The sequence below is a fragment of the Microbacterium sp. genome (assembly GCF_048259935.1).
Taxonomy (GTDB): Bacteria; Actinomycetota; Actinomycetes; order Actinomycetales; family Microbacteriaceae; genus Microbacterium.
Genome location: NZ_JBLXHF010000002.1, coordinates 394,890 through 450,637, shown reverse-complemented (window position 1 = coordinate 450,637; position 55,748 = coordinate 394,890). Strand labels below are relative to the sequence as shown.

Here is a 55,748-nt window from a genome sequence, read left to right as displayed (position 1 = left end):
CTGACGGCCGTCGATCGGCAGACGCCAGCGGAGATCCTCACGCGCGCGCCGCTTCCTCCTGAGTTCACGATCGATATGTGGTTCAGCGGGTGGGACCTCGACATCCTCTGGGCGCTGGGTGCAGTGCTCGGCGCCTTCTTCTACATCGCGGGCGTCTGGCGCCTGCACCGACGCGGGGACCGTTGGCCGATCCAGCGCACCGTGTTCTGGATGCTGGGGTTGCTGCTGCTCGTCTGGGTCACGTGCGGACCGATCAACCTGTACCAGGAGTACCTGTTCAGCGTGCACATGCTGGGCCACATGGTCCTGTCGATGGCGATCCCGCTGCTGCTGGTCTCCGGTGCGCCGGTGACCCTGGCGCTGCGCAGCATCCACAAGCGCGATGACGGCACTCGCGGCGCGCGCGAGTGGATCCTCTGGGCTGTGCAGTCCCCGTTCTCGCGGATCATCACGCACCCCTTCGTCGCGGCCGGCATCTTCATCGTGTCGCTCTGGGCGTTCTACTTCACCGACCTCGTGCGGTGGTCGATGTACGAGCACCTCGGACACGAGTGGATGATCATCCACTTCCTGATCTCTGGCTACCTCTTCGTGCTGAGCCTGGTCGGTATCGATCCGGTGCCGTACCGCCTGCCGTACGCGGGACGCCTCATCACGCTCATCGCGGTCATGGCCATGCACGCGTTCTTCGGAATGGCGATCATGATGCAGGAGGGACTCATGGTCGCGGAGTGGTTCGGATCCATGGGCCGCACCTGGGGACCGACGCCGATGGAGGATCAGTACATCGGCGGAGGAGTGGCGTGGTCTGTGGGTGAGATCCCGACGCTGATCCTCGCGGTCACGGTCGCTATTCAGTGGAGCCGCGACGACACCAAGGTGCAGCGGCGTACCGACCGCAACGCCGATCGCACCGGAGAAGCCGAGCTCGCCGAGTACAACGCGAAGCTCGCCGCCCTCGCCGAACGCGACCAGCGCCAGGCCGCCCGCGAAGGCCGCTGATTCACCCGACGGGCGAACCGACCCTGATCGACGCCGAGCCGTCGGGAAGGATGGCGATCGAGCCATCGACCTGGAACGGCACATCCTCAGAGACGTGCTCCACGGAGCCGTCGAACAGCGAACGGATGTCGACCTCGATGTGAGCGACGGCGTCGGTCGGTGGGATCCTCCAGTGCGCGCCATCGGGCTCGACGGTGACGGCGGGCTGAGCGGCGATAGACCAGACCGGCGGGTCGACGATGCGGTTGCGCACCTCGAGGCCGAAGGGGCAGGCGGTCGGCTGCAGAACCTGTTGCGTCGTGCACTGCGTGAGGTACTCCTCGACGCGCTCCTGGACGACGGCGGTGAACTTCTCGGTGGGTGCGGTCTGCACTTCGACCGGGGTCTGCGTGAGGGGAGAGTCCGCGAGGATGCTCACCCCCGGTGATGTCGCGATGGCGGTGTCGACGGTGATCGAGTAGAGCCCGGGGGTGAACACCAGCAGCGACAGCGGGTCTCCAGCGACAGCATCCGCACCGGATGCCATGACCTGGCGCCGATCGACGGGGAAGCCGTTCACGGCGAACTGGTCGGCGCCCAGGAGCGTCAGTGAAACGGCCGCAAGGGGCGAGCGGGTGAAGCGCCAGTCGGGGATGATGCCTTCCCAGCCGTCCTGCTCGACCTGGAAAGTCGTGGAACCCGCGTGGGCCCCGGCGACATAGGAGACGGTGACCGAGAAGACGCCGTCTTCGGACTCTTCTGCGAGCACTTCGAAGTTGCTCAGCGGCGCGAGAGCGCTCTTGCGCAGCATCGCCTCGGACGCGTCGCCATCGATGCCGGCCTCCTCGAGAGTGCTGCGATCGACCGCGACGCCGGGAACAAGCAGAGCATCGGCGGCACGCCCGCTGGAGAGAAGATCGAGATAGCGGGTGACGAAGGCCGCTGGACCGTAGAACTCCTTGTAGAGGACTGTTCCCCCGGCGCCGATGGCCCCGAGCAGCAGAACCCCGACGACCGCGAGAGCAGTCAGATCGAACCACAATCGGCGGCGCACGCGCGTCGTCGAGGGCTGATCCATGGCGCCAGTCTAGAAGTGCGGGCTGTGACAGTGCCGAGTTCGCGCCCATCTGATGGCGGAGGTCGACGTACGATGAGAGTCGTGTCTTTCCCCGCCCTTTCCGATGAGCAGCAGGAGCTGTTCCAACTCATCGAGGACACCAGGGAGCACGTCTTCATCACGGGGCGCGCCGGAACCGGCAAATCCACGCTCCTGCAGTACTTCGCGTGGCACACCCAGAAGCAGATCGCGATCTGCGCGCCGACCGGTGTTGCGGCCCTGAACGTCGAGGGGCAGACGATTCATTCGCTGTTCCGCCTGCCGATCGGGCTCATCGCCGAGAGCGAGATCGAGCAGAACGATGCCACCCGCCGCATCCTGAACGCGATCGACACACTCGTCATCGACGAGGTCTCGATGGTCAACGCCGACCTGATGGACGGCATGGACCGCGCACTGCGCCAGGCCCGCGGCAGGCGTGCCGAGCCGTTCGGCGGCGTGCAGGTCGTCATGTTCGGCGACCCCTATCAGCTGGCGCCCGTACCGCCGCGGGGCGACGAGCTGCGCTACGTGCAGGACCATTACCGCTCGTTCTGGTTCTTCGATGCGAAGGTGTGGGCTGGGGCAACGATGGGAGAGGCCGACGGGCTGATCGATCTCGGGCGTCACGGTGCTCCGCTGCACGTGCGCGAGCTGGTGCAGATCCACCGCCAGTCCGACGACGGTTTCAAGTCGATGCTGAACGCGGTCCGCTACGGGCGGGTGACGGCTGAGATCGCCGAGGTGCTCAACACGCAGGGCACGCGCACGCCTCCTGATCCTGAACCCGGCGAGGTCCCGATCATCACGCTCGCGACGCGCAATGACATCGTCAACAACATCAACAAGCGCCATCTCGCAGCACTCGCGGGCAAGGAGCAGACCGCGCGCGCCGAGATCAACGGCGACTTCGGGCGCGGCGACGGCAACTACCCCGCAGACGCGGAGCTCAAACTCAAGATCGGCGCGCAGGTGATGTTCCTGCGCAACGACGTGTCGATGACCGGTGAGCCCCCGCGCTGGGTCAACGGCACGATCGGCACGGTCAAGCGCATTCTCGGCGGATCAGTGCGCGTCGAGATCGACGGCGAGGACGTCGACGTCGAGCCCGCGGTGTGGGAGAGGTTCCGCTACTCCTACGACGCGAACACGAAGACGCTCAGTCGCGACGTGATCGCCGAGTTCATGCAGTTCCCGCTGCGGCTGGCGTGGGCGGTCACGATCCACAAGTCGCAGGGCAAGACCTACGATCGTGCGATCATCGATCTCGGTGGGGGAGCATTCGCGCCGGGGCAGACCTACGTTGCCCTGTCGCGGCTCACCTCACTCGACGGGCTGTACCTGTCGCGTCCGCTGCGTCCGAGCGACATCCGGGTGGATCAGGACGTGCGCCGTTTCATGCGCGATGCGTGGGAGGCCCGGCAGGGTTCGACACCCCGGCTCGCGGGGGCCTGATCAGGCGGCGATCCGGGCGTGGTCGAGATCTTCGAACAGCTCGGTGTTGAAGCGATAGGCCAGCAGCACCTCGTCGATGACGCGCTCGCGCTCTGCGGCATCCCACGGCGCGGCATCCAACTGCTCGCGGTAGACGTCCTTGAAAGCGTTCGGATCGGCGATGTCGTCGAACAGGTAGAAGCCCACGCCATTGGTCTCGAATCCGAACCGGCGTTGCATGACGCGTCCGATGAACACACCGCCAGACAGGTCACCCAGGTAGCGCGTGTAGTGGTGCGCGATGAAACCGCCCGCCCACGTCGCGCCGACCTCGTTGATGCGCGCGACGTAGCGCTGCGTCGTCGGAAGAGGTGCAATCTCGTCGCGCCAGTCCGGCCCGACGAGGAACTCGAGATCGGCCTCAAGGGCGGGAAGGCGGGTGAGCTTGTCGCTGATGAAGACGGACGCGACGGGGTCGCGCCGCATCCGCTCGCCGGCTGACTCGAGCGCTTCATAGATGAAGTAGTGCTGGGCGACGAGCGAGATGTAGTCCTCGCGGGATGCCTCGCCCTTGAGTAGATCGGCCATGAAACCAGCGTGCTCGCTGCGCGAGTGCGAACCGGACGAGCGCTCACGAAGCGCCGCGGAGAATGAGAGGATTTCCACCATGCCCTCAGTGTAAGGCAAACCTTACCTAACCGGAAGCGTCAGGAATGTGGCCGCGGTTCGACCCCGAGCTTCGCGCAGGCGGCGTCGTAGAGGGCGACGACCTCGCGCCGCACGGCGGGGCGCTCGTCGATGGCGCCGCCCGGCCAGGGCACGCGCAGCTCCTCCTCGACTCCGCCGCGGGTGATCTGCCAGATGCCGCCGTCTCCGTCGAGGTCTGTCATCACGGCATCCGTGATGGGCAGATCGGATGCCGTGGCGAAAGCGCGGGCGATCAGGAGGTTGTCATCGGAGTGGTCGCCGTTCATATGGCGGAGGATGGCGGCGACCACGTTGCTGTCGAAGATATGCGGCATGGTCATCACTGTACGTCTGAAGCGGCGCATCTGAGTGAAGTCTGTGTGTCTGCCGCGATCGCCAGCAACCGTGCAGTGTTTCCGGCGGCGCGCCCTAGACTCGGTGGGATAGATCTTCCAGGAGTCCCACCCATGCCCCATCTCTCGTCGCGCCCCTGGCGTGCTGCCGTCGCTGGCGCGGCCGCTCTTGCTCTTGTGCTGACCGGATGTGCGCCGGAGGACTCCTTCACGTACACGGCGCCCGGGCAGGTGGAGCAGGCGCTCCCCGATGACACGGTCGCGCCGATGCAGGCCGCTGTCGAGAACGCCATGGCGAAGGTCGGCGCGACAGGTGCGATCGTCGGCGTGTGGGTTCCCTGGAGCGGCACCTGGGTCACGGCACTGGGCACGCAGTCGGTCGAAGATCAGACCGCGGTCACCACGGACATGTCCTTCCGCATCGGCGATGTCACGCGGATCATGACCTGCGAGGTGCTCTACGCGCTCGTCGATGAGGGCACGGTCGAACTCGACGCCCCCGTTCCCGACTACGTCTCGGGTGTGGCGAAGATGAAGGACATCACGCTGCTCGACCTCTGCAACGGCACCAGCGGCGCTGGATCGTCCGAGATGGCAGTGGCGGGCATGTGGCTGAACACCCCCGAGCGCGTCTGGGCACCGCTCGAGCTCGCATCTTTCGGCCTCGGCCAGGCACCGACCGCGCCGCACACGACCTACCGCGACTCCGACGCCGGATACCTTCTTCTCGGACTCGCCCTGGAGCGCGCTTCGGGGATGACCGCGTCCGAGCTGATCGCGAAGTACGTCGCCAATCCGCTCGAGCTGACAAGCACTTCGCTTCCGAGCCCTGCCGCTGCAGTACCCGGTGAGAACCCGCTCAGCGGAAACCGGCTGAACGCCATCGAGGGCGGCTACGACTGCACGGCTCCTGTCGACATCACGACGCTCTCCTCCAGTGTGGGCTACACCGACTCCGGTGTGGTCTCGACGATCGACGAGCTCGGCCGGTTCGCTCAGGCCGCAGCGCGCCAGGGGCTTCGTGAAGACCCGAAGCCCGACCAGTTCGCGGCTCCTCTGCCGGTATCGGCGGACGCAGAATCCTGGTACCAGGCGACCGGCGGCGCATATCTGGTCGGACCCCTGATCGGACAGCACGGCGCGACTCCCGGTTACACCACAGCGGCGTACGCCGACCCGACGACAGGGTTCACCGTCGCGGTCGTGCTGAACAACTCCACGTCGGGGTCCAGCGTTGCCGCCTACCTCGCTTGGGAACTCGCCGCGATCGCCTCCAAGGCACCTGCGGCACAGGGCCAGACGGCCCCGGAGTTCGGTCTGCCGTTCACCGCTGAGCAGTACCACGAGGCAATCTCGGCGATGGCAGTGTGCGCCACGCCGCCGCCCGCGGAGTGAGCTGAGCGCGGCCACCTCTACCCTGGGGGCATGTCTCAGACCGAGGAGTCCGACCGCGTGCGTCGGAGCATTGTTGCGCTGACGGTGGTCGGTTCCCTTGTGGCAGCGCTGTTCGGATCCGGGCTGTTCGGCGGCTCGGGGATCTCGGATGCTGCCGGTGGAGCGTTCGCCGCTGACGCCACCGTCCTCGCTCCCGCCGGGTTCGCGTTCGCGATCTGGTCAGTGATCTACCTCGGCCTGCTTGCCTATGCGATCTGGCAGTTCACGCCTGGACAGTCGGCGAAGCCGCGCCATCGGGCGATCGGGTACGGCGTCGCGGCATCCGCTGTGCTGAATGCCGCGTGGATCATGTGCGTTCTGGCCTGGCAGATTGCGGAGTCTTTCGTGATCATCGTGCTGTTGCTCGGTGTGCTGCTGGTGACCTTCGTGCGCGTGTGCCGCCGCCCGCGCCGCGGAACGGTCGCGGAGATCGTGCTCATCGACGGCGTCATCGGGCTCTACCTCGGCTGGGTCACAGTTGCGGCGGCAGCGAATCTCGCAGCCTGGCTCGCCGACATCGGCATCACCTCGTGGGCAGAGGCACCGGGGATCCCTGGGACCATCACGCTCATCGCGGCTGGCCTCATCGCTGTCTTCACCGCCTGGCGCGGAGGTCGATGGGCGCCTGCGGTCGCAACCGTCTGGGGGCTCGTCTGGATCGCGGTCGGTCGCTGGGCCGAGGATCCCGCGGCTCCTGTGGTGGCGACGACGGCCATCGTTCTCGCGGTAGTGGTGCTCGGGGTCACCGGGTGGCGGTTCCGACAGCGCCTGCCGCGGCAATAACAGGTTGTCAAGCCCCTCGTTGTGCGCCATCTGGCTGGATAGCGTTGCGGACAGGAGGTCATAATGGCAACGACTAAGGCAAGTGCGAAGTCAGACTCGAAGAACAAGGGCGCAGCTCGCGGCGGCTCGGGAGAGAAGAGTACGCGACGCCAGAACGCCGAGAAGGGCTTCGTCGCATCGAAGCAGCTCGGAAAGAACCTGCAGGCGGTGCTGGTCGATCTTCTCGAGTTGTCGATGCAGGGCAAGCAGGCGCACTGGAACGTGGTGGGAACCAACTTCCGGGATACGCATTTGCAGCTCGATGAGATCGTCGCCGCCGTCCGAACGTTCAGCGACACCATTGCCGAGCGCATGCGGGCGCTGCACGCCGTTCCGGACGGGCGCAGTGACACCGTCGCATCCACGACCACCCTGCCGGAGTATCCGCAGGGTGAGATCACCACGACCGAGACCGTCGATCTGATCACGGTGCGGCTCGAGGCCACCGTCGGGACGATGCGCGAGGTGCACGATCCGATCGACGAGGAGGATCCGACCACCGCAGACATCCTCCACGAGATCATCGACACGCTCGAGCAGTTCGCGTGGATGTTCAGCGCAGAGAACCGCACGCCCTCGAAGGGCTGATTCTCGCTGCAAACCCGCAAAACCACGCCGAGACAACATCGAACTGACGGTGCCTCGGCGTGGTTTTGCGGGTTCCCGAGGTTCGGAATCAGTCGTGGGGCCACCCGGTGTAAGCCTCGGCGAGATAGGTGCGTCCGGCCTCTGAGTCGACGACCGAGCGCAGCTCTCCGAGCTGACGTCTGCGGTCGAACTCATTGTGCGAGGGCTCCAGGTGCAGCATGCTCGTCATCCACCACGAGAAGTTCTGCGCCTTCCAGATACGGCGCGATGCGGCATCCGCGTAGCCATCGATCAGGCGGGAGTCGTTCTCGACGAGCAGCGCGTTCAGCGCTTTCGCGAGGATGACGACGTCGGCCACCGCGAGGTTCATGCCCTTCGCGCCAGTGGGCGGCACGGTGTGCGCGGCGTCTCCCACGAGAGCTGCCCGCCCGTGGCGCAGCTCGCTGGCGACGAAACTGCGGAAGCGCAGCACATCGCGCTGGAAGATCCGGCCCTCCTTCAGAGTGATGCCCGGCACGCGAGACTGCAGCGTCTCCCAGATCTCCGCCTCGCTGCACGCGTCCGGATCGGCGTCGGGGGCGCACTGGAAGTACATCCGCTGCACCTCGGGGCTGCGCTGGCTGATCAGCGCGAAGCCATTCTCGGAGTTGCTGTAGATGAGTTCATCCGAGGAAGCCGGTGCTTCGCAGAGGATGCCGAACCACGCGAAGGGGTACTCGCGGAAGTAGCCGCTGCGAGAGTCGCCGGTGACAGCGGGTCGCACGACCGAGCGTGACCCATCGGCGCCCACGACGAAGTCGGCGTCGATGACGAGCTCGGCGCCCTCGGCATCCGTCGCGATCACCCGCGGAGCATCGGTCTCGACGCCTTCGACGCGGGTCGCGGTGATGCCGAAGCGCAGGTCCTGACCGCGGCTCAAGCGCAGGGCGAGCATGTCTTTGAGCACTTCGTGCTGAGGATAGAGCCAGACGCTGCGGCCGACGAGGCTCGCGAAGTCGATGCGGTGTCCTTCTCCTTCGAACCGCAGCTCGATGCCGTCGTGGCGGTCACCGACCGTGTGCACGCGGGTGTTCGGGTCGATCTGGGTGAGCAGGTCGACCGTGCCCTGCTCGAGGATACCGGCACGAATCGTCTGCTCGATCTCTTCGCGCGAGCGCTGATCGATGACGACCGACTCGATCCCGGCATCGGCGAGCAGCTGAGAGAGGATGAGGCCGGCAGGGCCTGCGCCGACGATTGCGACCCGGGTGCGGATCGAGGACGTGCGGACGGTGCCGGATGCGGTGCTCATGCTGTCTCCTTCGACGGACGGATGCTGCGCACCAGTGTGCCTCGCCCGCCAACTCCTATGCCGACTGATCCCATTGAATGGGCAGCAGCGGCGCGTCCAGGTCGCGAATTCGGTCGCTCTCGCGGCTCGATAGCGGCACAAATCGCGACCTGAACGTCGTGGGTCAGCGGAGCGTGGGTCAGCGGAGCGCGCGCAGGTCACGCTCTGTGTCGTGCGCGGCGGCGCGCAAAGCGTCGAGTGCGGCGGTGGGATCAGCCTCGCGCGGCAGCACGACCGACAGTGCGGCAACGACTTCACCCCTGTCGCGGACGGGAACGGCGACCCCGGTGGAGACCGCTTCGATCGATCCGGGGGATGTGACGAAGCCGCGCCGGCGGATCGATGTGAGCAGCGCGCGGAGAGCCGCGGCATCCGTCATCGTCTCGGTCGAGAGTGCGCGAAGCGGGCCGGCGAGCACCCGCTCGCGAACGGCGGGGTCGGCGAACGCGAGCAGAACAAGACCGGAAGAGGAAGCGTGCACGGGGAGGCGTCCGGCGACGCGGGTGATGTTGGCGCCGGCATCCGGATGGGAGAGGCGCTCGAGGAAGAGCGCTTCATCGTGTTCGAGCACGGCGAGCTGGGTGTGTTCGCGGACGAGGGTCTGCACGCGCTCCATGTGCGGCATTGCGGCTTGGCGCAGGCGCAGCGCGTTGGATCCGCGCAGCGCGAGCTCCCACAGGCGCATTCCCAGACGGATGCGGCCCCCTTCGTCGCGCTCGAGGATCCCCTCGGCGCTGAGCTCACCGACGATGCGGTGTGCAGTGGACCGGGGGAGGCCAGCGCGCTCGGCGATCTCGGTCGCGGTCTGCACGGTGCGCTCGGCGCTGAAAGTCTCGAGAACACGCACGATGCGCACGGTCATCGAGTCACCGGAGCGCGAGTTCGCCATGGGGCTAGCTTCGCACGACGCATCCATGTACAATCGTTGGCACCCCAACTAATCCGACGAGGTTGGACGAATTCCGGGCGCACCGGAGATCGAAGGAGATCAGATGCAGTTCTACCGCGACGGATACCGACCCGGCGATCCTGACGTCCGCCCCGCGGCCCCTGAGGCCCTCGAACGCGGCGACGCCTTCCCCGAGAAGCTCGATGTGCTCATCGTCGGCACGGGCCCCGCGGGAACGGTTCTGGCCGCGCAGCTGTCTGAGTTCCCCGACATCACCACCCGCATCATCGAGCGTCGTGAAGAGCCGCTGCAGGTCGGTCACGCCGATGGTGTCGCCTGCCGCACGGTCGAGATGTTCCAGGCTTTCGGTCTGGCAGATGCGCTGGTGCGCGAGGCCTATTGGGTAAACGAAGTGCGCTTCTGGGGTCCGTCCGAGGACGACCGCTCCCAGATCACCCGCACCGGGTGGGTCGAAGACACCCCCGCAGGGCTCAGCGAGTTCCCGCACGTCATCGTCAACCAGGCGCGGATGCAGCAGTATCTGCTCGAGCACGCGGCCAGCTCCCCATCGCGACTCGAGGCCGATTACGGCATCGAGTTCGCCGGCTTCGAGATGGATGCTGAGTCAGACCACCCGGTCATCGCCACGCTCCGTCGCGCTGACGGCACCGAGTTCACCGTGCGCGCAAAGTACGTCGTCGGCTGCGACGGTGCGCGCAGCAACGTGCGCCGCGCACTCGGCATCCAGCTCAAGGGTGACGCCGCCAACCACGCCTGGGGCGTCATGGACGTGCTCGCCACTACCGACTTCCCCGACTGGCGCACGAAGAACGTCGTGCAGTCCGCCGGCAAGGGGAGCCTCTTGATGATCCCGCGCGAGGGCGGCAATATGGTGCGCTGCTACGTCGACCTCGGCGAGGTCGAGGCAGGCGATAGCGAGATCCGCAAGAAGACCGCCGAGGAGCTGCGCGAGGTCGCCAACGGCATCCTCTACCCGTACTCGATCGACGTGCAACAGGTCGCCTGGTCGAGCGTGTACGAGGTCGGCCAGCGCGTCGCTGACCGCTTCGATGACCTGACCTCTGACTCGCCCGCGGATGCCGTGCCGCACCTGTTCGTCGCCGGCGACGCCTGCCACACGCACAGCGCCAAGGCGGGCCAGGGAATGAACGTGTCGATGCAGGACGCCTTCAACCTGGGTTGGAAACTCGCCGCCGTTCTGCAGGGACGATCGGATGCCACGCTGCTGCGCACCTACTCGGAAGAGCGCCAGCGGATCGCCGCCGACCTCATCGCCTTCGACAAGCATTGGTCGGCCTTCATCGCGCAGCCGGCGCTCGACCCTGCGCACCCCGAACTCGGCGGCGTCTCGGCTGCAGACATGCAGGATGAGTTCGCGCGCCAGGGTCGCTACACCGCAGGCCTTGCGACGCAGTACACCCCGTCGACGCTCACGGGGACGGCGGAGCATCAGGAGTTGGCGAGCGGATTCGAGATCGGCACCCGCTTTCACTCGTCGCCCGTGCGCCGTGTCGCAGACGCGCGCCCGCTGCAGCTCGGCCACTCGCACGTCGCCGACGGTCGCTGGCGCATCTACGCCTTCGGAGACACTTCTGGGGCGGCACTGCGTGAGTTCGCCACGTGGCTGAGTGACGGAGAGGACTCGCCGGTCCGCGAGTTCACCGGGGCGGATGCCGTTATCGACAGCGTCATCGACGTCCACGCCATTTTCCGCGGCTCGCACCACGACGTCGATGTCACGGCCCTGCCGGAATTGCTGCTTCCGACCTCTGGCCCGCTCGGCTTGCAGGACTGGGAGAAGGTCTGGGCAGCGGATGCTGCGGACGACATCTTCGCCGCTCGCGGGATCGCCGCAGACGGTGCGGTCGTCGTCGTGCGTCCGGATCAGTATGTGGCGCACGTGCTGCAGCTGTCGGCACGCGCCGAGCTGCGTGACTTCTTCGGCGGGTTCCTGCTGCCCACCGGCCCCTGAGCCTGTCGAAGGGCCTGGCCCGCGACGCTTCGACAGGCTCAGCGATCGAGGAGTTGAAGCTCTGTTGTGAGCGCACCTGAGAGGATGGAGCCGTGATGACGATGCCTGACCTCCCCGAACCGCAGCGTCACGTCGGGAACCTCATCCGCCGCGCGCAGCAGCTGCATCTGGCGACCTGGGCGCGAGTGGCTTCGAGCGAGATCACAAGCGCGCAGTACAGCATCCTCGCGGTTCTTGATCGTCTCGGTGAGGCGAGCCAGCGCGAGCTGTGCGACGAGGTGGACCTCGATCGCTCGACGATCGCCGACCTCGTGCGGCGCATGGAGAAGTCCGGTCTCATCGCCCGGCAGCGGGCCGCGGGTGATGCGCGGCGCAACGTCGTGACGCTCACCTCGCATGGAGCGGCCGAGCGCGCGCGTCTCGCCCCACTGGTGATCGACGTGCAGCGCGAACTGACAGCGCACCTGGGTCCTGATGATTCTGCGGCACTGTTCCACGGGCTCTGGGCGATGCTCGAGGGCTCGGTCGCCGGCACCGCACGTTCGTAACTCCTCAAAGAACCGCGAAGCAGCCGTGGTTTCGGGCCGTCCGGCGCTCGGCCCACCGTTCTTGAGGAGTTGTGAACGGCGAGAGGTGGTGACCGGCCCGGGTAGCCTCAACTCATGGCCATTTCTGCATCTGCTGCCGCGACTCCGTGGGAGGCCGTTTCGGCCGACGAGGTCGCGGAGCTGCTCGGCGCAGCATCCGTTCGGTGGTGGCTCTCGGGAGGTGCGGCACTGGACCGCTGGCTCGGACGGTCGATCCGCGAGCGTTCGAACATCGACGTGAGCGTCGTCGCCGGCGACCTGGCCACGCTGGTCGCGAATCTGCCGGAGGGGTTCAGCGCCTGGGCGCCCTCGGGTGAAGAGGACGAGATCGTGCCCTTCGCGGATGCTCCATCAGACGCCGACCTGCAGCCGGTGCTCATCCGAGACGACGCGAAGAATGCCTGGGTGCTGCAGGTCAACGGGGAAGATGGCGCTCCGCGCGCGTGGGTCTACAAGCGCGATCCGCGGCTCACGCTGCCCTGGGATCGCGCGGTCATCGATATCGACGGCATCCCGACCGGCGCCCCCGAAGTTCAGCTGGTCTGGAAGGCCCTGCGTCCGCGACCGGAGGACACGACCGACAAGGATGCCGTGCTCCCACAGCTCGACGCGCAGGCGGTGACGTTCTACGAGACCGCGCTGCTGCGCATCCACCCGCACTCGACGTGGGCGATCCACGTGCGGAGCCCGTTCGCTCCCGCGAAGTCCAGCTGGAACCGCCCGAACCGCCCCTGAGCGTGTCACTGTGCGTGAATTGATGCGCCCCAGCCCCAGCCGCGAGAATTGCTCTGCGCGATGAGACGGCTGCTGGCAACGCGATTCTCGTGCCGCAAAGCAATTCTCGCGGGGGACGGAGCTCAGAACGCGGCGGCGCCGGCCTCGGCGACGGAGTGGTCCTGCTCCCCGGATCCGCCGCTGACACCGACGGCTCCGACGACGACGCCGTCGCGCGAGAGCGGGATGCCGCCGGCGAAGATCGCGACCTTGCCGCCGTTGGTGTTCTGGATGCCGAAGAACTGCTGCGTCGGCTGCGAGTTGTCGCCGAGGTCCTTCGTGGAGATGTCGAACGCCTTCGACGTCCACGCCTTGTTGATCGAGATGTTGACGCTGCCGATCCAGGCTCCGTCCTGGCGCACGTGGGCGACGAGGTTTCCGCCGGCATCGACGACGGCGATGTTCATGGGCTGGCCGATCTCGGTGGCCTTCTTCTCGGCGGCGGCGATGACTCGACGAGCATCCTCAAGATTTGCAGACATTTCCGTTCCTTTCGTGGTGGTCGAACTGCGGGGGTGGGTCAGGCTTTGATGTAGCCGTTGGGGTTGAGTACGTACTTCTTGGCGGCGCCCTGATCGAACTCCGCGTAGCCGCGCGGTGCGTCGTCGAGGCTGATCGGCGTCGCCTTCACGGCCTGCGCGATCTGCACCTTGTCATGGAGGATCGCCATCATCAGCTGCCGGTTGTACTTCATGACGGGACACTGCCCGGTCGTGAACGACAGAGATTTCGCCCAGCCGGTGCCGAGGCTGATCGAGAGAGATCCGACCTTGGCGGCGTCATCGACGGCACCGGGATCGCCAGTGACGTACAGACCAGGGATGCCGAGAGCACCGCCCGCGGCGGTGATGTCCATGAGGGAGTTCAACACGGTCGCGGGCGCTTCGTGCGAAGCATCCGATCCGTGTCCGCGCGCCTCGAAGCCGACGGCATCCACGCCGCAATCGACTTCGGGAACACCGAGGATCTGCTCGATCTGATCCTTCGGGTCTCCCTTCGAGACGTCCACCGTCTCGCATCCGAACGACCGGGCCTGCGCGAGACGATCCTCATTCAGATCGCCGACGATCACGGCCGCAGCTCCCAGAAGCTGCGCGCCGACCGCCGCGGCGAGACCCACCGGACCCGCGCCAGCGATGTACACGGTCGAGCCGGGGCCGACCCCGGCGGTGACCGCACCGTGGAAGCCGGTGGGGAAGATGTCGGAGAGCATCGTCAGATCAAGGATCTTCTCGAGTGCCTGGTCGCGGTCGGGGAATTTCAGCAGGTTCCAGTCCGCGTAGGGGACGAGCACGAACTCGGCCTGTCCGCCGACCCATCCGCCCATATCGACGTACCCGTATGCGCTACCCGGCCGGTCGGGGTTGACGTTCAGGCAGATGCCGGTCTTTCCTTCTTTGCAGTTCCGGCAGCGGCCGCATGCGATGTTGAACGGTACGGAGACAATGTCGCCCACCTTGATGAACTCCACATCCGGACCCACTTCGACGACTTCGCCGGTGATCTCGTGTCCGAGCACGAGGCCCGCAGGTGCTGTCGTCCGCCCGCGCACCATGTGCTGGTCGGAGCCGCAGATGTTCGTCGCGACCGTTCTGAGGATCGCGCCGTGCGGCACTTTCCTGCCCACATTCTCCGGGTTCACCCCCGGTCCGTCTTTCAACTCGAACTCCGGATAGGCGGTGTCGATCACTTCGACGACTCCCGGCCCTTTGTAGGCGACCGCTCGATTGTCCGCCATGTCAGGTCTCCGTTCCCGGGCAACGCCGCCCGTTGTTCGCTGTGGGTTCGTGCCTTGAGCTTCCTCTATCCGTCCGAGTAGCGGTATCGCCCCGTTGGGCCGTCTTCCCCACCCGAAAGGATGGGCACTACGGTGGGGGCATGCTCGACGACGACGTGCGCGCACAGGATCTCGCGGATCCCGCCTCACTCCGGCACGCCCGGACATCGGCGGGTGAGCGCATGGAGGTGCTCACCGAGCTGATCGATGAGTACTCCACAACACTCGAATCAATCCTCGCCGTCCTCAGATCAGGAAAGGTCGATGATGGCGCCGCACGCTCGGCGGCCACAGCGGTGGCAGCATCCGGCCTGGTGCATCTCCGCACCGCCAGCGACCGCGTGCGCACATCGACGGAAGAACCCGTGACGACGGCTTTCGAGCGGCTCCGCGAAGACCTTCGCCCGCTCGTGCACTACCGAGACATCGATGTGCAGTTCGTCGAGCCACCCGAAGACGGGCGCCCGTTGCCGAGTGAAGTCGCGCACGGAGCACGTGCCGTGGTGCGGGGATCGGTGCTGGCGCTGCTCGAGAGTCCGGAAGTGGGACGGGTGCGAGTGCAGTGGGATTGTGACGGGACTAACCTGCTCATCGACATGCGCGACGACGGGCATGGCGACATCAGGGCCGAATCGGCGTCGGTGCAATCGGTCAGTCAGCGCATCCACGCACTCGGAGGCCGTATCTCCCTCACCGCGACACCGGGGTGGGGAACGGAGATCGCGATCGTCATTCCGCTCGATCCACCGCATGCGGCGCCAGGAAGTGCGGATGCGTGGGACCTGCGCCCGCGAGAGCACGATGTGCTCCGGCGGCTCGCCGCAGGACGACGCAATCGCGAGATCGCCGCCGACCTCGGGATCAGCGAGAACACCGTCAAGTTTCATGTCGCGAACGTCTACCGCAAGCTCGACGTGACGAGCCGGTCCGAGGCGACGGCACTCTTCCTGCGGGCGTGAGTGGGCGTGACGGGCGTGACGCCGCGAGAATTGCTTTGCCGCACGAGACGGGTGCTGGCAACACATGTCTCACGCCGCAAAGCAATTCTCACCAGCTCCCCGCCGCGGTTCTGCCCACGGCGTCCGCGCGGGTCACGCGGGCCTGCGCCGGTACTCACCGGCCGCGACGGCATCGAGCACCACGCTGCGGAACCACTTCTGCGCCGGGGACAGGCTCGCCTCGCGCCGGGTGTACAGCGAGACGGGCGTCGACTGCGCGGGCCACGGAAGATCGGTGATCCGCAGTCCCTGGAACCATCCGCTGAACACCTCGGCGACGTGCCGCGGCAGCAGCACGACGAGGTCGGTGGCCTGCAGCACAGCGGGCACGGTCGCATACTCCTCGACGGTGAGCGAGACCTGCGGCATGAGTCCGTGCTCGGTCAGCGCCTGCAGCGGGAACACGTGGCCACCGCGGGTCGAGACGCGCACGAAGTGGCGGCCGACGAACATGTCGGGCCCGGGGTCGGGCAGCGGATGCGCGACTGACGTCAGCGCCACGTACTCCACGGCGCGCACGTGTGTGCGCCACAGCCTGGGGCTGCCGATCATCGACACCGTCATCGCGAGATCGATCGCCCCGCGGATCAGTCCGTCTTCGACCTGGTCGGCATCCAGACGCTCGACCTGCAGATGCGGGCCCGATGCTTCGCGGGCGAGTGCCTCCATGATCGGAGGCAGGAAAGTCTGCTCGCCGATCGAGGTGAGACCGAGTGCCAGTTCACCGCTGAAGCCGGCCGGTTCGAAAGCATCCGGATCGCTCACTGCCTGATCGATCTGCGCCAGTGCCTCGTGCAACGGCGCGAAGAGCGCCGTCGCTTTCGCGGTCGGAACCATGTCGTGTCCCTCGCGACGGAACAGCTCATCGCCGAACTTTTCGCGCAGGCGCCGCAGTGTGTAGCTGACTGTCGGCTGCGTCACGTGCAGGCGCTCGGCGGCGGCCGTGACGCTGCGCAGCTCGTAGAGCACGACGAAGGTGCGCAACTGGTTGAGATCCGCCATGGCCATGTATAGAGCGTATCTATGGTTCTGGCGCAAAACATCTATTGGACTGTATAGAAACGGCGACCTAGAGTCAGGAACAACAGCACCCGAGTGACAAGTGACAAGGACGACACGCGTTGATCATCGACATCCACGGCCACTACACGACAGCTCCCGCACAGGTGGGCGCCTGGCGCGACCAGCAGATCGCCTCCACCAAGGGCGAGGGCGACGCTCCTGACCCCGCTGCGCTCAAGGTCAGCGACGACGACATCCGCGAGAGCATCGAGAAGAACCAGCTCCGTTTGATGAACGAACGCGGCAGCGATCTCACCGTCTTCAGCCCTCGTGCGTCGTTCATGGCGCACCACATCGGCGACCTCGAGGTCAGCGCGACCTGGGCACGCATGTGCAACGATCTCGTCGCACGCGTCAGCTCGCTGTTCCCCGACCGGTTCATGATGGGCGCCATGCTCCCGCAGTCCCCCGGCGAGGACCCGAAGACCACCGTCGCAGAGATCACGCGCGCCGTCGAGGAGCTCGGGGCAGTCACGGTCAACATCAACCCAGACCCGTCGGCAGGCCGTTGGACGTCCCCGGCAATCACCGACCGCTCCTGGTACCCGATCTACGAGAAGCTCGTCGAGTACGAGCTGCCGGCCATGATCCACGTGAGCTCCACCTGCATGCCGCAGGTGATGCACACCACCGGCGACCACTACCTCAACGCCGACACGACCGCATTCATGCAGTTGATCCGCGGCGGTGACACCCTCTTCAAAGACTTCCCCGACCTGAAGCTGATCATCCCGCACGGCGGCGGTGCGATCCCTTACCACTGGGGGCGCTTCCGCGGACTCGCGATGGCACTGGGCAAGCCAGAGCTCGAGGAGTACCTGCTCGATAACGTCTACGTCGACACCTGCGTCTACCACCAGCCCGGCATCGACCTGCTGACCGACGTCATCCCCACCAAGAACATCCTGTTCGCGAGCGAGATGATCGGCGCCGTCCGCGACATCGACCCGCGCACCGGTCACTATTTCGACGACACCAAGAAGTACGTCGACGCGACGACGAACCTCAGCGACTCGCAGCGTCAGGCGGTCTTCGAGGGCAATGCCCGCGACGTCTACCCCCGCCTCGACCGTGCCCTCAAGGCCCGCGGTCTCTGAGAACGAGAGAAGAAAATGCGACTGAACAACCTCGGAATCGTCCACACCAGCATCCAGCGTCCCGACCCTGACGACGTTGCGCGTCTGTCGAAGTTCGGCGTGGCGACCATCCACGAGGCCATGGGCCGCGTCGGCCTCATGCGCCCCTACATCCGTCCCGTCTACAAGGGTGCGGCCATGTGCGGCCCCGCCGTCACGGTGCTGCTGCAGCCGGGTGACAACTGGATGTTCCACGTCGCCGCCGAGCAGGTGCAGGAGGGCGACGTGATCGTCGCCGGCTGCACCACCGAGAGCGAAGACGGCTTCTTCGGAGACCTCCTGGCGACGTCCCTCACCGCTCGCGGTTGCAAGGGCCTCGTGATCGACGGGGGCGTCCGCGATGTCGAGGACCTCGAGAAGATGGGCTTCCCGGTCTTCTCCCGCGCCATCAACTCCAAGGGCACGGTCAAAGCCACCCTTGGTTCGGTGAACGTGCCGGTCGTCGCAGCGAACGCGCTCGTGAACCCCGGCGATGTCGTCGTCGCTGACGTCGACGGAGTCGTGGTGGTTCCGCGCGAACTTGTCGGTGCCGTGGCTGATGCCAGCCAGAAGCGCGAGGACAACGAGGCATCCAAGCGGGAGAAGTTCCGCGACGGCGTGCTCGGCCTCGACCTCTACGGTATGCGCGAGCCGCTGGCAGCCGCCGGCCTCGAGTACGTGGAGGACTGAGATGGCGCACGGGGACCCTTCGACAGGCTCAGGGACCGGAGGTTCGACAGGCTCAGGGACCGGGGGCGGCAGCATGACCAAACCCGTCACGGGCGACTTCACCAAGACTGAAGGCTGGCTGGACTGGTACGACGGCCCCACGAAGCCGACCTTCCAGCTGCCTGCGGGCGCTGTCGATGCGCACTGCCACGTCTTCGGACCCGGAGCGGACTTCCCGTACGCACCGGAGCGCAAGTACACGCCGTGCGACGCTTCGGCAGACCAGCTGTTCGCCCTGCGCGACCAGCTCGGCTTCGACCGCAACGTCATCGTGCAGGCCACCTGTCACGGCGCCGACAACTCGGCACTCGTCGATGCGCTCACCCGCAGCGATGGGCGCGCACGCGGCGTTGCCACGGTACGCCGCGATGTGACCGACGAGCAGCTCGCAGAGCTGCACGCAGCGGGCGTGCGCGGCGTGCGCTTCAACTTCGTCAAGCGCCTCGTCGACCGCATCCCGACCGACTCGCTCGACGAGATCGTCGCGAAGATCGCCCCGCTCGGATGGCACGTGGTCATCTACTTCGAGGCCGACGACCTTCCTGAGCTGTACGACTTCTTCTCGCGCATCCCCACCGATGTCGTCGTCGATCACATGGGCCGGCCCGACGTCACGAAGGACGTCGACGGCGACGAATTCGCACTCTTCCTGCGCTTCATGCGTGAGAACCCCAACGTGTGGACCAAAGTCTCGTGCCCAGAGCGGCTCAGCGTCACAGGTCCCCGCGCACTCGATGGCGAGCAGCACGCGTACACCGACGTCGTGCCGTTCGCCCGCCGCGTGGTCGAGGAATTCCCCGACCGCGTGCTGTGGGGCACCGACTGGCCCCACCCCAACCTCAAGAACCACATGCCCGACGACGGGCTGCTGGTCGATTACATCCCGCAGATCGCGCCGACCGCCGAACTGCAGCAGAAGCTGCTGGTCGACAACCCCGGCCGCCTGTACTGGAAAGACTGAAGGAGAACGACATGGCACTCGACAAGCCGTACAAGGACATTCCCGGCACCACGATCTACGACGCCGAGCAGGCGCGTAAGGGCTTCCACCTGAATCAGTTCGCGATGTCGCTAATGAAGCCCGAGAACCGGGTGCGCTTCCTCGCCGATCAGGCCGCCTACCTCGACGAGTGGCCGCTCAATGCGCGGCAGCGCCAGGCCGTGCTCGACATGGACATGAACACCATGATCGCCGAGGGCGGCAACATCTACTTCCTGGCCAAGATCGGCGCCACGCACGGGCTGAGCTTCCAGCAGATGGCGGGCTCTATGACCGGGATGAGTGAGGCTGCGTACCGCGACATGATGGTCGGTGGTGGTCGCCGTCCGGAGGGTAATCGTCTGAAGGATTTGGATGGGTGGACGCCGCCTGCGCCGGGTGAGAAGGCGGATACGTTCCGTCCGGATGCTCCGGCGAAGTATACCTCTGCGGTGTTCACCTCGCACGTGCCGGCGATTGGTGCGGCGATGGATCTCGGTAAGACGGAGGAGCCGTATTGGAAGAAGGTGTTCGACGGGTACCAGTGGACGCGCAGTTGGCAGAAGGAGTCCAAGCCTGACGTTGTGATTCTGATTTACAACGACCATGCGACTGCGTTTGACGCGTCGATCATTCCGACGTTCGTGCTGGGCACCGGCGCTGCGTATGCGGTTGCTGATGAGGGTTATGGTCCTCGTCCGGTTCCCGGCATCGAGGGGTATCCGGAGCTTGCCGCGCATCTGGCGCAGTCGATCATTCAGGATGATTTCGATCTCACGCTCGTCAATGAGATGGTCGTCGATCACGGATTGACGGTGCCGCTGTCGCTGGTGTTCGGTGAGCATGGCACAGAGGATCAGTGGCCGGTGAAGGTCATCCCCCTCGCTGTCAACGTCGTGCAGTACCCGGTGCCGTCCGGGCGTCGCTGCTACGAGCTTGGTAAGGCGTTGCGGCGTGCGCTGGATAAGTGGGATGGCCCGGAGTTGAATGTGCAGATCTGGGGCACGGGCGGGATGAGTCACCAGTTGCAGGGTCCGCGTGCGGGGCTGATCAATGAGGAGTGGGATAACGCGTTCCTTGATCACTTGATCGCTGACCCGAAGGGTCTGACGGAGTGGTCGCACATGGAGTATGTCGATGAGGCGGGCTCGGAGGGTATTGAGCTGGTTGACTGGCTGATTGCTCGTGGGGCGATGGATGACCAGTTCGGTGGTGAGGCGCCGTCGGTGGATCACCGGTTCTATCACGTGCCGGCATCCAACACCGCTGTCGGACACCTCGTCCTCAGCAACCCCACCGCCTGATCGCTGCGAAAAGGAGACCGTATGACTGACAAGACCCGCATCGCCGTCGTGGGCGCCAACGGCGCCTTCGGAATGAAGCATCTCGACGGCCTCGCGAACATCGAAGATGCCGAGGTGACCGTCGTCGCCGCCACCTCGCAGGAGAAGGCGGATGCTGTCGCCTCGAAGTACGGCGTTGCGAACGCCGTCGTCGGGCTCGAGGCGGTCCTCGAGCGCGACGATGTGGATGCTGTCATCCTCGCCACTCCAACCGGCCTGCACTCGGGTCAGACGCAGGCTGTGCTCGCCGCCGGCAAGCACGTCCAGGTCGAGATTCCGTTGGCGGATTCGCTGGCGGATGCAGAGGCAGCATTGGCTGCGGCCGAAGCATCCGACCGCGTAGCGATGGTGGGGCACACCCGCCGGTTCAACCCCTCGCACCAGCTCGTGCACAACCGGATTTCCGCTGGTGAGTTCAACGTTCAGCAGATGGACGTGCAAACGTACTTCTTCCGCCGCACGAACACGAACGCCAAGGGCGAAGCGCGCTCCTGGACCGACCACCTGCTGTGGCATCATGCCGCGCACACGGTCGACCTGTTCGCGTATCAGGCGGGCAAGATCGTCGAAGCGCATGCGGTTCAGGGTCCGATCCACCCGGAGCTCGGCATCGCCATGGACATGGGGATCCTGCTCAAGAGCGAGACCGGCGCGATCTGCACGCTGTCGCTGTCGTTCAACAACGATGGACCGTTCGGCACGTTCTTCCGCTACATCGGCGACACCGACACCTACATCGCCCGTTACGACGACCTCTTCAACGGCAAGGAAGAGCAGATCGATGTCTCGGACGTCGCGGTCAGCATGAACGGCATCGAGCTGCAGGATCGCGAGTTCATCGCCGCTATTCGCGAGGGCCGCGAGCCCAACTCCTCGTTGCGTCAGGTGATCGACTGCTACCGCGTGCTCGGTCAGCTGGAGGAGCAGCTCGCGTGAGCTTCCTTTCCCCCAACCCGCAAAACCACGCCGAGACTGCAGCGAGCCGCCGCAGTCTCGGCGTGGTTTTGCAGTCTCGCATGGGCCTCGGCTGCATGAATCTCAGTCACGCCTACGGCATCCCGCCCTCTTCCGAAGATGGGCTCGCGGTGCTGCGCACGGCGCTCGACGACGGAGTGACGCACCTCGACACCGCCACGCTCTACGGTGCCGGTCGCAACGAGGAGCTCGTCGGTCAGGCTCTCCGCGGGCGACGCGATGAGGTCATGCTCGCGAGCAAGGGCGGCATGGCTATGGTCGAGGGCACGAAGGTGATCGACGGCCGGCCTGACACTCTGCGGGCGCAGGTGGATGCTTCGCTCTCCCGTCTCGGGGTCGACCACATCGACCTGTACTACCTGCACCGCTGGGACAAGAAGGTGCCCATCGAAGAGAGCGTCGGCGCGCTCGCGTCTGCGGTGGAGCAGGGCAAGATCGGTGCCATCGGACTCTCTGAGGTGTCGGTGGCGACCCTGCGCAAGGCGCAGCAGGCTGCCCCGATCGCCGCGGTGCAGAACGAGTACTCGCTGTGGAGCCGCAACCCCGAACTCGGGATGCTGGATGTGACGGCCGCCGACGGGATTGCACTGGTCGCGTTCTCGCCGGTGGCACGCGGATTCCTCAGCGACTCGGTCGGCGACCCTGCCGATCTCGCGGAGAAGGACATCCGCCGGTCGATGCCGCGTTTCTCTGCGCAGAACTGGCCCGCGAACGAAGCGCTGCTGCCTGCGTGGCGTGGACTCGCCGCGGAGGCCGAGTGCACCCCGGCGCAACTCGCGCTCGTCTGGCTGCTCTCGCGCGGCGAGCATGTCGTGCCGATTCCCGGCACAACCAGCGTTTCGCATCTGCGTGAGGACTTCGGGGCGCTGGATCTCTCGGTGGATGCTGCGCTGCTCGCGCGTGCCGGCGAGCTGATCAGCACGGCTACGGTCGCAGGCCCCCGCTATGCACCGGGCCCCGCCGCTGAGGTGGATGCCGAGACCTTCGAGGCAGACGCATGAAAGCCATCTCCTCGATGGCAACACGGCACGTGCTCGCCGATCTGGCGGCCGCGGCCGCCGAGGCGGGTCTGCCAGAAGTGGAGATCGAGTCGGTCGGGGGAGTGGATGCCGCTGCCCGCGTCGCCGACGGTGACGCCTTCGACCTCGTCTTCCTCGCATCGGGGGCACTGACGAAGCTCGCATCCAGCGGGCACGTGTCGGGCACTGTCGTGCCTCTCATGCTGTCGCAGACCGCGGTGGCCCTGCCGTCCGACTCGTCCGAGCCGGCCACGCGGCCGGAAGGCCCGGCCTTCGCGGATGCTTCGGAGCTTCGCGAGGCGCTCCGCTCCGCGAACCGGATCGGCTACTCGACCGGACCCAGCGGCACTGCGCTGGTGAAGATGATCGACGGGTGGGGGCTGACGCTCGAACTGGACGAGCGCCTCGTGCAGGCGCGGCCTGGTATCCCGGTTGCGAAGTCGCTCGCAGACGGCGACGTCGACCTCGGGTTCCAGCAGCTCAGCGAGCTCGTCGGCCAGCCCGGCGTGCGCATCCTCGGTGTCATGCCTTCTGACTGCGCGATCGACACCGTGTTCGCCGGGGCTGTGGCCGCGGCATCCGACTCTCCCGAGAAGGCGGCTGAGGTGCTGACCTTCCTCGCGTCGGACGCGGTGCGGGGCATCAAGGAGCAGCACAGCTTCGGGATTCCTGACGCGCCAGCATCCACCACCCCATCTGACGCATGACGTAACGTGTCGTGATCCTTCGACACAGTAGATGCCGCGCGGCATACCGCGCGGCATCCTCGTGTCATGAGCGAATCCCGTCCCCTCCGGTTCAACGCGTTCGTGATGAACACGAACTCGCACATCCAGCACGGACACTGGCGCAGGCCTGAGGCCGCGCAGGTCGATTTCGAGGACGTGCAGGTCTGGATCGACCTCGCGAAGACCCTCGAGGCCGCGAAGTTCGACGCGATGTTCTTCGCCGACGTCTCCGGTCACTACGGCGATGCGGATGCTGACTACGAGGTGTATGTGCGGCACGGGCTGCAGATTCCCAGCAACGACCCGACGGTTCTGCTCGGCGCGCTCGCGGTGGTGACCGAGAATCTCGGTCTCGCGCTCACCTCGAACGTGGCCCAGAACCACCCGTTCAACTTCGCCAGGCAGGTCTCCACGCTCGATCACATCTCGCGGGGCCGGATCGCCTGGAACATCGTCACCGGTACGCAGGACAACGGGGCGCGCAACTTCGGCCTGCCCCAGCTGACCGACCACGCCGAGCGCTACCGCTGGGCCGAGGAGTACGTCGACGTCGTCTACAAGCTGTGGGAGGGGTCATGGGATGAGGGCGCGATCCTGAAGGACAAGGAGAGCGGCGTCTATGCCGACGTCACGAAGGTGCACAAGATCTTCCACGAGGGCGAGCGCTACCGCGTCGAGGGCCCGCACCTGCCGTCGCCCTCACCTCAGCGCACACCGCTGCTGTTCCAGGCCGGGGCATCGGAATCCGGTCGCCGGTTCGCCGCCCGGAATGCCGAGGCGGTGTTCATCCTCGCGCCCACCCCTGAGACCGCCAGGTGGCAGATCGACGAGACGCGGGCGCTGGCCGTGGAGTACGGGCGCGAGCCCGATGACATCAAGTTCTTCCAGGGGCTGACGTTCGTCATCGGCGACACCGAGGCCGAGGCACAGCAGAAGGTCGATGAGTACGGGACGTGGTCGAGTGAAGAGGGCTTCCTCGCGCACGCCGCGATCGTCGACCCGACGGGTCGCACGTATCCGCCGGAGACCGAGCTCAAGGACGTCGACACCAACACGATGAAGGGCTTCACCGAGCTGCTGCGCCGCACGATCACCGATCGCGAGCCCACCGTCGCCGATGTCGCATCGCGGATGACCCGCAACAATCTGATCGTCGGAACGCCCGAGCACATCGCCGATGAGCTCGAGCGCTGGCAGGCAGCCGGCGTCGACGGGATCAATGTCGTGAACGCGGTGATCCCCGGTTCGTTCGAGGAGTTCGCCGACAAGGTGCTTCCTGTCCTTCGCGAACGGGGCCTCGCGCAGAGCGAGTACGCGCCGGGAACCCTGCGCGAGAAGCTGTTCGGCGCACCGCGGCTCAATGAGCGCCACCCGGCCGCACGTTATCGCGGCGCGTTCGCGAGCACGCGCACCGCACAGCCGTCGGTTGCAGTCGCAGAAGCCGCGCAGGTCTGAGCGCCGCATGTCGACGACCACGGCGCCGCTCACAAGGACATCGACGGCTGATCTGCTCGCGATATTCCGTCCCATCTTCGAACGCATTGCCGCAGGTGCCGCAGAACGCGACACCTCGCGCCGCAATGTGTACGAAGAGGTCGAGTGGCTGAAGCAGGCGCGCTTCGGTGCGTTGCGGGTGCCGGCCGACGAGGGCGGATTCGGGGCGACGCTCGAACAGGAGCACGCGCTGCTGATCGAGCTGGGGGCAGCGGATTCGAACCTGCCTCAGATCTGGCGCAACCACTTCGCGTTCGTCGAGGATGTTCTCTTCGACGACGAGAGCGGCCGCAACGAGCAGTGGAGGGCGCTGATCGCTGAGGGAGCACTGTTCGGCGGCGCATGGTCGGAGGCCGGTGGCGACGCCTTCTTCGACATGCGCACCAGGCTCGCCCGCGCCGACGGCGGCGCCGTGCTCAACGGGCAGAAGTTCTACAGCACCGGCAGCCTGTACTCCGACTGGGTGAGCGTGCTCGCCAAGGGGCCGGATGCTGACGACGTGAGTCTCGTGCTGATCGAGGCGGATGCCGCGGGCGTGACGCTTGTCGACGACTGGAACGGTGTCGGTCAGCGCCTCACCGGCAGCGGGACGACGACCTTCGACGAGGTCGCGGTCCCCGCAGGGCGCTGGTACCCGTTCGCCGAGCGCGCGCGGTACCAGGAAGCGGTGTATCAGCTCAATCACCTCGCAACGCTCGCGGGAATCTGCCGTGCGGCGCAGCGCGACGTGACCGATGCGGTTCGCTCCCGACTGCGCAACTACCCACAGGGGCTGGCGGCAGAGCCGCGCGAGGACGGCCAGATCCAAGAAGTGGTGGGCCGCGTCTCGGCGCTGGCGTCGTCGGCTGAAGCATCCGTGCGGTGGGCGGCGCGGCAGCTCGATGATGTGGTCGAGGTGCTCCGTGACGATCCGGCATCCGAAGCCCCCGACGTGGTCGAGGCGCTGCGCGCGGCAACCATCTCGGTGTACGAAGCACAGCTGACGGTGACCGATGCCGCGCTCACTGCGGCGACAGTGCTATTCGACGCCCTGAGCTCTTCAGCGCTGTCTGAATCACGGGCGCTGGATCGGCACTGGCGCAACGCCAGAACGGTGGCCTCACACAATCCGCGCGTGTACAAGGCGCGCATCGTCGGCGATTGGCACCTGAACGGCACCGACCCGACAGCATCGTTCCTCGGTTCGGCGGTGAAAGCTGCCGCCGTCTGAGATAGTGTGAGGCGCTATCGAGACCTCCACCTGCATCTACGACGCTGTCCGCACTCCGTTCGGGCGCGCGGGCGGTGCGCTCGCTGGCATCCGTCCTGACGATCTCGCAGCCCTCGTGATGCGCGCGACGATCCTGCGCACCGGGCTTGATCCGGGGCGCACCGACGACGTGATCTTCGGTGACGCGAACCAAGCGGGGGAGGACAATCGCAACGTCGCCCGGATGGGCGCGCTGCTGGCCGGGTTCCCGACGTCGGTGACCGGCGTGACGGTGAATCGGCTGTGCGCATCGAGCGTCGAGGCAGTGATCCAGGGTTCGCGAGCGATCGAATCGGGGGATGCCGAGATCATTCTCGCCGGTGGTGTGGAGTCGATGAGCCGGGCTCCGTTCGTCGTCGAGAAGTCGGCGAAGCCGTACCCGGCGACGGGAAACCAGACGATGTGGAACACCGCAATCGGCTGGCGCATGACGAACCGCGCGCTGCCGACAGGGTGGACGATCTCGAACGGTGAAGCCGCAGAGAAGACGGCGACCACCTGGGGCATCTCGCGCGAAGATCAGGATGCTTTCGCGGTGCGCTCTCACGAACTCGCGGCAAAAGCCTGGGCCGAGGGCATCTACGACGGCGAGATCGTTCAGGTGCCAGGCGCGGAGCTTGCCCGCGACGAGGGCATCCGCGACGGGTCGACGGTCGAGAAGCTCGCCGGGCTGCGACCGCTGTTCGTCGAGGGCGGCACCGTGACAGCCGCGAACTCCTCGTCGATCAACGACGGTGCCTCAGCGGTGCTGCTGGGTGCCGAAGGAGTGCTCGACGTCGAGCCGCTGGCGCGCATCACCGGCCGCGGCGCGCACGGCGTCGACCCGGATGAGTTCCCGATCGCGCCGATCGAAGCGGCGAACAAGGCCCTCGCACGCGCCGGCCGCACCTGGGCTGATGTGGACTTCGTCGAGCTGAACGAGGCGTTCGCGTCACAGTCCCTCGCGTGCCTGCGGGGCTGGCCCGACCTGGATCCCGCAAAGCTCAACATCCATGGCGGGGCGCTGGCGATCGGGCATCCGCTCGGAGCATCCGGTGGCCGCATCATCGGCCATGCCGCACACGAACTCGCGCGCCGCCGCGGGGGAGTCGCCGTCGTCGCGATCTGCATCGGTGTCGGCCAGGGGCTCGCCGTCGTGCTCGAGCGCTGAGCGCCACCCGCGTGTGACGCCGCGTCCGCGTAGGCTCTTGCCATGCACCTGAACGAGACGCGCGCCTGGAACCGGTTCTACGCGCCGGGCACTCCGATCGATATCGAGCCGGTCACCGGTTCCCTCAGCGATCTGCTGGATGAGCGCGTCGCAGAATGGAGCGAGCGGCCAGCGATTGCGTTCTTCGATCGTACGGTCAGCTACCGCGAACTCGGAGATCGTGTTTCCCGCGTCGCGAACGCCCTGCGCGAGCGCGGAGTGAAGGCCGGCGACCGGGTCGCGCTGATCATGCCGAACGCGCCCCAGCACGTCATCGCGTTCTACGCCGTGCTGCGCTTGGGAGCCGTCGTCGTCGAGCACAACCCGCTCTATACCCGCGACGAGCTCGAAGTGCAGTTCCGCGACCACGGCGCGACCGTCGTCATCACCTGGGACAAGATCGTGCCGACGCTGCAGGCGCTTCCTGCCGACCTCGGCATCCGCGACATCATCGCCGTCGACGTCACGCGCGCGATGCCGTTCGGGATGCGTCTTGCACTGCGCCTGCCGATCGCCAAGGCTCGTGAATCGCGCGAGAAGCTCACGGCTCCCGCTCCAGGGGCGACACCGTTCGCGCAGCTCGAGAAAAGCGAGCCGCTGCCGTCGTCGCATCCTCGCCCGGAAGCACCCGACATCGCCTGCCTGCAGTACACGTCAGGCACGACCGGAACACCCAAGGGCGCGATCATCACGCACTCGAACCTGTGGTCCAACGCCCGCCAGGGCAAGGCGTGGATGCCGGACTTCACCCGCGGCGACGGCCGCATCTACGGCCTGCTGCCGATGTTCCACTCCTTCGGCGTTCTGCTCTCGGTGATCTATTCGGTAGAGACCGGGTCGTGCGCTGTACTGTTCCCGACCTTCGACCCCGCACTCGTCGAGAAGGCGGCGAAGAAGTTCCCGCCGACGTTCGTGCCCGCCGTTCCGCCGATGTTCGATCGTCTCTCGCGCGTCTCCAAGGAGGGAAAGCTCGATCTCACCGGCGTCGTCTACGCGATCTCGGGCGCCATGACGCTGACCCCGGCGATCGTGAAGCGCTGGGAGGATCAGGCCGGCAGCATGCTCAACGAGGGCTACGGGCTCACCGAGACGAGCCCGGTGGCGCTGGCGAACCCGTTCTCGGATGCTCGTCGCATCGGCGCGATCGGCCTGCCGTTCCCCTCCACCGACATCAAGGTCGTCGACCCGGATGAGCCCACTCGCGAGGTCGAGCTGGGCGAGGTCGGCGAGCTGCTCATCCACGGTCCGCAGGTGTTCCACGGGTACTGGAAGCGCCCGGAAGAGAGCGCCGCCACGCTGCTCGATGGCGGGTGGCTGCGCACCGGCGACCTCGTCGTGCAAGACGAAGACGGGTTCGTGACCGTCGTCGACCGCAAGAAGGAGCTCATCATCACCGGTGGCTTCAACGTGTCGCCGAGCGAGGTGGAGCAGGTGATCACCTCAGTCGAGGGGGTCGCGGCATCCGCCGTCGTCGGCATTCCGCGCGGCAGTGGCGCGGAGGTCGTGACGGCTGTCGTCGTCCTCGAAGAGGGTGCGTCCTTCGATGAGGATGCTGCGCGCGCCGCCGCCCGTGACAGCCTCGCCGAGTACAAACGCCCGAGCGCGTACGTCGTGTGGGAGGAGCTGCCGACCTCGCTCATCGGCAAGGTGCTGCGCCGCAAGGTGCGCGACACGCTCATCGCCGACCGCAAGGCCACGCGCGCGATCGAGGACTGAGCGCTCTCAAACCTGCAAAACCACGCCGAGCCCGCAGCGAACCGCCGTGCTTTCGGCGTGGTTTTGCAGGGTCGCGAGGGTCAGGGGCGCTCGAGCACGTACCGGTCACGTGCGGCGAAGGCGCCGAACACACCCTGCAGCGTCATCGTCACCAACAGGATGATCAGCGGAATCGTCCAGTTCCCGGTCATCGCGTGCACGGCTCCGAACAGCGCCGGTCCGATGGCGGCGATGGCATACCCGACCGACTGCGACATCCCCGAGAGTGCGGATGACGTGTGGTGATCGCGGGCACGCTGAGCCATCAGGGTGAGCGAGACGCCGAGCGACAGCCCCGAGAAGAGGCCGAGCGGCACGACCCAGGTGCCGATGGCATCCGGCCAGATCATCAGGCCGATGATGCCGACGAAGCCGAGCAGCGGCAGCGCGCCTGGAGTGATGCGTGCGCCGCGGCCGCGCATGGCGAAGGCGACGGTGAGGGCGCCGACCAGGGAGAACATCTGGTAGACCATCACGTCGAAACCGGCGAGTGTGTCGCTGCGGCCGGTAGCGAGCGACATCGTCGCGAGCCACGTGACGAGCACGTAGAACGTCGTCGACTGCACGCCCATGTAGGCGGCAACCTGCCAGGCGATCGGGTCGCGCCAAATGCCGAGGCGGGATGCCGGGGCTGCGGTGCTTCCGCGCATCGCCCGCATCTCGTGCCGGCTGATGAACCACCACGCGAAGAGCGCGAGCGGTGCGATGGCGGCACCCGTGAGAAGCAGCGCAAGGCGCCATCCGGCGCCGGTGTCGCTGGCGGTGAGATTCGCGATCGGTACGGCGAGGCCGGATGCCACGGCTCCTGCACCACCGAGCAGCGCAGAGTAGACGCCCATCATCATCGGCACGCGCAGCGGGAAGTCGCGTTTGATCACAGCCGGCAGCAGCACGTTGCCGATCGCGAGGGCGACGCCGATGATCGCCGTGCCGATCCACAGCCACACCGCGGAGCCGGGCACCGAGCGCAGTATCACGCCGACGGCGAGCAGCCCCGTCGCCGCGAGCACGGCCCCGCCGAGTCCGAGCCGACGGCCGAAACCGTGGGCGAACGGAGAGACGATCGCCCAGGTGATGAGCACGATCGTCGAAAGCGACCCGAGCAGCGCGAGCGGGATGCCGGTGTCCTGTGACATGCGGTCGATGACCGGCCCGACCGCGGTGATCGCCGGCCGCATCAGGGTGGCGACCAGGCATAGCGCGATGATCGCGAAGATCACGGGGCGGCGGCTGCGCTGGGTCATGCACGGTCCTTTCGCGCGGGGTTCAGGTTCACACCGGCGTTGTGCGTGGCGCGCTGGATCTCACCGTAGATGCGATTGGCGCCGTTTCACGAATCGCGTCTCGAATCCGCTCAGCACGCGGGAAAGTTGCGGCAACGCCGCGGATGCAGTGGCTCAACGGTGCGCGTCGGCGTAACTTGGATGCCATTCAATCGGCCTAGAAGGAGAACCCGATGCCCAGCCGAAAGAAAGCGATCACGCGCCGCAGGCGTCTCGAAGTCGACGATGTCCTCGTTGTCAAGAAGTCGAAGCTGAGAACAGCGATCACCGGCACCGTCGTCGGGAACTTCATGGAGTGGTTCGACTTCGGCATCTACGGGTATCTGGCGGTGACACTGACCGCCGTGTTCACCAGTGATGCACCGGGCGGACTCGGTCTGCTGCTGACGCTCTTCGGTTTCGCGATCTCGTTCCTCGTGCGGCCGCTGGGCGGTTTCATCCTCGGCCCGCTGGGCGATCGGATCGGCCGGCAGAAGGTGCTGTTCGTCACCATGGCGATGATGGCCACCGCGACCGCCCTCATCGGTCTTCTTCCCACATCAGAGGCGATCGGTCTCTGGGCGATCGTGCCGCTGTATCTGCTGAAGATGATTCAGGGCTTCTCCACTGGCGGCGAGTACGCCGGTGCCACGACCTACGTCTCGGAGTTCTCGCCCGACCGCTCACGCGGGTACTGGTCATCGTTCCTCGACGTCGGCTCGTACATCGGCTTCGCAGCCGGTGCCTCGACGGTGGCGGTCACTACGTGGATCGTCGAGGGGATCTCGGGTGACGGCGCCATGGTCGATTACGGATGGCGCATCCCGTTCCTCGTCGCGATCCCGCTGGGGGCTGTGGCGATCTGGTTCCGATTGAAGATTCCCGAGACTCCGGCCTTCGAAGCAGAAGCAGAGGATGCTCGCGCCGGGCAGGAGGACGATCCGCTCGGACGCCACGGCATCCCGGGCATCTTCCGTCACCACTGGCGCGAGGTGCTCATCGGCATCGCGCTGGTATCGGCGACGAACACGGCGGGCTACGCGCTGACCAGTTACATGCCGACCTACCTCGAGACCGAAGTCGGGGTGTCGAACCTCATGGCTGCCATCGCGACCGTGCCCGTGCTCATCGTGATGAGTGCGTGTCTGCCGCTGATCGGCAAACTCTCTGACCGCGTCGGACGCAAGCCCGTGTACGGCATCGCGGTCGGTGCGACGATCATCCTGATGGTGCCGGCGTTCTCGATCATGCAGATCGGTCAGGAATGGGCGGTGTTCATCGCGCTGGCGATGGTCGCGATCCCTGTCGCGTTCTACGTCGCCATCTCGGCATCCGCTCTGCCTGCGCTGTTCCCGACGGCATCCCGTTTCGGCGCGATGGCAGTCGCCTACAACCTTGCCGTGTCGTTGTTCGGCGGCACGACGCCGCTGTTCAGTCAGGCGCTGATCGATCTCACCGGCAACACCTACATGCCCGCGTTCTACATCATGTTCTTCGCGGCGCTCGGCGGAATCGCGATGCTGACAATGAAAGAGACGGCCAAGCGCCCGCTGCTCGGTTCCTTCCCGACCGTGGAGACGAAGGCGGAGGCGAAGGAGCTCGTCGAGGGGCAGGACGACAACGAGCTGCTCGACACCAGCACCATGCCGCTCGACATCATTCTCGTGCCCACCGACGACGAATCGCCTCGGGTGAGTTCTGCTCCGGGAGAATAGAAGGACAACCCGAAGGAGCAGCATGACCGAGCATCCGTTCGACACCATCACCGAGGCAGGTCTGCGGGAGGCAGGCAGCCTGAAGTGGACGATGTTCCCGGACGCGATCGGCGCCTTCGTCGCTGAGATGGACTTCGGAGTCGCCCCCGCGATCACCGAAGCGATCGGCGTATCGCTCACCTCGGGACTGACCGGTTACCTTCCGCAGCGCCTCGCTACAGATCTGCAGCAGGCGACTGCGCAGCGCTACGCGGACCACTACGGCTGGAGCCTCTCGGCCGATCAGGTTCGCCTCGTGCCGGACGTCATCGTCGCGTTCGAATTCGCGATCAAGAACTTCACGTCACCGGATGCCGCGATCATCGTGCCCACGCCGGCATACATGCCGTTCCTCTCGGTGCCGCCGCGGCTCGGCCGCCGGGTGATCGAGGTGCCCAGCATCCTGTCGGATGGCCGCTGGACGATGGATCTGGATGCCGTCGCCGCCGCGTTCGCGGACGGCGGCGAGATGCTCGTGCTGTGCAATCCGCACAACCCGCTCGGCACCGTCGCGACGCGCGACGAGCTCCTCGCGATCGCTGAGATCGTGGCGGATGCTGGGGGCCGAGTGTTCTCGGATGAGATCCACGCGCCGCTCGTCTACGCGCCTGCGGCGCACCTTCCCTACGCTTCGCTGTCGCCGGTCACGGCGGGCCACACGGTCACTGCGGCATCCGCCTCGAAGGCGTGGAATCTGGCGGGACTGAAGTGCGCGCAGATCATCTTCTCCGATGCGAAGTCGGTGGAACTGTGGGAAGCCGATGGCGGGTGGACCGGTCACGGCACGTCGACGACCGGCGCGATCGCGAACCTTGCCGCCTACACCTCTGGCGGCGACTGGCTAGCAGAGGTGACGGAGTACCTCGATGGCAACAGGCGGCTGCTCGCCGAACTCGTCGAAGAGGTTCCCGGCGTGACCATGACCATGCCCGAGGGGACGTACATCGCGCTGCTCGACTTCCGTGAGACGGGGCTGACCGGTGACCTCGGCGAGTGGTTCCGTGAGAACGCCGGCGTCGCGATGACTGACGGGGCAGCGTGCGGCGAGGCCGCGATCGGCTTCGCGAGGTTCGTGTTCGCCACGCCTCGGCCCGTCATGCGTGAGGCTGTCGAGCGGATCAGGAAAGCGCTCGCCGATGAAGAGCATGCGGGTGACGCCGTCCGCTGACCGCTGGAACGTGAGCGTCAACCGTTCGCGGCGGCCTCGTTGTCGAGGGTCTGCAGCTCGCGAGCGTCGACGAGCATGCGGAGGAGGAGCTCGTTCAGACGTTCGATCTCGCTGGCATTGAGATGCGCGAGCACGATCTCCTGGCCCTGCATTGAGATCGGCAGCATCTGGTCGTGCATCTCCACGCCGCCGGTGGTCAGATACATCGGGCGCGATCCGCGCGGGCCGTCCATGAGCACGATGAGGTCACGCCCGCTGAGGACGTTCACGCTCTTGGACACCACGGCCTTGTTGACCCCGATGAAGTCCGAGACCTCGGTCGCGGACGAGCCGGGGCGCAGCGCCAGGACCGAGATGACGCGCCAGTCGTTGGTGCCGAGGCCGAAGCGTCGGCGCAGCTCGGTCGACTCGCGCCAGACCAGAGCATTGGACAGCAGTGCGAGCAGACGCGGCGTGAATTCGTCGGGATCTATCGTGTTGCTGAGAGGTTCGCGCTGAATCCCGTCGTCCGCAGTGCTCACTGAATCTGTTCCTTCCAGGGGCGTCCCCTGTCGTCTGACACATTATGCGACGTGCGGGTCGTGGCCGGAGCGACCATGACCCGCACGTCGTTCATTCCCCGGCTCAGTGCGCCATGGCGGCGAGTGCGTCGGGGTCGATGGTGGCGATCGAGCGGGTGTCCTGGAACGCGCGCACGCCCTCGATGCCCTGCTCGCGACCGAAGCCGGAGCTCTTCATGCCCCCGAACGGTGCGCGCAGGTCGAGGCGGGTCGCGCCGTGGTCGTTGACCCAGACGTAACCGCACTCCAGCTGCGAGCCGACGCGGTTCGCCGCATCCGGCGTGGCGGTCCATACCGACCCGCACAGGCCGCCCCACGTGTCGTTCGCCAGGGCGACCGCTTCCTCTTCGGTGTCGAAGGCTATGACCGGGATGACGGGCCCGAACTGCTCCTCGGTGACGACTCGCAGCGAGGGATCGGGGTTGATCACCATGGCCGGCCGCAGGAAGTTGCCGCCCTCGAGCTCGCCGCCGGGGAGCTCACCGTACTCGCGGACGTCCGCGCCGGCATCCTTCGCCTCCTGGACGAGCTCCTCCACGAACGCCTTCTGGGCGGGCTGGTGCAGGGGGCCCATCGTGGTGCCCTCGTCGAGCCCGTACCCGAGCGTGACCTGGTTCAGGCGCGCTTCGAGCCCCGCGACCAGCTCGTCTTGACGCGACCGGTGCACGAACACCCGCTTGGCGTTCATGCAGATCTGCCCGGTGGTGTCGTAGATTGCCGCGAAGAGGCGGTCGAGGTGCGTGTCGTCGAGGATTGCGTCCTCGAGGAAGATCGCCGCGTCGTTGCCGCCCAGCTCGAGCGTCACCCGAGTCAGGGTCTTCGATGCCATCTCCATGATCCGCTTGCCGCCGCCAACGGACCCGGTGAAGCACACCTTCGCGACATCCGGGCTCTGGATCAGCCCCGCCATGTTCTCGTCCTTGCCGGTGATGACGTTGAGCACGCCGGCCGGAAGCTTCTCTGCGACGCGCTGCACGAGCCGTGCAGTGGCCAGGGGCGTGGACGGCGGAGCCTTGACGATGACGGTATTTCCGGCGAGCAGGGCGTGCGGCAGTGCCGCGCCGAGGATCGCGATCGGCCAGTTGAACGGCACGATGATCGTGACCACACCCAGCGACTGGAACCGGACCTCGGTCGAGACGGGGATCGCGCCGGGGATGGCGGGCAGCGTCGTGCCGGTGTCGACGGAGTCGGTCAGTGAGAGTGCGAGGTTCCACCGCAGCTCGAACACGAGCGCGTCGATCCAGGCCTCCATCCGCACCTTGCCGTTCTCCTGCGACAGGATCGCCGCATCGGTGTCGCGGTCATCGGCGATGCCCGCGATCGCTTCGGTCATCGCTGCGGATCGCTGCTCTGCCGACAGCGCCGCCCACGCCGGGTAGGCCGACTTCGCCGCGGCGACCGCGTCGGCCACGTCCGCTTCGGAAGCGGATGCCGCCTCGCCGACGACGACTCCCTTCTTGCCGGGGTCCGCGACCTGGAGCACTTCCTGCGTGAAGCGTTCCTCGCCCCCGATGAACAATCCCGTACGCACTCCGGAGCGCGTGACAATCGTTTCCGACATCGTTTCCACCTCTCTGTGACTGAGTCGAAGCATCGCACAAATACTGTACATCGCCAATAAACAACTTTAGAGGCATTCTTCTTTACATGTAAATAAGATTCTGTTAGCGTCACTGATCATCGCCCACATCGAAGCGGGCGGTGCAAGCAACCGAGAGTCGACGAGGACCCGTGCAGCGGCATCCGTCGACGAGTCGATGAGGAGGATGCGATGAGTCCGACACCACTGGCCGCGACCGAAGAACGACACAGCGTCGAAGAGCTCGAGGACCTGGCCTTCGAGCTCCGCGAGAAGCTGCTTCACCTGTGCGGCACGTACGAGGGAGCCGTCCACATCGGAGGGGACCTCTCCGCTGCAGACATCTTCACGGTGCTGTTCGAGTACGGGATGAACGTCGACCCCTCCGACATCGCCAATCCGGAGCGCGACCGTTTCGTGCTCAGCAAGGGCCACGCCGCCGTCTGCATGTACATCGCGATGGCCATCCGCGGGTTCCTGTCCTACGACGAGATCGTCGAAACCTACGGACAGCTCGACAGCGCCTACGGCATGCACCCCTGCAAGGTTCAGCTGCCCGGCGTCGAGGCGTCGACCGGATCGCTCGGACACGGACTGCCGATCGCCGTCGGCATGGCGCTGAGCGCGCGAGGGCGCGGCGATGAGCACCGCGTGTTCTGCCTGCTCGGCGATGGCGAGACCGGTGAGGGCTCGGTGTGGGAGGCCGTGATGGCAGCCCGTAGCAACAAGCTCGGAAACCTTGTCGCCTTCGTCGATCGGAACCGCCAGCTCATGACGAGCTTCGCTGAGGAGCGGGTCATGTTCGAGCCGTATCCCGACAAGTGGCGTGCGTTCGGCTGGAACGTCGTCGAGATCGACGGCCACGACATGTCGCAGCTCGTCGCCGCCATCGATGGGCTGCCGGCCTCCGACACCGATACCCCCACAGTGATAGTGGCAGAGACCATCAAGGGCAAGGGCGTCGACTTCATGGAGCGGAACCTCGCCTGGCACGCCGGCTCGCTCGGCGCCGCCGACCTCGAACGCGCTCTTGCGGCGCTCAATGCCTCTCGCGAAAAGGAGACCATCTGATGCCTGTGACCTTCACCTTCGGGGAGATGCTGTCCGCCCGCTCCGTCATCGGAACGACGTTGGCAGAGCTCGGCGACGAGTACCCGAACCTCTACGTGCTCACCCCGGACATCGGCGCGACGCTCGTCGAGTTCCGCGATGCGTTCCCCGACAGGTTCGTCGATGTGGGGCTCGCCGAACAGGCCTGCGTCGGGATCGCCTCCGGGCTCGCCTATGACGGAAACATCCCCGTCGTGTCCGGCATGCTGCCGTTCCTGTCGATGCGCGCGCTCGAGCAGGTGCGCACCGACGTCTGCTACCCGAATCTGCCCGTGAAGATCATCGGCACGCACGGCGGCCTGGTCGGCAACGGCGGATCGACGCACTACGCGGTCGAGGATCTCACGCTCATGGGTGCGCTGACCAACATGACGGTGACCTCCATCGGCGACCCGGCGATGGTTGGCGAAGTCATCCGCCAGTCGATGACGATGCAGGGACCGATCTACATCCGTCTCGCAGTCGGCAAGAAGGACAAGGTGCTCTACGAGCCCGGTGAGCACGAGGTGCGGATCGGGAAGGGCATCGTCGCGCGGGAGGGCACGGATGCCACGATCTTCACGCACGGCACGACCGTCGCGCAGGCTCTGGATGCTGCTGACCAACTGGCCTCGGAGGGCCACTCGGTGCGCGTCGTCGACATGTGGACCCTCAAGCCCATCGATGAGGAGCTCGTCCTGCGCAGCGCAGCCGAGACCGGCGGGCGGTTCGTGGTGCTCGAGGACCATCTCGCCTACGGGGGCCTGGCCACCCGGATCGCCGACGTGGTGGCTGACAACGGAGTGCACCTTTCGGGCTTCGAGCGGCTCGGTATCCCGCAGGTGTACGCGGGCTTCGGGGAGGACGAGCAGCTGCGTGACAAGCACGGCTACGGACTGGCAGACACGGTCGCCGCGCTGCGCCGCGTGATCGCGGCGTCCTGAGACGCCTGGACGAGAGGGAGACGACATGAAGACAGTGGCCGTTACTCGGATCGGGAGTCTGCGCGACCCCGATCCGGCCGCACGCGGCGCCATCGGCGTCGTGGACTTTCCCGAGCAGCCGCTGGGGCCGGAGGATGTGCGCATCCGCGTCGCCTACTCGGCCATCTGCGGGTCCGACCCGCATCTGGCCGAGGGGTTCTTCGGCACCGACGTGCCGATCGGGCTTGGGCACGAGCTCTCCGGCGTGGTCGAGGCTCTCGGCGACCGAGCCCACCGGAACGGACTGAAGGTCGGTGATCGGGTTGCCGGCAACTTCCTGCGGTTCTGCGGCACGTGCCGCCCCTGTCAGGAGGGTAAACAGCAGTTCTGCGAGAACATCCAGGAGTACAACCGTCCCGGTATGGCTGAGACGGTGACCTGGCATGAGTCGCAGGTATACCCGCTGCCCGATAACGTGTCGCTGCTGAAGGGATGCCTGCTCGAGCCGACTTCGGTGGCGGTGCGCATCGCCGACAAGACGAGCATCAAGGTCGGCGACCGCGTGCTCGTGTGCGGGGGTGGGCCGATCGGTCAGCTCGCCCTGCAGGTGCTGAAGATGAACGGCGCGACCTCCCTCACAATGGTCGAGCCGATCGCGGAACGTCGTGAGATGGCGCTGCGCCACGGCGCGGAATTCGTCATCGACCCGCTGAACGAGGACCAGTCCGCTCGTGCGGCGGAGATCACCGGTGGTCATGGTTACGACGTCGTCGTCGACGCCTCCGGTTCAGTGCACGCGGTGCGCGGACTGCTCGACCTGGCGGCAAAGGGCGGTACGGTCGTTTACGGCGCGATGTATCCCCAGCAGTTCGATCTGCCGTTGAATCTCTCGGACTACCTGTATCTGAAAGAGCTGACGCTCACCGGTGTCTTCGTGTCTCCGTACGCATTCCCGCGCGCGCTGCAGCTTCTGCCGCACCTGGAACTCGACGAGCTGACCCAGGCGGTGTTCCCTCTGGAGAAGGCCGCCGAGGCGTTCGAGGTCCACATCAGTGGTGCGTTCCCCAAGGTCGTCATCCAGTGCAACGACCTCGACGGGGAGGTGCAGTGATGAGCGCTCCTGTTGACCTCGATGTCGTCGCGCCGCCGGCCATTGCCCCGATCCTTCAGGTGCGTGGCATAACAAAGCACTTCGACGGCGTCCAGGCGCTGCGCGGGATCGACCTCGACGTGCGCCCAGGAGAGATCCATGCTCTCCTCGGTGAGAACGGCGCGGGCAAGTCGACGCTCATCAAGATCATCACGGGACTCTATCAACAGGATCAGGGCGAGGTGCTGGTCGGCGGTGAGTCGGTCGACTTCGCCAACGTGAGTGCTGCGCACCGTGCTGGTGTCGTCGCGCTGTATCAGGAGCTCTCGATCGTGCCGACGATCAGCGTCGCTGAGAACATCGTGCTCGGCAACCGTGCACCGTCGACTCTCGGAGTTGTGCGCTGGAAGGAGTTGCACGCACAGGCACGGGCGCAGCTGGTCCGATTGGGCCAGCACATCAATCTGCGTCGCCTTGCAGGCGGACTCTCGCCCGTACAGCAGACGATGGTCGCGGTCGCCCGCGCACTCTCGATCGATGCCAAGGTGCTCATCCTGGACGAGCCGACAGCCGCTCTCACCGACACTGAGATCGAGGGATTGTTCACCGTCCTGCGAGGCCTGCGCGATGAAGGCGTTGCCATCGTGTACGTCTCGCATCGTCTCGAAGAGGTGTTCGCTCTGTGTGACCGGCTCACCGTGATGCGCAACGGCCGCACCATCGTGACCAAGAACGTGTCCGATTCGTCGATCGATGACGTCATCTCGACGATGGTCGGACGCGAGCAGGAAGAGATGTATCCGGCGCGCGGTACGGGCGGAGGCGATGTCGTGCTGTCCGTCGAGGGTCTCTCGGGCCGGCGCGTGCGTGATGTGTCTTTCGAGGTGCGGGCCGGCGAGGTCGTGGGTATCGGAGGCCTTGCGGGATCGGGCCGGAGCGAGCTGCTCCGACTCCTCGCGGGGGCTCAGAAGACCTCGGACGGCATTGTGCAGGTAGGCGGGTCAGCACCGGTCGGACGTGGAGTCGGTCGCGCCCTGGATGCGGGCATCGCCCTCGTCCCCGAGGAGCGCCGGGCGCAGGGCATCATCCTGTCGGCACCGATCGCCGACAACCTCGCGATCGCGAACCTGAAGTCGGTCAGTCCAGGTGGAATCGTGTCACAGCGACGCATCACACAGCTGGCCAAGCGCGCACTCTCCGAACTGCAGATCAAGGCCAGAAGCGTCCGACAGCCGGTCGGACAGCTGTCCGGAGGAAATCAGCAGAAGGTGGTGCTCGCGAAAATGCTCGCGCGCAACCCGAAGGTGCTGCTCATGGATGAACCCACTCGAGGAATCGACGTGGGAACGAAGGCCGAGATCTATCGCCTCATCCGTGAGCTCGCCGCGGCGGGAACGGCGGTCGTCGCCGTCTCCAGTGAACTCCCCGAGCTCATCGGGCTCTCGGACCGGATCCTCGTGATGCACGAGGGTCGCATCTCCGGCGAAGTCGACGCAGACGGCGCCGACGATGAACTCATCCTCACGTACGCATATGGAAGGGACGCCTGACATGGCGCAGACAGACACTCTCACGATCGCCGCGGTCGAGCGCGACCGCCCGTCACCCATGCAATGGGTGTGGCAGGGGAGCACGGTGATCGCCCTCGTCGTGCTCGTAGTCGTCTTCACGATCGCAGGAAACGGTGTGTTCCTCACCGCCGGCAACATGACCAACATCCTCAACCAGGTCGCGATCCTCACGATCATCGCGGTCGCGCAGACGTTCGTCATGGTCGTCGGGGACTTCGATCTGTCGGTGGGCACGACGGCAACGCTGTCGGGCGCGTCCGCTGCTGCCCTCATGATCGCCGGCGTACCCGTCGTCGCGTCGATTATCCTCGCGCTCGTCGTGGGGACCCTCGTCGGCGTGGTCAACGGCATCCTTGTCGCCTACCTCAACCTCTCGGCCTTCGTCGCGACCCTGGCGACCATGACGACCGTCGGCGGGCTCGCACTGATCGTCACCGGCGGAACGACTCTGTACGGCTGGCCGGAGGGGTTCGACTTCCTCGGGCAGGCGCGAGTGAACGGCGTGCCGTTCCCGGTCGTCTACGCGATCGTCATCGCCCTCCTGGCATGGGCGGTGCTGCGCTTCACCACGATCGGCCGCCGGTGGTACGCGATCGGCGGCAATGCTGAAGTCGCCCGACTCTCCGGGGTCAGTGTCCGCTCCACCCGTTTCCTCGCATTCGTCGTCGCAGGTTTCCTCTCGGGGCTGGCAGGCATCGTCCTGGTCAGTCGCCTGGGCAGTGCCGGCTCCTCGAGCGCGAACGACCTCATGATGTTCGCCGTCGCCGCGGTGTTCCTCGGCATGACGCTGCTGCGCTCCGGCCAGGCGAACATCGGCGGGACGATCGTGGGTGTCGCGATCATCGGGGTCGTGCAGAACGGTCTCAACATCGTCGGCGTCAACACCTACATCCAGCAGGTTCTGATCGGCATCATCATCATCGCCGCCGTTCTGCTATCGGGGCTCAAGAAGAAGAACGCGTAGACATTCTCTCTGGTCGGGACACCGTCCCGGCCATCCCACCATCCACAGTATGAAACACGACAAAGGAGTTCGCTCATGCGCAATACAACAACAAGAAGACGACTCACCGCGACCGCGCTGGCGATAGCCGCAGTGGTCGCTCTCACCGGATGCTCGGTGACAACCGGAGCCTCGAGCAGCGGTTCGAGCACCGAGGGCAAGACGGACGGACTCGGCGACGACGGTGTCTTCAAGGTGGCAGCGTTCACCGCCGGTTACGCGACCCCCGGTGGAAAGCTCACGTTGGACGCCTTCGTGGAGGAGGGTAATGACCAGGACAACTGGGAAGTCACCCTCTACACCAGCGCGTTCGACTACGACAAGATCAACAGCGATGTCCAGACCGCCATCCAGCAGGGCGCAGACGCCATTCTCGCGGGATTCCCCGACCCGCGTCAGATCGCACCGCTCGTCCAGGCGGCGAAGGAGGCAGGCATTCCGATCTTCTCGATCGACGGCGGCGTCGAGCCCAACGACGACTTCGTCGTGGACATCACCTTCAGCCAGGAGGTGACGGCTGACCTCACGGTCGGTGCACTCGACGAGGCCATGGGCGGCCTCGAGGGAAAGAACGTCATGGTGATCGGTCATGACCCGCACGTCGGCATCCAGACCCGATCGAACCTGGCGATGGACAAGCTCAAGGAAGCCGGAGCGGTCATCGCCGGCGGCGACATGAAACAGGCGCTCGACCCGGGAACCGGTCGCACCGAAGCGCTGAACTTCGTCACCGACTACCTGCAGGCCAACCCCGAGGGTCTGGACGGGGTCTGGGTCGGATGGGATGACGCAGCGCTCGGCGCGGCACGTGCCATCACAGAGGCCGGCCGTGACGACATCTTCGTCACCGGCGTCGACGCGCTCGGGGAGACCGCGATCGAGATCGCTAAGGGCGGACCGATGTACGCGTCCGTCGCACAGGACTGGATCAAGGTCGTCGACGAGATGATCGGCCTCATGAACGACTACCGAGACTCGGCGAAGCTGCCTGACGTCAACTACATCCCGTTGGATGGCCAGCTGATCGACCGCAGCAACGTCGCGACGTACGAGCCGACGCTCTGATTCGGGCTGCGACGATGAGTACCAGCACTGGAGCCGAGCTGTCGGAGCTGTTCGACCTGAGCGGGGACATCGTCGTCGTGACGGGTGCCTCGAGCGGTATCGGGCAGGCGGCCGCGAAGATCTATGCGGCGGCGGGGGCCACTGTCGTCGTCCTCGGACGGAGCGGGGGGCGGGTGGGCGACGTGGCTGCGGGGATCGTATCGACGGGAGGCAAGGCTCACGGATACGCCGTGGACATCGCCGAGCGCGGCGCCCTCGACGCCGTTTTCGAGCGAATCATGGCCGAGGTCGGTCGTCCCACTGTGGTGGTCGCGAACGCGGGAATCGCGGGTGGCGCGAGCTACCTCGGTGAGGGCCGTATCGCGGACTACACGGACGCCGAGTGGGATGAGGTTCTCGCGACCAATCTCACCGGGACGTTCGAGACGCTCCGCGCGGCCTCGCGCGTGCTCCAATCCGGCGGTCGGATCCTCGTCACCGCGTCGACGGCAGGACTGCGGACGGACCCGATGGTCTCATACGCCTATGTCACCACGAAGGCGGGCATTCTCAACCTCGTCCGCCAGCTGGCGCTCGAGTTGGCACCGCGCGGCATCCGCGTGAACGCGATCGCACCCGGTCCGTTCAAGGGCACACGCATCGGCGACGGCAAAGTCGAGATCACGCCCGAGGTGGAGGCGGCGTGGGCCGAAACCATCCCCCTCGCACGGATGGGGACGATGGCCGAAGTCCAGGGGCCCATGCTCTTCCTCGTCTCGCCGGCATCGTCGTTCATCACGGGAGCGGTCCTCGCCGTCGACGGCGGGGCGCTCGCTCTCTCGCACACCGGATTCTGACAAAGATCCACCCATCTCTGCCGGCGGGGTTCGCGCCTCGCCGGCAGATCATCACGAAGGAGTATTCATAATGAGGCTTGACGGCAAGGTCGCCCTGATCACGGGCGGCGCAAGTGGAATCGGTTTTGCAACCGTGCAGAAGTTCGTCCGTGAGGGCGCAAAGGTCATGATCGCCGACATCGATCTCGCGCGGGCGGAGGTCGCCGCGTCCGAGGTCGCTGCCGGTGGCTTCGAGGGCTCGGTCGCCGCGGTCGCCGTCGACGTCTCCAAGTTCGACGAGGTGGAGGGGGCGGTCGCGCGGGCGGTCGAGGTGTTCGGCAAGCTCGACGTGATCTTCAACAACGCGGGCATCGCCGGCGGGCGTCCGCTGCTCGAGCACGAACCGGAGAAGGACTACGCGCCGATGATCCGAGTGGATCAGGACGGCGTCTACTACGGGATCCTCGCGGCGGGACGTCAGTTCAAGAAGCAGGGCGGCGGTGGCGTGATCATCTCCACCTCGTCGATCTACGGCGAGCAGGCCGCGGAGCTCTCCTTCACGTACAGTGCGGCCAAGGCCGCCGTGATCTCGTTCACCCGCTCGGCAGCGTACGAGCTCGCCGAGTACGGTGTGCGCGCTGTCGCCATCACCCCCGGCCGGGTGGGCACGCCGATCATCAATCAGTTCAGCGAGGAACTTAAGGCGACGTTCGCCGCCGAACAGCTGCGCAACGAGCTGACGAAACCGGAGGAGATCGCCAACGTCGTAGCTTTCCTCGCCTCGGACGACGCGAATGCGATCAACGGCACCGTCGTGAGCGTCGACGACGGCTACTCGGTCTTCAAGCAGCGACTCGACCTGCCGCAGTTCTGAGGTCGGACATGGATCTCGATCTCGCCTGTCATCTTTCGATCATCACGGGCTCTGCGGACCCCGCCGACCTCGTCTCGGTCCTCGGACCGCTGCGCGAGATGGGATACCGCCGCGCCGTGCTCGCTCCGATGGACGAGGTAGCCGCCGATCCCGCGGCGCTGCGGGCCGTGTTCGCCGACGCCGACATCGCACCGATCACGATGTGCGGGCAGGGGCCGGGTGCGGATGTGTCCTCACCTGACCCGGCCGAGCGCGCCGCTGGCGCGGCCGCGCTGAGAGCGTCGGTCGATTTCTCCGTCCGGGTGGGTGCCGACCAACTGGGCGGCGTGCCGTACGGGCTGTTCGGTCGCCCCACCGAACCGCTGGCATCCGACGCGTTCGATCGGAGCGCGCGGGAGGTCGGCGGGGTCGCTGACTATGCGGCGGACCACGGCGTGCAGCTCACTTTCGAAGTGCTCAACCGCTATGAGGAGTCGGCCATCAACACGGCCGTCCAGGCGATGGATTACGTCGCCGCGAGCGGTTCGGACAATCTCGGCATCCATCTCGACACCTTCCATATGGCGATCGAGGAAGCCGACATGAACGAGGCGATCCGACACGCACTGCCGCGCCTGCGCTACCTTGAGCTCGGTCAGTCGGGTCGCGGCCCGCTTAGCACCGGGGCGATCGACATTCCGGCCGTCGTCGCAACAGCGCTCGACGACGGCTACCGCGCCCGTATCGGCATCGAAGCGTTCTCCCGTCCGATGCTGGCCGGCGGAGCATCCGACATGCTATCGATCTGGCGCGCGCCGTACGAAGACGGACTCGAGCTCGCAACCGATGCGATCCGCGTGATCCGCACGGGCTGGGCTGCGAGCAACCCTGGCCGACGAGCCCGTCGGCTCTCACGCAGCGGCACCTGAGGCCGCGCACCGACGAAGGAGCAGCAGATGTCCACCGAGACCAGCACGACCGACCGCCTCATCTCGGAGAGCGTGTTCGGCGGAAAGATCTACATCGACGGTGAGTGGGTCGCCGGTTCCGGCGGTGCGATCGAGTCGATCGCACCGGCGACCGGTGAGTCGATCGCCTCGGTTGGTGTCGCCGGTCCCGACGACGTCGCTCGTGCGGCCGCGTCGGCGGCGAAGGCACAGCGCGACTGGGCGGCGACTCCGCATCCGGAACGCGCCGCTGTGTTGCGTCGCGCCGCCCAGCTGTGGGAACAGCACGCCGACGAGATCATGGGATGGAACATCCGCGAGGTGGGTGCGATCCCGCCGCTGGCGGGCTTCGCCCTGCATGTGACAGCGGCCGAATGCTACGAGGCCTCCGCGCTGCCGTCGGCCCCGCTGGGCTCGATCCTCTCTAGCGAGGAGCCCCGACTGTCGCTCGCGCAGCAGATTCCAGTCGGCGTCGTCGCCGTCATCTCCCCCTTCAACGTGCCGCTCATCCTCGGCATCCGCGCGGTCGCCCCCGCGCTCGCCCTGGGCAATGCGGTACTGCTCAAACCCGACCCCCGCACTGTGATCACCGGCGGCGTCTCGATGGTGCGGATCTTCGAGGAGGCCGGCCTGCCCGCGGGGCTCCTGCAGCTCGTTCCCGGCGGGGCCGACGTCGGCGAGGCGCTCGTCGCCGACCCGAACGTTCGGGTCATCGCCTTCACCGGATCGACTCGCGCGGGTCGCATCGTGGGCGAACTCGCCGGGCGTCACCTTAAGCGCGCGCACCTCGAGCTGGGCGGCAACTCGGCGTTCGTCATCCGCGAGGATGCCGACGTCGATCAGGCTGTGAACCTCGCCACGTGGGGCGCGTTCCTGCATCAGGGGCAGATTTGCATGACGGTGGGCCGGCATATCGTGCACGAGTCGCTGTTCGACGAGTACGTGTCGAAACTCTCGGCGAAAGCCGACTCCATGGTTGTCGGCGACCCCGCGGCGGGTCAGGTGCACCTCGGACCCGTCATCGACGAGACGCAGCGCGACCGCATCCACAGCATGGTGCAGGATGCCGTCGCACAGGGCGCGACGCTCGCGGCCGGCGGCACGTACGAGGAACTCTTCTACCGCCCGACGGTGCTCGCGAACCCGCCGCGCGATGCGGCGGCGTATTGCGACGAGGTGTTCGGGCCTGTGGCATCCGTGGTGCCCTATGCGACCGACGACGAGGCCGTCGAGCTGGCCGCAGCCACCGATTATGGACTGGCGCTGGGCATCGTGAGCCGCGACACCATGGCGGCGCTTGCGATGGCGCAGCGTATTCCCACGGGCATCGTGCACATCAACGACCAGACGGTCAACGATGAAGCCAACAGCCCCTTCGGCGGAGTCGGCGCGTCGGGCACGGGGTCGCGTCACGGAGGTGCGCAGGCGAACATCGACGCATTCACCGAGACGCGATGGATCACCCTTCGCCGCGAGCCGGGGCAGTACCCCCTGTAGGACCTGCGTTCCGATCCTGCTCGCCACGCATGATGCGCGGACGCAGGAACGACAGGAGCACGCCGATGATGATCGCCGGCACCGCTGGCCCGAGTGAGAGATGATGATGGGCGTGAATGCTGATGTCCGCGGGGCGTGAACAGGTCGCCAGTCAAGACGGGGTGGCGGTTCACGAAGCGCTCGCAGAGTGAGTGGAGTTGGGGAATCGTGAGAGAAGCCATTGACGACGCGGCAGGTCAGCAGCAAGGTCTTGCGACTGACGAGGCCAACTACTACGCGCAGATGCTTCGGAAGATCGCCCATAAGAAGTATGAGTACTACGCGATCAGCAGGATCTTCCATCGCCTCGATGACCCCGAGATCGAGATGGTGACGCAACAGCTTGTGCGCGCTGACGGTCAGATCGCGCTTCTGGACCTGTACTTCCCCCAGTTCGGGATCGGCGTCGAAGTCGATGAGCTGCACCACCTGAGTCAGCAAGAAGCAGACAGAAGGCGAGAGCAAGTGGTCCTCGGCACCGGCAGTGTGTCGGCGTTCATCCGGATCGACGCGGCGACCAAACACTCGCGTGCGGAGCTGGATCAGGAGATTGACCGGGTCGTCGACGTCATTCGAGTGGAGAAGAGTGAAGGCGTGGCCGCGGGGACATTCCGGCCGTTCTCGTTCGGAGAGCGATCGGACCCCCAGACGTGGATTGAGCGCGGCACGCTTTCGATCGGTGATGACGCTCGGTTCCGAACTATCGCTGACGCAACGCAGCTGTTCGGATTTAAGGGATACAGGCGTGGGTTCTTCCGGATGGCCGACGGCCGTTCACTGTGGTTCCCCACGCTGTACCAGGAAGGCGTGAGGCCCCGGTCAGATTGGCGAAACACCCTGTTCGCTGACGGTTCGATCGAGGAAGAAGCCCTGTTCGGGGGGACGACGGACGAGTACGAAGCCCTGGACCGGATTGTGTTCGCTCGCTACACCGACCCGGTACTCGGTAACCGTTTCTTTAGGTTCCAGGGCGTCTACCAACTCGAACACCAGACGCGAACGCTGGCGCGCTTCGTGCGCACCGCAACACAGATCGAGGTGACGGGGAAGCGTCCCACCCCAGGATGCCTTGGACGTTAAAAACGGAGGGACTGACGGGAATCGAACCCGCGCTATCTGCTTGGGAAGCAGAAGTTCTACCATTGAACTACAGTCCCGCAGCCTTGCGGCGCCTGGCCAGCATAACAAATCCGGCGGGTGCGTCAGCGCCGGACACTTCGACAGGCTCAGCGACCGGTGCCGGCGGGTGCGTCAGCGCAGTGGATCGAACGCGGCGATCGCCGGATGGATCTTCCCCGTCACGATCTGCTCTGCGAGCATCTTTCCGGTTGCCGGTCCCAGCACGATGCCCCACATGCCGTGTCCGCCTGCGACATAGACGCCGGGAGCGCGAGTCGCACCGATCAGCGGCAGCCCGTCGGGCGTGACCGGCCGAGAGCCGACCCACTCGTCCTGCCGCACGTCGAGATCGATGTCGCGGAACATCTGCCGCGCCTGATTGATGATCGCCTGGATCCGCCGCGGCTGCGACGGCTCGTCGGGCCCGCGGAACTCCATGGTCCCCGCGATCCGGAACCGCCCCTGATACGGCGTGCAGGCGATGCGCTGCATCGGCAGGTAGACCGGATGCTTCGCCTCCTGCGCGGTCTCGACAGTGAAGGAGTAGCCTCGCCCCGCTTGCACGGGCATCCGCACGCCGAGCTTGCGTGCGAGCTTCGGCATCCAGGCCCCCGTGGCGATGACGACGGAATCGGCCGACAGGCGCTCGCCGCTGGCAAGAGTGACGCTGGCCGAGCTGCCGCCGGACGAGCCGCCGCTGACCGAGGCGACCTCGGCGCCGGTGCGCAGCGTCGCACCGCGTGCGACGACCGCATCCGCGAGGGCCTGCACGAATGGAGCAGGCTCGAGGAACCGCTGTCCCTCCAACCGGTAGGCGACGGTCACGGCGTCCGAGAGCATCGGGGCGAGCTCCTGAGGAGAGTCGAGCCGTTCGAGCAGAGCATCCTGCCCGTGCCTGATCACGCCGTCGATCTCGCGGAGGAATCCTCTGGCGTGCGCTTCCGCCGCGAAGCCGACGACGAAGGGGCCTTCTCGGGTCCACGAGTCCACGCCCCCATCGGTGAGCTCGTCGAAGCACTCGAGGGCGAGCTTGTCGATCGGAGTGAGTGCCGCCATCGTCCGATCCCACGCGCGGGTCGTGCCGTGCGCGGCGAACCTGGCCAGGAACCCCCAGAGCTTCGGATCCATCCGGAAGGGCACATGCAGCGCAGCATCCGGATCGATCAGCGCCTTCGGACCGTAGGTCCACAGGCTCGGATCGGCGAGCGGAATCGTCTTGCTCGGCGTGAGCCAGCCCGCGTTTCCCCATGACGAGCCGGCGGCGACGCCCGTGCGATCGAGGACGGTCACCTCGACGCCGTGCTCTTGAAGATGCCATGCTGTCGCGAGCCCGACCATGCCCGCGCCGACGACGATCGAGTGCGCCATTGCCACCTCCGTGTAGTCAACTGAGTCCAGGATGCCAGACGCATCAGCGCCGCGGCCGATGCCATACGCTGGTTGCGTGCTTCTCAGTGATCGCGACATCAAGGCAGAACTCGCATCCGGCCGGATCGGCCTGGACCCGCACGAGCCCGAGATGATCCAGCCCTCGAGCATCGACGTGCGTCTGGATCGGTACTTCCGCCTCTTCGACAACCACAAGTACCCGTTCATCGACCCGGCCGAGGACCAGCCTGAGCTCACCCGCCTCATCGAGGTGAAGCCTGATGAGCCGTTCATCCTGCATCCGGGGGAGTTCGCACTCGGTGCCACCTTCGAGCAGGTCAGTCTTTCTGACGACATCGCCGCACGCCTCGAAGGCAAGTCGTCGCTCGGACGCCTCGGCCTCATCACACACTCCACCGCGGGCTTCATCGACCCGGGATTCACCGGTCACGTCACCCTGGAGCTCGCGAACGTGGCAACGCTGCCGATCAAGCTCTGGCCCGGAATGAAGATCGGACAGCTCTGCTTCTTCCGCCTGACGTCTCCTGCCGAGAACCCCTACGGCTCCGGCCCGTACGGCAACCGCTATCAGGGACAGCGCGGGCCAACGGCATCTCGTTCGTTCCAGAACTTCCACCGCACCGACGTCGGCAACACCGATATCGGGTCGCTCGGCGGATGACCCGGCGCGCTTCGCCGCGCCCGCACGTAGTATCGAGAGCGTGAGCGGCGAAAACACGGAGAACCCGCAGAACCCAGGGGCGGATGCCGCCCCCGATGCGCCAGCGCACGGTGGTGAGCCGTCGGAGTCCACTGTGGCACCCACCACGGCCCCCGGCGTAGAGGCCTTCGACGTTCCGGCGCCGGAGACGGTCACCGCTCCCGATGCCGACGCGGCGATCGAAGAGTTCGAAGTGCCGCCGCCACCCGCGTTCGCCGCGGCACCGCCGCCCCCCGGTCCAGAGCCGGTCATCCCGCCCGCACCGTCGGAGAGTGCCGGAGCGGATGCCGCGGCTCCCGCGCTTCGGCAGCGCAGGATCTGGGCGCCGGATGACACGTGGTCCTCGGCGTCCGCACATAAGCAGGAGGCTGTGCCCCCGACCGCGGCGCAGAAGGCCGAGTCGCGCGCTGCTGCTTCGCGCGCCGCGACGGCTCGCGATGAGGCGACCCGGAACTACGTCAGCCCGGCTGCCGGCGGAACGGCAGGGCAGAGCTACCGCGGCTGGACGATCGCGATCTACGGCGGGCTCGCCGTGCTGTTCTTCGGCGCGATCGGATTCATGGTGCTTCAGGGACTGCCTGGCTGAGGCTCCGGCCCGGCCAGGCCCGGCCGGGTGCCGCTCAGCGGAGATGGAAAACGTGGGCCACGAGTGTTCGGGGCCGACGTTTTCCATCTAGCGTGTGGTGCGAGTCAGCGGTCGTCGCGCCCACGGGTGAACCCGGCGTCGAAGCCGCGCTCGTAAGAGGTCTGCGCGAACTGCGCGATGCGTGCCCGGCCGTGGCCGTGCTCGCGGTGCCCGTGGTCGTGCCCGTACCCTGCATGGCCGTGCTCGCCGTGTCCATGGTCGTGCCCGCAGTGTCCGTGCCCCGCGTTTCCGTGTCCGCCGAAACCGCGCCCACCGAAACCGCGCCCACCGAAACCGCGCCCACCGAAGCCGCGCCCACCGAAGCCGCGACCGCGCCCACCGTGCCCACCGCGGTGCGGAAGGGGCGTGTTCTCGTCCCAGCCGAACGCGCGAGCGAGCTGCTCGAGCGTTGCCACGGTGGTGGCGAGGTCGTCAGCGGGAACCGCATCGGTGACCTTCGCGCGGATGCCCTCGACGATGCTGCCGAGCCGCTCCTTGGCGTCGCGGCCTGCGTCGGTGAGGGCGAGGGTGCCATCGGCATCCGTCACCCAGCCGCGCTCGATGAGCCGGCGGAGCTTGTGGGTCGGGAACGGACGAGCGTCACCGGCGACGGAGCCGTCGATGACATTCAGCGCGCGCCAGTCGCGACGGGTGATGCCTTCAGATTCGAAGGCGGTGGCGAACTCGGCCGCCATCAGGCGGTCGACGGCCTTCAGCCAGAATCCGAACGGGCGGGAAGTCTCTTCATTGTTGTCAGTGCTCTTCATGGGGGAAGTCCTTTGCTTGTAACTATACATGTATATGTAGTGTGACATGCACATATGATACATGTCAACTCGCATGTAAAGTTGGGTATGTGAGCAACGACAATCCGGATCCAGCCGACGCCATCGCGCACGCGCTCTCCCGCCTTCGCGGTCGGCGCCCCTTCGGGCCGCGTGGGCACGGCCACGGCGGACCGCATGGCGAGCATGGCGATCACCACGAACACGGCGCGCATCACGGGCGCGATCACGGTTTCCGCGGCGCACCGGAGTTCGGGCCACCGCCATGGGCGGGCGGAGGGCGCGGGCGCCTCGGTGGTCCCGCATGGATCCGGATGCTGGATGCTCTCGCCACGGCATCCGAACCGCTGAGTGTCAGCGCTCTCGGCGAAGCCATCGGCGTCGACCAGCCCCGCGCGTCACGTCTCGTGCAGCAGGGCGTTCAGCGCGCACTGGTGCAGCGCGAGGCCGACCCCGATGACGCGCGTCGCACGCGCATCGCGCTCACTGACGAAGGTCGTCGCATCGCTCGCGGCATGCGCGGCGAACGGCGTGAAGTGCTCTCGAAAGCGCTCGAGTCGTTCACCGATGACGAGGCCCGCGAGCTTGCCCGCCTGCTCGGCAAGCTCGCTGATAACTGGACGAACTGACTCAGCTCACCCGCTGCGACTTCACGGGCAGCAGTAGGAAGAATCCGAGCATCAGCACGAGGATGATGCCGAGGATGCCGTACGCCGTGTCGCGCGTGAGCACGATGAGCAGTGTCCACGCTCCGGCGGCCATCCAGCTCGCCGCACGACCGGTCGTCGCGTAGAGGCCGAAGATCTCACCCTCGCGTCCGGCGGGCGTGACGCGAGCGAGGAACGAGCGGGATGCCGCCTGCGCGGGCCCGACGAAGGCGCACAGCAGCAGTCCGCCGATCCAGAACACGATCGTTCCAGCATCCACCAGGAAGAAGACCGCGAGGCCGGCAATCACCATCGCGCCGAGCGCGAAGAGGATGATGCGCTTCGGACCGAACCGGTCATCGAGGCGTCCGGCGAGGATGGTCGAGATGCCGGCGATGAGGTTCGCCGCGATGCCGAAGATCGCGAGCTCGAGGAACTCGAAGCCGAACACCTGCCCGGCGATGATCGCGCCGAAGGCGAAGATTCCGCCCAGCCCGTCGCGGAACACGGCGCTGGAGAGCAGGAACCAGAACGTCGGCCGGGTCTCGGGGGAGCGGTACAGCCCGATGACGTCCTTCACCAGCAGAGAGTAGGACGTGAAGAACCCGACTCGGCGCTCGGGGCGCCCCATCGAGGGCTCCGGCACATTCAGGAAGATCGGGATGCTGAAGATGATCGCCCAGACCGCACAGCCCACGGCGATCAGGCGGAACGGCAGGCCGCCCTCGTCAGAGATGCCGAACCAGTTCATCGCATAGAAGACGATGACGATGATGAGGGCGACGACCCCGCCGATGTAGCCGAAGCCCCAGCCGAGCCCCGATATCTTGCCGACGGTCTTCGGATTCGCGATGCCGACGAGCATGGCGTTGGAGTTCACTGCGGCGATCTCACCGAACACCGCACCCGCCGAGATCAGTGTGACGCCCAGCCAGAACAGCGTGGGAGTCGGCTCGACGAACCACAGCCCGAACATGCAGAGGATGAGCGCGCCAGTGCCGATGCCGAGCCAGAGCTTCTGGCGGCCTGCGGCATCCGCACGCTGTCCGAGCACCGGCGCGAGCAGCAGAATCGCGAAGGCGGCGATCGTCGAACCGAGCCCGAGGCCCGAGGCCAGGTCGGCCTCGGCCGCCGTGCGAATCGCGTCGCCCTTTTCGAGTGCGGCGATCTCCGGAGGCAGGAACTGCGAGGTCGTCAGGTAGAGGGCCGTGAAGATGAACGTCAGAATGACGGTGTTGAACGGCTGCGTCGCCCAGTCCCACAGTGCCCATGAGTAGATCTGCTTCTTCGGCGCTTCGGTCTCACCGCGCAGCTCCAGGCCGACGACCCCGACCGCACCGCTGTTCGCAGTGGCCTCGGGGCGCGGAACACGGGGATCCTCAGATGCACTCATGCTCGCAGTCTGGCCGGATCTGGTGAACGCCTGGTTGCGGCGCGCCGGACACTCCACGCGCCGGGCAAGCGCGACGTCAGTGCGACTGCGGCACAGGGAAGGCCGTCCGTCGCAGCAGCTCTGCGAGGGTGTGGCGCTCACTCTCGGTGAGATCGGCGTGCAGAGTCTGCACCGCGGTGCGCACCTTCGTGCGGGCCTCTTCGAGCAGTTCGAGACCGCGCGGGGTTGCGACGATCACGTTGGCTCGGCGGTCTCGCGGGTCGGGTTCGCGGCCGACCAGATCGGCCCGCTGCAGCTCGTCGACCAGAGCGACCACCTGGCTCGGATCCAGCCGCAGGAAGTCAGCGATCTCGCGCTGCGAAGTGCGTCCCTCGTCGCCCGCGAGCTCGAGCACCGAGTACGAGCGAACCTTCAGCCCGAACTCCGCGAGAGCGGCGTTTCCCGCGGCGTTCGACAGCGCGCTCGCCCGCGCGAGCAGAAAGCTCGTGTCGTCGATGAGCGCCTTGCTCCCCTGCAGGTGCTCCACGGGATTCTTCATGCATTCATCCTAGGGCACGGTGAAACTACCAATAATTGACTTCTTCAAGTAACCTGGCTCCGACCACCCACGAATGAAGGAGTGTCATGTCACTCGACGGCAAAGTAGCCATCGTCACTGGATCGGGACGTGGCCTCGGCCTCGCTTACGCGCAGGAGCTCGCCCGGCAGGGCGCTTCGGTCGTCGTGAACGACGTATCGGCGGATGCTGCGGCTGAGGCCGTCGCCTCTATCGAGGCATCCGGCGGAAGAGCCGTTGCGGTCGTGGCTCCGGTGGGGCCCACCGAGACCGCCAAGCAGCTCGTCCAGACCGCGGTCGACACCTACGGGCGCCTCGACATCCTCGTCACGAACGCCGGAGTGCTGCGCGACACCGTGCTCTGGAAGATGAGCGACGACGACTTCGACACCGTCGTGAACGTGCACCTGCGCGGCACGTTCACCTGCGTCCGCGAGGCCGCCACCTATATGCGCGCCAACGAGATCGCCGGCCGCATCATCTGCATCGGCTCGCCGACCGGTCAGCGCGGAAACTTCGGCCAGACGAACTACGCGGCGGCCAAGGCCGGCATCGTCGGCATGGTGCGCACTTGGGCGATGGAGCTCAAGAAGGCCGGCATCACGGCCAACGCCGTCATTCCCGTCGCCGCCACCGCCATGACCGCGACGGTGCCGTACTTCGCCGCCGCCGTCGAGGCCGACGAGAAGGGCGAGGCGATGCCCGCCTTCTTCCGCCATGACCTCGGCTTCGGCACTTCCGGTGACGTCGCGGGGCTCATCTCTTATCTGGCATCGGATGCCGCGGCATCCGTCACCGGCCAGGCCATCGGCATCGGCGGCGACCGCATCCAGCTGTGGTCGCACCCGGAGGCCGTGGTCACCGAGTACCAGGACGGCGGGTGGTCGTACGACGCCCTCGCCACCCGGTTCGACGAGGTCATCGGCGACCGGCAGCAGTCGGTCGGCGAGCGATTCCCTGCGCTGCCGGAAGAGCTGCAGCGCTGAGACGATGACCCGTTACGAGCCGAACCTCGACCTCGACGCCCTCGTGGCGATCGACGTGCACGTGCACGTCGAGATCGACGACCATGGGCACGCGTCGCTTCCGGACGACCTCGTGGCGGCCGCATCGAAGTACTTCGCCGCCGACGCGAGCAGGCCGGACCTCGACTCGATTGCCGCGTACTACCGCGAGCGGCAGATGGCGGCGGTCGTGTTCACAGTCGATGCCGAGACGCAGCTCGGCCATGCGCCGATCTCGAGTGCGGAGATCGCCGAAGGCGCCGCGCGTCACAACGACGTGCTGATCCCGTTCGGGTCGGTCGACCCGAACCGGGCGGATGCCGTCGATCGTGCGCGCCGGCTCATCGAAGACAGCGGCGTGCGCGGCTTCAAGTTCCACCCCACCGTGCAAGGGTTCGACCCGAGCGACTCAGCCCACTTCCCGCTGTACTCAGCGCTGCAGGACGCTGGCGTGGTCGCGCTGTTCCACACCGGCCAGACCGGGATCGGTGCGGGGCTACCCGGTGGACGAGGGATGCGCCTCGCGCTGTCGAACCCGATGCTTCTCGACGGTGTCGCCGCCGAGCATCCTGAACTGCAGATCATCATGGCCCACCCGTCCGTGCCGTGGCAGGACGAGGCGCTGTCGGTCGCGACCCACAAGCACAACACCTGGATCGACCTATCGGGCTGGAGTCCGAAGTACTTCCCGGATGCGCTCGTGCGCGCGGCGAACTCCTACCTCAAGGACCGCGTGCTGTTCGGCTCCGACTACCCGCTGCTGACGCCGGATCGGTGGCAGCGCGACGCCACCGCCGCCGAACGTTTCAAGCCCGCGGTGCTTCCCGGCATCCTCAAGGACAACGCCGTTCGTCTCCTCGGTCTGGCGGGTTGAGATGGACGCGGTCACGAGGTCGGATGCGATCGGGATCGACCCGTACGGCTTTGCGGCC

54 protein-coding genes and 1 tRNA gene (2 of these 55 cut by a window edge) are annotated in these 55,748 nt (G+C 66.4%); 39 read left to right on the top strand and 16 right to left on the bottom strand.

Annotated elements, in window-relative coordinates; translation table 11 throughout:
• Positions 1 to 1,002 carry the 3' end of a cytochrome c oxidase assembly protein gene (locus ACN0RC_RS05015; protein ID WP_417509404.1) on the top strand. It extends 1,023 nt beyond the left edge of the window, so 1,002 of the gene's 2,025 nt are visible here — the last part of the coding sequence; its start codon lies beyond the left edge, outside the window; the stop codon is at positions 1,000 to 1,002.
• A gap of 1 nt (position 1,003) precedes the next feature.
• Here ACN0RC_RS05015 and ACN0RC_RS05010 read toward each other — a convergent pair whose 3' ends face one another.
• On the bottom strand, positions 1,004 to 2,059 hold the full coding sequence (locus ACN0RC_RS05010) for a hypothetical protein (protein WP_417509402.1): 1,056 nt from the start codon (positions 2,057 to 2,059) through the stop codon (positions 1,004 to 1,006).
• A gap of 81 nt (positions 2,060 to 2,140) precedes the next feature.
• Between ACN0RC_RS05010 and ACN0RC_RS05005 the strand changes: the two genes are divergently transcribed.
• On the top strand, positions 2,141 to 3,532 hold the full coding sequence (locus ACN0RC_RS05005) for an ATP-dependent DNA helicase (RefSeq protein ID WP_417509400.1): 1,392 nt from the start codon (positions 2,141 to 2,143) through the stop codon (positions 3,530 to 3,532).
• On the opposite strand, the gene ACN0RC_RS05000 is transcribed toward ACN0RC_RS05005, so the two are convergent.
• Together ACN0RC_RS05000 and ACN0RC_RS04995 are read right to left on the bottom strand one after the other, a co-directional pair.
• The gene (locus tag ACN0RC_RS05000) at positions 3,533 to 4,180 is read right to left on the bottom strand and encodes a heme oxygenase (biliverdin-producing) (protein WP_417509398.1); all 648 of its coding nucleotides are present in this window, start codon (positions 4,178 to 4,180) and stop codon (positions 3,533 to 3,535) included. It lies immediately after the preceding gene.
• Positions 4,181 to 4,218: 38 nt separating this feature from the next.
• A complete protein-coding gene (locus ACN0RC_RS04995) occupies positions 4,219 to 4,533 on the bottom strand; it encodes a DUF2470 domain-containing protein (protein WP_417509396.1) in 315 nt (104 codons plus the stop codon).
• Positions 4,534 to 4,665: 132 nt separating this feature from the next.
• Between ACN0RC_RS04995 and ACN0RC_RS04990 the strand changes: the two genes are divergently transcribed.
• From ACN0RC_RS04990 to ACN0RC_RS04980, 3 genes are all read left to right on the top strand, one after another.
• Positions 4,666 to 5,946, top strand: a complete 1,281-nt coding sequence (locus ACN0RC_RS04990) for a serine hydrolase domain-containing protein (RefSeq protein WP_417509394.1) — start codon at positions 4,666 to 4,668, stop codon at positions 5,944 to 5,946.
• 30 nt (positions 5,947 to 5,976) lie between these two features.
• Positions 5,977 to 6,768 carry a tryptophan-rich sensory protein gene (locus ACN0RC_RS04985; RefSeq protein WP_417509392.1) on the top strand — a complete coding sequence of 264 codons (792 nt, stop codon included), beginning with the start codon at positions 5,977 to 5,979 and terminating at the stop codon, positions 6,766 to 6,768.
• 63 nt (positions 6,769 to 6,831) lie between these two features.
• Complete coding sequence (locus tag ACN0RC_RS04980; RefSeq protein ID WP_417509390.1) at positions 6,832 to 7,395, top strand: Dps family protein; 564 nt, start codon at positions 6,832 to 6,834, stop codon at positions 7,393 to 7,395.
• Positions 7,396 to 7,483: 88 nt separating this feature from the next.
• Here the strand turns inward: ACN0RC_RS04980 and ACN0RC_RS04975 are convergent, their stop codons facing one another.
• Positions 7,484 to 8,686 carry a 4-hydroxybenzoate 3-monooxygenase gene (locus ACN0RC_RS04975; protein WP_417509388.1) on the bottom strand — a complete coding sequence of 401 codons (1,203 nt, stop codon included), beginning with the start codon at positions 8,684 to 8,686 and terminating at the stop codon, positions 7,484 to 7,486.
• Positions 8,687 to 8,864: 178 nt separating this feature from the next.
• A complete protein-coding gene (locus ACN0RC_RS04970) occupies positions 8,865 to 9,614 on the bottom strand; it encodes an IclR family transcriptional regulator (protein ID WP_417509386.1) in 750 nt (249 codons plus the stop codon).
• Positions 9,615 to 9,717: 103 nt separating this feature from the next.
• Between ACN0RC_RS04970 and ACN0RC_RS04965 the strand changes: the two genes are divergently transcribed.
• The 3 genes from ACN0RC_RS04965 (at position 9,718) to ACN0RC_RS04955 (ending at position 12,929) form a co-directional block, all read left to right on the top strand.
• A complete protein-coding gene (locus tag ACN0RC_RS04965; protein ID WP_417509384.1) occupies positions 9,718 to 11,607 on the top strand; it encodes an FAD-dependent monooxygenase in 1,890 nt (629 codons plus the stop codon).
• Positions 11,608 to 11,702: 95 nt separating this feature from the next.
• Entirely contained in the window at positions 11,703 to 12,155 is a 453-nt protein-coding gene (locus tag ACN0RC_RS04960) for a MarR family winged helix-turn-helix transcriptional regulator (protein WP_417509382.1), read from the top strand.
• A gap of 114 nt (positions 12,156 to 12,269) precedes the next feature.
• A complete protein-coding gene (locus ACN0RC_RS04955; protein ID WP_417509380.1) occupies positions 12,270 to 12,929 on the top strand; it encodes a nucleotidyltransferase domain-containing protein in 660 nt (219 codons plus the stop codon).
• 122 nt (positions 12,930 to 13,051) lie between these two features.
• Here ACN0RC_RS04955 and ACN0RC_RS04950 read toward each other — a convergent pair whose 3' ends face one another.
• Together ACN0RC_RS04950 and fdhA are read right to left on the bottom strand one after the other, a co-directional pair.
• Entirely contained in the window at positions 13,052 to 13,450 is a 399-nt protein-coding gene (locus ACN0RC_RS04950) for a GlcG/HbpS family heme-binding protein (RefSeq protein WP_417509378.1), read from the bottom strand.
• Positions 13,451 to 13,488: 38 nt separating this feature from the next.
• The gene (gene fdhA, locus ACN0RC_RS04945; RefSeq protein WP_417509376.1) at positions 13,489 to 14,706 is read right to left on the bottom strand and encodes a formaldehyde dehydrogenase, glutathione-independent; all 1,218 of its coding nucleotides are present in this window, start codon (positions 14,704 to 14,706) and stop codon (positions 13,489 to 13,491) included.
• 140 nt (positions 14,707 to 14,846) lie between these two features.
• Here fdhA and ACN0RC_RS04940 point away from each other — a divergent pair, with 140 nt between their 5' ends.
• Positions 14,847 to 15,704 carry a helix-turn-helix transcriptional regulator gene (locus ACN0RC_RS04940; RefSeq protein WP_417509374.1) on the top strand — a complete coding sequence of 286 codons (858 nt, stop codon included), beginning with the start codon at positions 14,847 to 14,849 and terminating at the stop codon, positions 15,702 to 15,704.
• A gap of 132 nt (positions 15,705 to 15,836) precedes the next feature.
• Here ACN0RC_RS04940 and ACN0RC_RS04935 read toward each other — a convergent pair whose 3' ends face one another.
• Positions 15,837 to 16,751 (bottom strand): LysR family transcriptional regulator, encoded by a 915-nt coding sequence (locus tag ACN0RC_RS04935; RefSeq protein WP_417509372.1) that lies wholly within the window; start codon positions 16,749 to 16,751, stop codon positions 15,837 to 15,839.
• A 113-nt stretch (positions 16,752 to 16,864) separates the two neighbouring features.
• Between ACN0RC_RS04935 and ACN0RC_RS04930 the strand changes: the two genes are divergently transcribed.
• The 11 genes from ACN0RC_RS04930 to ACN0RC_RS04880 all read left to right on the top strand — a co-directional run bounded on the left by ACN0RC_RS04930 (position 16,865) and on the right by ACN0RC_RS04880 (position 29,341).
• Positions 16,865 to 17,902 (top strand): amidohydrolase family protein, encoded by a 1,038-nt coding sequence (locus ACN0RC_RS04930; RefSeq protein ID WP_417509370.1) that lies wholly within the window; start codon positions 16,865 to 16,867, stop codon positions 17,900 to 17,902.
• Between the two features lie 15 nt (positions 17,903 to 17,917).
• Positions 17,918 to 18,610: a 4-carboxy-4-hydroxy-2-oxoadipate aldolase/oxaloacetate decarboxylase gene (gene ligK, locus ACN0RC_RS04925; RefSeq protein WP_417509368.1), complete on the top strand. Its 693-nt coding sequence runs from the start codon at positions 17,918 to 17,920 to the stop codon at positions 18,608 to 18,610.
• Between the two features lie 73 nt (positions 18,611 to 18,683).
• Positions 18,684 to 19,610, top strand: coding sequence for an amidohydrolase family protein (locus tag ACN0RC_RS04920; protein ID WP_417509366.1), 927 nt, complete (start codon positions 18,684 to 18,686; stop codon positions 19,608 to 19,610).
• A gap of 11 nt (positions 19,611 to 19,621) precedes the next feature.
• Positions 19,622 to 20,932 (top strand): protocatechuate 4,5-dioxygenase subunit alpha/beta, encoded by a 1,311-nt coding sequence (locus ACN0RC_RS04915; protein WP_417509364.1) that lies wholly within the window; start codon positions 19,622 to 19,624, stop codon positions 20,930 to 20,932.
• Between the two features lie 21 nt (positions 20,933 to 20,953).
• Positions 20,954 to 21,907 carry a Gfo/Idh/MocA family oxidoreductase gene (locus ACN0RC_RS04910; protein ID WP_417509362.1) on the top strand — a complete coding sequence of 318 codons (954 nt, stop codon included), beginning with the start codon at positions 20,954 to 20,956 and terminating at the stop codon, positions 21,905 to 21,907.
• Between the two features lie 80 nt (positions 21,908 to 21,987).
• Positions 21,988 to 22,947, top strand: a complete 960-nt coding sequence (locus tag ACN0RC_RS04905) for an aldo/keto reductase (protein WP_417509654.1) — start codon at positions 21,988 to 21,990, stop codon at positions 22,945 to 22,947.
• On the top strand, positions 22,944 to 23,672 hold the full coding sequence (locus ACN0RC_RS04900; RefSeq protein ID WP_417509360.1) for a substrate-binding domain-containing protein: 729 nt from the start codon (positions 22,944 to 22,946) through the stop codon (positions 23,670 to 23,672). The genes ACN0RC_RS04905 and ACN0RC_RS04900 overlap by 4 nt, the downstream gene beginning before the upstream one ends.
• 66 nt (positions 23,673 to 23,738) lie before the next feature.
• Positions 23,739 to 25,148, top strand: coding sequence for an LLM class flavin-dependent oxidoreductase (locus ACN0RC_RS04895; protein ID WP_417509358.1), 1,410 nt, complete (start codon positions 23,739 to 23,741; stop codon positions 25,146 to 25,148).
• 7 nt (positions 25,149 to 25,155) lie between these two features.
• The gene (locus ACN0RC_RS04890; RefSeq protein WP_417509356.1) at positions 25,156 to 26,397 is read left to right on the top strand and encodes an acyl-CoA dehydrogenase family protein; all 1,242 of its coding nucleotides are present in this window, start codon (positions 25,156 to 25,158) and stop codon (positions 26,395 to 26,397) included.
• A gap of 16 nt (positions 26,398 to 26,413) precedes the next feature.
• Positions 26,414 to 27,586 carry a thiolase family protein gene (locus ACN0RC_RS04885; RefSeq protein ID WP_417509652.1) on the top strand — a complete coding sequence of 391 codons (1,173 nt, stop codon included), beginning with the start codon at positions 26,414 to 26,416 and terminating at the stop codon, positions 27,584 to 27,586.
• Between the two features lie 42 nt (positions 27,587 to 27,628).
• Positions 27,629 to 29,341 (top strand): AMP-binding protein, encoded by a 1,713-nt coding sequence (locus ACN0RC_RS04880; RefSeq protein WP_417509354.1) that lies wholly within the window; start codon positions 27,629 to 27,631, stop codon positions 29,339 to 29,341.
• Positions 29,342 to 29,421: 80 nt separating this feature from the next.
• On the opposite strand, the gene ACN0RC_RS04875 is transcribed toward ACN0RC_RS04880, so the two are convergent.
• Positions 29,422 to 30,624, bottom strand: a complete 1,203-nt coding sequence (locus tag ACN0RC_RS04875) for an MFS transporter (RefSeq protein WP_417509352.1) — start codon at positions 30,622 to 30,624, stop codon at positions 29,422 to 29,424.
• 212 nt (positions 30,625 to 30,836) lie between these two features.
• Between ACN0RC_RS04875 and ACN0RC_RS04870 the strand changes: the two genes are divergently transcribed.
• Together ACN0RC_RS04870 and ACN0RC_RS04865 are read left to right on the top strand one after the other, a co-directional pair.
• Positions 30,837 to 32,357 (top strand): MFS transporter, encoded by a 1,521-nt coding sequence (locus tag ACN0RC_RS04870; RefSeq protein ID WP_417509350.1) that lies wholly within the window; start codon positions 30,837 to 30,839, stop codon positions 32,355 to 32,357.
• 22 nt (positions 32,358 to 32,379) lie between these two features.
• Positions 32,380 to 33,564 (top strand): MalY/PatB family protein, encoded by a 1,185-nt coding sequence (locus tag ACN0RC_RS04865; protein ID WP_417509348.1) that lies wholly within the window; start codon positions 32,380 to 32,382, stop codon positions 33,562 to 33,564.
• Positions 33,565 to 33,581: 17 nt separating this feature from the next.
• Here ACN0RC_RS04865 and ACN0RC_RS04860 read toward each other — a convergent pair whose 3' ends face one another.
• Together ACN0RC_RS04860 and ACN0RC_RS04855 are read right to left on the bottom strand one after the other, a co-directional pair.
• Positions 33,582 to 34,085 carry a MarR family winged helix-turn-helix transcriptional regulator gene (locus ACN0RC_RS04860; RefSeq protein ID WP_417509346.1) on the bottom strand — a complete coding sequence of 168 codons (504 nt, stop codon included), beginning with the start codon at positions 34,083 to 34,085 and terminating at the stop codon, positions 33,582 to 33,584.
• Between the two features lie 103 nt (positions 34,086 to 34,188).
• Positions 34,189 to 35,688 (bottom strand): aldehyde dehydrogenase family protein, encoded by a 1,500-nt coding sequence (locus ACN0RC_RS04855; protein WP_417509344.1) that lies wholly within the window; start codon positions 35,686 to 35,688, stop codon positions 34,189 to 34,191.
• 210 nt (positions 35,689 to 35,898) lie between these two features.
• On the opposite strand from ACN0RC_RS04855, the gene ACN0RC_RS04850 reads away from it, so the two are divergent.
• The 11 genes from ACN0RC_RS04850 (at position 35,899) to ACN0RC_RS04800 (ending at position 47,678) form a co-directional block, all read left to right on the top strand.
• Positions 35,899 to 36,777, top strand: a complete 879-nt coding sequence (locus ACN0RC_RS04850; RefSeq protein WP_417509343.1) for a transketolase — start codon at positions 35,899 to 35,901, stop codon at positions 36,775 to 36,777.
• On the top strand, positions 36,777 to 37,739 hold the full coding sequence (locus ACN0RC_RS04845) for a transketolase family protein (RefSeq protein ID WP_417509342.1): 963 nt from the start codon (positions 36,777 to 36,779) through the stop codon (positions 37,737 to 37,739). Before ACN0RC_RS04850 ends, ACN0RC_RS04845 begins: the two co-directional genes overlap by 1 nt.
• Positions 37,740 to 37,764: 25 nt before the next feature.
• Positions 37,765 to 38,829, top strand: coding sequence for a zinc-dependent alcohol dehydrogenase (locus ACN0RC_RS04840; protein ID WP_417509340.1), 1,065 nt, complete (start codon positions 37,765 to 37,767; stop codon positions 38,827 to 38,829).
• A complete protein-coding gene (locus ACN0RC_RS04835) occupies positions 38,829 to 40,358 on the top strand; it encodes a sugar ABC transporter ATP-binding protein (protein WP_417509338.1) in 1,530 nt (509 codons plus the stop codon). Before ACN0RC_RS04840 ends, ACN0RC_RS04835 begins: the two co-directional genes overlap by 1 nt.
• A 1-nt stretch (position 40,359) precedes the next feature.
• On the top strand, positions 40,360 to 41,343 hold the full coding sequence (locus ACN0RC_RS04830) for an ABC transporter permease (protein WP_417509336.1): 984 nt from the start codon (positions 40,360 to 40,362) through the stop codon (positions 41,341 to 41,343).
• Between the two features lie 75 nt (positions 41,344 to 41,418).
• Positions 41,419 to 42,447 carry a sugar ABC transporter substrate-binding protein gene (locus ACN0RC_RS04825; protein ID WP_417509334.1) on the top strand — a complete coding sequence of 343 codons (1,029 nt, stop codon included), beginning with the start codon at positions 41,419 to 41,421 and terminating at the stop codon, positions 42,445 to 42,447.
• A 14-nt stretch (positions 42,448 to 42,461) separates the two neighbouring features.
• Positions 42,462 to 43,283, top strand: a complete 822-nt coding sequence (locus ACN0RC_RS04820; RefSeq protein ID WP_417509332.1) for an SDR family NAD(P)-dependent oxidoreductase — start codon at positions 42,462 to 42,464, stop codon at positions 43,281 to 43,283.
• 70 nt (positions 43,284 to 43,353) lie between these two features.
• A complete protein-coding gene (locus tag ACN0RC_RS04815; protein WP_417509330.1) occupies positions 43,354 to 44,136 on the top strand; it encodes an SDR family NAD(P)-dependent oxidoreductase in 783 nt (260 codons plus the stop codon).
• A gap of 8 nt (positions 44,137 to 44,144) precedes the next feature.
• The gene (locus ACN0RC_RS04810) at positions 44,145 to 45,044 is read left to right on the top strand and encodes a sugar phosphate isomerase/epimerase family protein (protein WP_417509328.1); all 900 of its coding nucleotides are present in this window, start codon (positions 44,145 to 44,147) and stop codon (positions 45,042 to 45,044) included.
• 27 nt (positions 45,045 to 45,071) lie between these two features.
• Positions 45,072 to 46,559: a benzaldehyde dehydrogenase gene (locus tag ACN0RC_RS04805; RefSeq protein ID WP_417509326.1), complete on the top strand. Its 1,488-nt coding sequence runs from the start codon at positions 45,072 to 45,074 to the stop codon at positions 46,557 to 46,559.
• A gap of 207 nt (positions 46,560 to 46,766) precedes the next feature.
• On the top strand, positions 46,767 to 47,678 hold the full coding sequence (locus tag ACN0RC_RS04800) for an AbaSI family restriction endonuclease (protein ID WP_417509324.1): 912 nt from the start codon (positions 46,767 to 46,769) through the stop codon (positions 47,676 to 47,678).
• A 6-nt stretch (positions 47,679 to 47,684) separates the two neighbouring features.
• Here the strand turns inward: ACN0RC_RS04800 and ACN0RC_RS04795 are convergent.
• Both ACN0RC_RS04795 and ACN0RC_RS04790 read right to left on the bottom strand, forming a co-directional pair.
• A tRNA-Gly gene (locus ACN0RC_RS04795) sits at positions 47,685 to 47,755 on the bottom strand.
• Positions 47,756 to 47,849: 94 nt separating this feature from the next.
• Entirely contained in the window at positions 47,850 to 49,085 is a 1,236-nt protein-coding gene (locus tag ACN0RC_RS04790; RefSeq protein ID WP_417509322.1) for an NAD(P)/FAD-dependent oxidoreductase, read from the bottom strand.
• Positions 49,086 to 49,161: 76 nt separating this feature from the next.
• Here ACN0RC_RS04790 and dcd point away from each other — a divergent pair, with 76 nt between their 5' ends.
• Together dcd and ACN0RC_RS04780 are read left to right on the top strand one after the other, a co-directional pair.
• Positions 49,162 to 49,767, top strand: coding sequence for a dCTP deaminase (dcd, locus tag ACN0RC_RS04785; RefSeq protein WP_417509320.1), 606 nt, complete (start codon positions 49,162 to 49,164; stop codon positions 49,765 to 49,767).
• Between the two features lie 40 nt (positions 49,768 to 49,807).
• The gene (locus tag ACN0RC_RS04780; protein ID WP_417509318.1) at positions 49,808 to 50,392 is read left to right on the top strand and encodes a hypothetical protein; all 585 of its coding nucleotides are present in this window, start codon (positions 49,808 to 49,810) and stop codon (positions 50,390 to 50,392) included.
• An 87-nt stretch (positions 50,393 to 50,479) separates the two neighbouring features.
• Here the strand turns inward: ACN0RC_RS04780 and ACN0RC_RS04775 are convergent, their stop codons facing one another.
• Complete coding sequence (locus tag ACN0RC_RS04775) at positions 50,480 to 50,812, bottom strand: pentapeptide repeat-containing protein (RefSeq protein WP_417509650.1); 333 nt, start codon at positions 50,810 to 50,812, stop codon at positions 50,480 to 50,482.
• A 475-nt stretch (positions 50,813 to 51,287) separates the two neighbouring features.
• On the opposite strand from ACN0RC_RS04775, the gene ACN0RC_RS04770 reads away from it, so the two are divergent.
• Positions 51,288 to 51,845 carry a MarR family winged helix-turn-helix transcriptional regulator gene (locus ACN0RC_RS04770; protein WP_417509316.1) on the top strand — a complete coding sequence of 186 codons (558 nt, stop codon included), beginning with the start codon at positions 51,288 to 51,290 and terminating at the stop codon, positions 51,843 to 51,845.
• Between the two features lies 1 nt (position 51,846).
• On the opposite strand, the gene ACN0RC_RS04765 is transcribed toward ACN0RC_RS04770, so the two are convergent.
• Both ACN0RC_RS04765 and ACN0RC_RS04760 read right to left on the bottom strand, forming a co-directional pair.
• Positions 51,847 to 53,256, bottom strand: a complete 1,410-nt coding sequence (locus ACN0RC_RS04765) for an MFS transporter (RefSeq protein WP_417509314.1) — start codon at positions 53,254 to 53,256, stop codon at positions 51,847 to 51,849.
• A gap of 76 nt (positions 53,257 to 53,332) precedes the next feature.
• A complete protein-coding gene (locus ACN0RC_RS04760; protein ID WP_417509312.1) occupies positions 53,333 to 53,794 on the bottom strand; it encodes a MarR family winged helix-turn-helix transcriptional regulator in 462 nt (153 codons plus the stop codon).
• An 86-nt stretch (positions 53,795 to 53,880) separates the two neighbouring features.
• Between ACN0RC_RS04760 and ACN0RC_RS04755 the strand changes: the two genes are divergently transcribed.
• The 3 genes in view from ACN0RC_RS04755 to ACN0RC_RS04745 are tightly spaced (at most 4 nt apart) and all read left to right on the top strand, a layout consistent with a single transcriptional unit that may run on beyond the window.
• The gene (locus tag ACN0RC_RS04755) at positions 53,881 to 54,798 is read left to right on the top strand and encodes an SDR family oxidoreductase (protein ID WP_417509310.1); all 918 of its coding nucleotides are present in this window, start codon (positions 53,881 to 53,883) and stop codon (positions 54,796 to 54,798) included.
• A 4-nt stretch (positions 54,799 to 54,802) separates the two neighbouring features.
• Complete coding sequence (locus tag ACN0RC_RS04750) at positions 54,803 to 55,690, top strand: amidohydrolase family protein (protein ID WP_417509308.1); 888 nt, start codon at positions 54,803 to 54,805, stop codon at positions 55,688 to 55,690.
• 1 nt (position 55,691) lies between these two features.
• Positions 55,692 to 55,748, top strand: the beginning of a protein-coding gene (locus ACN0RC_RS04745) for an acyl-CoA dehydrogenase family protein (protein WP_417509306.1). 1,134 nt of this gene lie beyond the right edge of the window; only the first 57 of its 1,191 coding nucleotides appear in the window; the start codon lies at positions 55,692 to 55,694; the stop codon falls past the right edge of the window.

Excerpts from the sequence above, each read along its gene's own strand:
- ACN0RC_RS04845 (WP_417509342.1), top strand. The coding sequence starts at position 36,777 with ATGCCTGTGACCTTCACCTTCGGGGAGATGCTGTCCGCCCGCTCCGTC.
- ACN0RC_RS04935 (WP_417509372.1), bottom strand. The coding sequence starts at position 16,751 with ATGGCCATGGCGGATCTCAACCAGTTGCGCACCTTCGTCGTGCTCTAC.
- ACN0RC_RS04985 (WP_417509392.1), top strand. The coding sequence starts at position 5,977 with ATGTCTCAGACCGAGGAGTCCGACCGCGTGCGTCGGAGCATTGTTGCG.
- ACN0RC_RS04855 (WP_417509344.1), bottom strand. The coding sequence starts at position 35,688 with ATGTCGGAAACGATTGTCACGCGCTCCGGAGTGCGTACGGGATTGTTC.
- ACN0RC_RS04850 (WP_417509343.1), top strand. The coding sequence starts at position 35,899 with ATGAGTCCGACACCACTGGCCGCGACCGAAGAACGACACAGCGTCGAA.
- ACN0RC_RS04875 (WP_417509352.1), bottom strand. The coding sequence starts at position 30,624 with ATGACCCAGCGCAGCCGCCGCCCCGTGATCTTCGCGATCATCGCGCTA.
- fdhA (WP_417509376.1), bottom strand. The coding sequence starts at position 14,706 with ATGGCGGACAATCGAGCGGTCGCCTACAAAGGGCCGGGAGTCGTCGAA.
- ACN0RC_RS04890 (WP_417509356.1), top strand. The coding sequence starts at position 25,156 with ATGTCGACGACCACGGCGCCGCTCACAAGGACATCGACGGCTGATCTG.
- ACN0RC_RS04995 (WP_417509396.1), bottom strand. The coding sequence starts at position 4,533 with ATGCCGCATATCTTCGACAGCAACGTGGTCGCCGCCATCCTCCGCCAT.
- ACN0RC_RS05010 (WP_417509402.1), bottom strand. The coding sequence starts at position 2,059 with ATGGATCAGCCCTCGACGACGCGCGTGCGCCGCCGATTGTGGTTCGAT.
- ACN0RC_RS04765 (WP_417509314.1), bottom strand. The coding sequence starts at position 53,256 with ATGAGTGCATCTGAGGATCCCCGTGTTCCGCGCCCCGAGGCCACTGCG.
- ACN0RC_RS04895 (WP_417509358.1), top strand. The coding sequence starts at position 23,739 with ATGAGCGAATCCCGTCCCCTCCGGTTCAACGCGTTCGTGATGAACACG.
- ACN0RC_RS04815 (WP_417509330.1), top strand. The coding sequence starts at position 43,354 with ATGAGGCTTGACGGCAAGGTCGCCCTGATCACGGGCGGCGCAAGTGGA.
- ACN0RC_RS04960 (WP_417509382.1), top strand. The coding sequence starts at position 11,703 with ATGACGATGCCTGACCTCCCCGAACCGCAGCGTCACGTCGGGAACCTC.
- ACN0RC_RS05000 (WP_417509398.1), bottom strand. The coding sequence starts at position 4,180 with ATGGTGGAAATCCTCTCATTCTCCGCGGCGCTTCGTGAGCGCTCGTCC.
- ACN0RC_RS04915 (WP_417509364.1), top strand. The coding sequence starts at position 19,622 with ATGGCACTCGACAAGCCGTACAAGGACATTCCCGGCACCACGATCTAC.
- ACN0RC_RS04805 (WP_417509326.1), top strand. The coding sequence starts at position 45,072 with ATGTCCACCGAGACCAGCACGACCGACCGCCTCATCTCGGAGAGCGTG.
- ACN0RC_RS04940 (WP_417509374.1), top strand. The coding sequence starts at position 14,847 with ATGCTCGACGACGACGTGCGCGCACAGGATCTCGCGGATCCCGCCTCA.
- ACN0RC_RS04840 (WP_417509340.1), top strand. The coding sequence starts at position 37,765 with ATGAAGACAGTGGCCGTTACTCGGATCGGGAGTCTGCGCGACCCCGAT.
- ACN0RC_RS04880 (WP_417509354.1), top strand. The coding sequence starts at position 27,629 with ATGCACCTGAACGAGACGCGCGCCTGGAACCGGTTCTACGCGCCGGGC.
- ACN0RC_RS04905 (WP_417509654.1), top strand. The coding sequence starts at position 21,988 with ATGGGCCTCGGCTGCATGAATCTCAGTCACGCCTACGGCATCCCGCCC.
- ACN0RC_RS04975 (WP_417509388.1), bottom strand. The coding sequence starts at position 8,686 with ATGAGCACCGCATCCGGCACCGTCCGCACGTCCTCGATCCGCACCCGG.
- ACN0RC_RS04750 (WP_417509308.1), top strand. The coding sequence starts at position 54,803 with ATGACCCGTTACGAGCCGAACCTCGACCTCGACGCCCTCGTGGCGATC.
- ACN0RC_RS04870 (WP_417509350.1), top strand. The coding sequence starts at position 30,837 with ATGCCCAGCCGAAAGAAAGCGATCACGCGCCGCAGGCGTCTCGAAGTC.
- ACN0RC_RS04965 (WP_417509384.1), top strand. The coding sequence starts at position 9,718 with ATGCAGTTCTACCGCGACGGATACCGACCCGGCGATCCTGACGTCCGC.
- ACN0RC_RS04755 (WP_417509310.1), top strand. The coding sequence starts at position 53,881 with ATGTCACTCGACGGCAAAGTAGCCATCGTCACTGGATCGGGACGTGGC.
- ACN0RC_RS04760 (WP_417509312.1), bottom strand. The coding sequence starts at position 53,794 with ATGAAGAATCCCGTGGAGCACCTGCAGGGGAGCAAGGCGCTCATCGAC.
- ACN0RC_RS04790 (WP_417509322.1), bottom strand. The coding sequence starts at position 49,085 with ATGGCGCACTCGATCGTCGTCGGCGCGGGCATGGTCGGGCTCGCGACA.
- ACN0RC_RS04920 (WP_417509366.1), top strand. The coding sequence starts at position 18,684 with ATGACCAAACCCGTCACGGGCGACTTCACCAAGACTGAAGGCTGGCTG.
- ACN0RC_RS04835 (WP_417509338.1), top strand. The coding sequence starts at position 38,829 with ATGAGCGCTCCTGTTGACCTCGATGTCGTCGCGCCGCCGGCCATTGCC.
- ACN0RC_RS04900 (WP_417509360.1), top strand. The coding sequence starts at position 22,944 with ATGAAAGCCATCTCCTCGATGGCAACACGGCACGTGCTCGCCGATCTG.
- ACN0RC_RS04955 (WP_417509380.1), top strand. The coding sequence starts at position 12,270 with ATGGCCATTTCTGCATCTGCTGCCGCGACTCCGTGGGAGGCCGTTTCG.
- ligK (WP_417509368.1), top strand. The coding sequence starts at position 17,918 with ATGCGACTGAACAACCTCGGAATCGTCCACACCAGCATCCAGCGTCCC.
- ACN0RC_RS04910 (WP_417509362.1), top strand. The coding sequence starts at position 20,954 with ATGACTGACAAGACCCGCATCGCCGTCGTGGGCGCCAACGGCGCCTTC.
- ACN0RC_RS04830 (WP_417509336.1), top strand. The coding sequence starts at position 40,360 with ATGGCGCAGACAGACACTCTCACGATCGCCGCGGTCGAGCGCGACCGC.
- ACN0RC_RS04820 (WP_417509332.1), top strand. The coding sequence starts at position 42,462 with ATGAGTACCAGCACTGGAGCCGAGCTGTCGGAGCTGTTCGACCTGAGC.
- ACN0RC_RS04970 (WP_417509386.1), bottom strand. The coding sequence starts at position 9,614 with ATGGCGAACTCGCGCTCCGGTGACTCGATGACCGTGCGCATCGTGCGT.
- ACN0RC_RS04865 (WP_417509348.1), top strand. The coding sequence starts at position 32,380 with ATGACCGAGCATCCGTTCGACACCATCACCGAGGCAGGTCTGCGGGAG.
- ACN0RC_RS04980 (WP_417509390.1), top strand. The coding sequence starts at position 6,832 with ATGGCAACGACTAAGGCAAGTGCGAAGTCAGACTCGAAGAACAAGGGC.
- ACN0RC_RS04810 (WP_417509328.1), top strand. The coding sequence starts at position 44,145 with ATGGATCTCGATCTCGCCTGTCATCTTTCGATCATCACGGGCTCTGCG.
- ACN0RC_RS04990 (WP_417509394.1), top strand. The coding sequence starts at position 4,666 with ATGCCCCATCTCTCGTCGCGCCCCTGGCGTGCTGCCGTCGCTGGCGCG.
- ACN0RC_RS04950 (WP_417509378.1), bottom strand. The coding sequence starts at position 13,450 with ATGTCTGCAAATCTTGAGGATGCTCGTCGAGTCATCGCCGCCGCCGAG.
- ACN0RC_RS04825 (WP_417509334.1), top strand. The coding sequence starts at position 41,419 with ATGCGCAATACAACAACAAGAAGACGACTCACCGCGACCGCGCTGGCG.